The organism is Roseivirga ehrenbergii (assembly GCF_001593005.1).
GTDB classification, from domain to species: domain Bacteria; phylum Bacteroidota; class Bacteroidia; order Cytophagales; family Cyclobacteriaceae; genus Roseivirga; species Roseivirga ehrenbergii.
Window position 1 is genome coordinate 115344 of sequence record NZ_LQZQ01000009.1, and the last position, 57265, is coordinate 172608.

At 39.3% G+C, this 57265-nt stretch carries 59 protein-coding genes, 1 tRNA gene and 1 riboswitch (2 of these 61 only partly in view); of the genes, 25 read left to right on the forward strand and 35 right to left on the reverse strand.

Annotated elements, in window-relative coordinates; genetic code table 11:
* The 3 genes from MB14_RS07945 to MB14_RS07955 form a co-directional block, all read left to right on the forward strand.
* A protein-coding gene (locus MB14_RS07945) for a toast rack family protein (RefSeq protein WP_053223997.1) crosses the window boundary here: on the forward strand, positions 1-625 show its 3' portion. It extends 266 nt beyond the left edge of the window; the window shows 625 of its 891 coding nt (coding positions 267-891); its start codon lies beyond the left edge, outside the window; its stop codon occupies positions 623-625.
* Positions 626-774: 149 nt separating this feature from the next.
* The gene (locus MB14_RS07950; protein WP_062301496.1) at positions 775-1689 is read left to right on the forward strand and encodes an ABC transporter ATP-binding protein; all 915 of its coding nucleotides are present in this window, start codon (positions 775-777) and stop codon (positions 1687-1689) included.
* Positions 1686-2996 (forward strand): ABC transporter permease, encoded by a 1311-nt coding sequence (locus MB14_RS07955; protein ID WP_062591049.1) that lies wholly within the window; start codon positions 1686-1688, stop codon positions 2994-2996. The genes MB14_RS07950 and MB14_RS07955 overlap by 4 nt, the downstream gene beginning before the upstream one ends.
* Positions 2997-3251: 255 nt before the next feature.
* Here MB14_RS07955 and MB14_RS07960 read toward each other — a convergent pair whose 3' ends face one another.
* The 4 genes from MB14_RS07960 to MB14_RS07975 all read right to left on the reverse strand — a co-directional run bounded on the left by MB14_RS07960 (position 3252) and on the right by MB14_RS07975 (position 7519).
* On the reverse strand, positions 3252-3980 hold the full coding sequence (locus MB14_RS07960) for a pentapeptide repeat-containing protein (RefSeq protein ID WP_062591050.1): 729 nt from the start codon (positions 3978-3980) through the stop codon (positions 3252-3254).
* A 281-nt stretch (positions 3981-4261) separates the two neighbouring features.
* Entirely contained in the window at positions 4262-5734 is a 1473-nt protein-coding gene (gene guaB / locus MB14_RS07965; RefSeq protein ID WP_062591051.1) for an IMP dehydrogenase, read from the reverse strand.
* Between the two features lie 112 nt (positions 5735-5846).
* A complete protein-coding gene (locus MB14_RS07970; RefSeq protein ID WP_062591052.1) occupies positions 5847-6998 on the reverse strand; it encodes an aminotransferase class V-fold PLP-dependent enzyme in 1152 nt (383 codons plus the stop codon).
* A 2-nt stretch (positions 6999-7000) separates the two neighbouring features.
* On the reverse strand, positions 7001-7519 hold the full coding sequence (locus MB14_RS07975) for a thioredoxin family protein (RefSeq protein ID WP_157716555.1): 519 nt from the start codon (positions 7517-7519) through the stop codon (positions 7001-7003).
* On the opposite strand from MB14_RS07975, the gene pnuC reads away from it, so the two are divergent.
* The 4 genes from pnuC to MB14_RS07995 all read left to right on the forward strand — a co-directional run bounded on the left by pnuC (position 7518) and on the right by MB14_RS07995 (position 12196).
* The gene (gene pnuC, locus MB14_RS07980) at positions 7518-8231 is read left to right on the forward strand and encodes a nicotinamide riboside transporter PnuC (protein WP_062591054.1); all 714 of its coding nucleotides are present in this window, start codon (positions 7518-7520) and stop codon (positions 8229-8231) included. The genes MB14_RS07975 and pnuC overlap by 2 nt on opposite strands.
* Positions 8224-8733, forward strand: a complete 510-nt coding sequence (locus MB14_RS07985) for an AAA family ATPase (RefSeq protein ID WP_062591055.1) — start codon at positions 8224-8226, stop codon at positions 8731-8733. Before pnuC ends, MB14_RS07985 begins: the two co-directional genes overlap by 8 nt.
* A 21-nt stretch (positions 8734-8754) precedes the next feature.
* Positions 8755-8851: riboswitch (TPP riboswitch) on the forward strand.
* A 53-nt stretch (positions 8852-8904) separates the two neighbouring features.
* Complete coding sequence (locus MB14_RS07990) at positions 8905-11361, forward strand: TonB-dependent receptor (RefSeq protein ID WP_062591056.1); 2457 nt, start codon at positions 8905-8907, stop codon at positions 11359-11361.
* A gap of 187 nt (positions 11362-11548) precedes the next feature.
* Positions 11549-12196, forward strand: coding sequence for a hypothetical protein (locus tag MB14_RS07995; protein WP_062591057.1), 648 nt, complete (start codon positions 11549-11551; stop codon positions 12194-12196).
* 303 nt (positions 12197-12499) lie between these two features.
* Here the strand turns inward: MB14_RS07995 and MB14_RS08000 are convergent, their stop codons facing one another.
* The 5 genes from MB14_RS08000 to prmC form a co-directional block, all read right to left on the reverse strand.
* Positions 12500-14293 (reverse strand): M56 family metallopeptidase, encoded by a 1794-nt coding sequence (locus MB14_RS08000; protein ID WP_084376004.1) that lies wholly within the window; start codon positions 14291-14293, stop codon positions 12500-12502.
* Positions 14290-14658, reverse strand: a complete 369-nt coding sequence (locus tag MB14_RS08005) for a BlaI/MecI/CopY family transcriptional regulator (protein WP_062591059.1) — start codon at positions 14656-14658, stop codon at positions 14290-14292. The genes MB14_RS08000 and MB14_RS08005 overlap by 4 nt, the downstream gene beginning before the upstream one ends.
* 75 nt (positions 14659-14733) lie before the next feature.
* On the reverse strand, positions 14734-15966 hold the full coding sequence (locus MB14_RS08010; protein WP_062591060.1) for a DUF4934 domain-containing protein: 1233 nt from the start codon (positions 15964-15966) through the stop codon (positions 14734-14736).
* Positions 15967-16029: 63 nt separating this feature from the next.
* Positions 16030-16716: an alpha/beta fold hydrolase gene (locus MB14_RS08015; protein ID WP_062591061.1), complete on the reverse strand. Its 687-nt coding sequence runs from the start codon at positions 16714-16716 to the stop codon at positions 16030-16032.
* On the reverse strand, positions 16713-17573 hold the full coding sequence (gene prmC, locus MB14_RS08020; RefSeq protein ID WP_062591062.1) for a peptide chain release factor N(5)-glutamine methyltransferase: 861 nt from the start codon (positions 17571-17573) through the stop codon (positions 16713-16715). The genes MB14_RS08015 and prmC overlap by 4 nt, the downstream gene beginning before the upstream one ends.
* A gap of 133 nt (positions 17574-17706) precedes the next feature.
* Between prmC and ribD the strand changes: the two genes are divergently transcribed.
* Positions 17707-18735, forward strand: coding sequence for a bifunctional diaminohydroxyphosphoribosylaminopyrimidine deaminase/5-amino-6-(5-phosphoribosylamino)uracil reductase RibD (gene ribD, locus MB14_RS08025; RefSeq protein WP_375596894.1), 1029 nt, complete (start codon positions 17707-17709; stop codon positions 18733-18735).
* A 53-nt stretch (positions 18736-18788) separates the two neighbouring features.
* Positions 18789-19271 (forward strand): free L-methionine (R)-S-oxide reductase MsrC, encoded by a 483-nt coding sequence (gene msrC / locus MB14_RS08030; RefSeq protein ID WP_062591063.1) that lies wholly within the window; start codon positions 18789-18791, stop codon positions 19269-19271.
* On the opposite strand, the gene MB14_RS08035 is transcribed toward msrC, so the two are convergent.
* From MB14_RS08035 to MB14_RS08055, 5 genes are all read right to left on the reverse strand, one after another.
* Complete coding sequence (locus MB14_RS08035) at positions 19268-19930, reverse strand: phosphatidylserine decarboxylase family protein (protein ID WP_062591064.1); 663 nt, start codon at positions 19928-19930, stop codon at positions 19268-19270. The genes msrC and MB14_RS08035 overlap by 4 nt on opposite strands.
* A gap of 15 nt (positions 19931-19945) precedes the next feature.
* A complete protein-coding gene (locus tag MB14_RS08040) occupies positions 19946-21223 on the reverse strand; it encodes a Glu/Leu/Phe/Val family dehydrogenase (protein WP_062591065.1) in 1278 nt (425 codons plus the stop codon).
* Positions 21224-21311: 88 nt separating this feature from the next.
* Entirely contained in the window at positions 21312-22124 is an 813-nt protein-coding gene (locus tag MB14_RS08045; RefSeq protein ID WP_062591066.1) for a phosphatidate cytidylyltransferase, read from the reverse strand.
* A gap of 2 nt (positions 22125-22126) precedes the next feature.
* Entirely contained in the window at positions 22127-22327 is a 201-nt protein-coding gene (locus tag MB14_RS08050; protein ID WP_053222136.1) for a putative signal transducing protein, read from the reverse strand.
* A complete protein-coding gene (locus MB14_RS08055; protein WP_062591067.1) occupies positions 22324-23334 on the reverse strand; it encodes a CPBP family intramembrane glutamic endopeptidase in 1011 nt (336 codons plus the stop codon). The genes MB14_RS08050 and MB14_RS08055 overlap by 4 nt, the downstream gene beginning before the upstream one ends.
* A 35-nt stretch (positions 23335-23369) precedes the next feature.
* Between MB14_RS08055 and dusB the strand changes: the two genes are divergently transcribed.
* A complete protein-coding gene (dusB, locus tag MB14_RS08060; protein WP_062591104.1) occupies positions 23370-24368 on the forward strand; it encodes a tRNA dihydrouridine synthase DusB in 999 nt (332 codons plus the stop codon).
* On the forward strand, positions 24365-25255 hold the full coding sequence (locus MB14_RS08065) for a DMT family transporter (RefSeq protein WP_062591068.1): 891 nt from the start codon (positions 24365-24367) through the stop codon (positions 25253-25255). Before dusB ends, MB14_RS08065 begins: the two co-directional genes overlap by 4 nt.
* On the opposite strand, the gene MB14_RS08070 is transcribed toward MB14_RS08065, so the two are convergent.
* From MB14_RS08070 to MB14_RS08080, 3 genes are all read right to left on the reverse strand, one after another.
* The gene (locus MB14_RS08070; RefSeq protein ID WP_062591069.1) at positions 25242-26084 is read right to left on the reverse strand and encodes an endonuclease/exonuclease/phosphatase family protein; all 843 of its coding nucleotides are present in this window, start codon (positions 26082-26084) and stop codon (positions 25242-25244) included. The two genes, MB14_RS08065 and MB14_RS08070, sit on opposite strands and share 14 nt — an antisense overlap.
* A 173-nt stretch (positions 26085-26257) precedes the next feature.
* Complete coding sequence (gene pafA, locus MB14_RS08075; RefSeq protein WP_062591070.1) at positions 26258-27889, reverse strand: alkaline phosphatase PafA; 1632 nt, start codon at positions 27887-27889, stop codon at positions 26258-26260.
* Between the two features lie 11 nt (positions 27890-27900).
* Positions 27901-30543, reverse strand: coding sequence for a tetratricopeptide repeat protein (locus tag MB14_RS08080; protein ID WP_062591071.1), 2643 nt, complete (start codon positions 30541-30543; stop codon positions 27901-27903).
* 340 nt (positions 30544-30883) lie between these two features.
* Here MB14_RS08080 and MB14_RS08090 point away from each other — a divergent pair, with 340 nt between their 5' ends.
* Positions 30884-31078 carry a helix-turn-helix transcriptional regulator gene (locus MB14_RS08090; protein WP_062591073.1) on the forward strand — a complete coding sequence of 65 codons (195 nt, stop codon included), beginning with the start codon at positions 30884-30886 and terminating at the stop codon, positions 31076-31078.
* 53 nt (positions 31079-31131) lie between these two features.
* Positions 31132-31635 carry a DUF4920 domain-containing protein gene (locus MB14_RS08095; protein ID WP_062591074.1) on the forward strand — a complete coding sequence of 168 codons (504 nt, stop codon included), beginning with the start codon at positions 31132-31134 and terminating at the stop codon, positions 31633-31635.
* A gap of 68 nt (positions 31636-31703) precedes the next feature.
* On the opposite strand, the gene MB14_RS08100 is transcribed toward MB14_RS08095, so the two are convergent.
* The 4 genes from MB14_RS08100 to lepB form a co-directional block, all read right to left on the reverse strand.
* Positions 31704-32720: a DUF4407 domain-containing protein gene (locus MB14_RS08100; RefSeq protein WP_084376005.1), complete on the reverse strand. Its 1017-nt coding sequence runs from the start codon at positions 32718-32720 to the stop codon at positions 31704-31706.
* Positions 32721-33267: 547 nt separating this feature from the next.
* Positions 33268-34521, reverse strand: coding sequence for a M14 family metallopeptidase (locus MB14_RS08105; RefSeq protein ID WP_062591076.1), 1254 nt, complete (start codon positions 34519-34521; stop codon positions 33268-33270).
* A gap of 57 nt (positions 34522-34578) precedes the next feature.
* Complete coding sequence (locus tag MB14_RS08110) at positions 34579-35025, reverse strand: hypothetical protein (protein ID WP_062591077.1); 447 nt, start codon at positions 35023-35025, stop codon at positions 34579-34581.
* Positions 35025-36371 carry a signal peptidase I gene (gene lepB, locus MB14_RS08115; RefSeq protein WP_246032598.1) on the reverse strand — a complete coding sequence of 449 codons (1347 nt, stop codon included), beginning with the start codon at positions 36369-36371 and terminating at the stop codon, positions 35025-35027. The genes MB14_RS08110 and lepB overlap by 1 nt, the downstream gene beginning before the upstream one ends.
* A 35-nt stretch (positions 36372-36406) precedes the next feature.
* On the opposite strand from lepB, the gene MB14_RS08120 reads away from it, so the two are divergent.
* The 4 genes from MB14_RS08120 to MB14_RS08135 all read left to right on the forward strand — a co-directional run bounded on the left by MB14_RS08120 (position 36407) and on the right by MB14_RS08135 (position 39230).
* Positions 36407-37042, forward strand: coding sequence for an ABC transporter ATP-binding protein (locus MB14_RS08120; RefSeq protein ID WP_062591078.1), 636 nt, complete (start codon positions 36407-36409; stop codon positions 37040-37042).
* The gene (locus MB14_RS08125; protein ID WP_062591079.1) at positions 37039-38289 is read left to right on the forward strand and encodes an ABC transporter permease; all 1251 of its coding nucleotides are present in this window, start codon (positions 37039-37041) and stop codon (positions 38287-38289) included. Before MB14_RS08120 ends, MB14_RS08125 begins: the two co-directional genes overlap by 4 nt.
* 1 nt (position 38290) lies before the next feature.
* Positions 38291-38752 carry a hypothetical protein gene (locus MB14_RS08130; protein ID WP_062591080.1) on the forward strand — a complete coding sequence of 154 codons (462 nt, stop codon included), beginning with the start codon at positions 38291-38293 and terminating at the stop codon, positions 38750-38752.
* Between the two features lie 70 nt (positions 38753-38822).
* Positions 38823-39230 carry a hypothetical protein gene (locus tag MB14_RS08135; RefSeq protein ID WP_062591081.1) on the forward strand — a complete coding sequence of 136 codons (408 nt, stop codon included), beginning with the start codon at positions 38823-38825 and terminating at the stop codon, positions 39228-39230.
* Between the two features lie 2 nt (positions 39231-39232).
* On the opposite strand, the gene MB14_RS08140 is transcribed toward MB14_RS08135, so the two are convergent.
* The 3 genes from MB14_RS08140 to MB14_RS08150 are packed head-to-tail and all read right to left on the reverse strand — an operon-like array spanning position 39233 to position 40883.
* Entirely contained in the window at positions 39233-39691 is a 459-nt protein-coding gene (locus MB14_RS08140) for a c-type cytochrome (protein WP_062591082.1), read from the reverse strand.
* Positions 39688-40332 carry an SCO family protein gene (locus MB14_RS08145; RefSeq protein ID WP_062591083.1) on the reverse strand — a complete coding sequence of 215 codons (645 nt, stop codon included), beginning with the start codon at positions 40330-40332 and terminating at the stop codon, positions 39688-39690. Before MB14_RS08145 ends, MB14_RS08140 begins: the two co-directional genes overlap by 4 nt.
* A gap of 2 nt (positions 40333-40334) precedes the next feature.
* Positions 40335-40883 (reverse strand): CopD family protein, encoded by a 549-nt coding sequence (locus MB14_RS08150; RefSeq protein ID WP_062591084.1) that lies wholly within the window; start codon positions 40881-40883, stop codon positions 40335-40337.
* Between the two features lie 130 nt (positions 40884-41013).
* Between MB14_RS08150 and MB14_RS08155 the strand changes: the two genes are divergently transcribed.
* A complete protein-coding gene (locus MB14_RS08155; protein ID WP_246032597.1) occupies positions 41014-41481 on the forward strand; it encodes a nuclear transport factor 2 family protein in 468 nt (155 codons plus the stop codon).
* 11 nt (positions 41482-41492) lie between these two features.
* On the opposite strand, the gene MB14_RS18935 is transcribed toward MB14_RS08155, so the two are convergent.
* From MB14_RS18935 to pgi, 7 genes are all read right to left on the reverse strand, one after another.
* Entirely contained in the window at positions 41493-41654 is a 162-nt protein-coding gene (locus MB14_RS18935) for a hypothetical protein (protein ID WP_157716556.1), read from the reverse strand.
* Between the two features lie 209 nt (positions 41655-41863).
* On the reverse strand, positions 41864-42262 hold the full coding sequence (locus MB14_RS08160; RefSeq protein ID WP_062591086.1) for a hypothetical protein: 399 nt from the start codon (positions 42260-42262) through the stop codon (positions 41864-41866).
* 64 nt (positions 42263-42326) lie between these two features.
* Positions 42327-43436, reverse strand: a complete 1110-nt coding sequence (locus MB14_RS08165) for a glycoside hydrolase family 113 (protein WP_062591087.1) — start codon at positions 43434-43436, stop codon at positions 42327-42329.
* Positions 43433-44155 carry a lipoyl(octanoyl) transferase LipB gene (gene lipB / locus MB14_RS08170; protein ID WP_062591088.1) on the reverse strand — a complete coding sequence of 241 codons (723 nt, stop codon included), beginning with the start codon at positions 44153-44155 and terminating at the stop codon, positions 43433-43435. Before lipB ends, MB14_RS08165 begins: the two co-directional genes overlap by 4 nt.
* A 34-nt stretch (positions 44156-44189) precedes the next feature.
* The gene (locus MB14_RS08175; RefSeq protein ID WP_157716557.1) at positions 44190-44360 is read right to left on the reverse strand and encodes a hypothetical protein; all 171 of its coding nucleotides are present in this window, start codon (positions 44358-44360) and stop codon (positions 44190-44192) included.
* 31 nt (positions 44361-44391) lie between these two features.
* Positions 44392-45381 carry a type I phosphomannose isomerase catalytic subunit gene (locus MB14_RS08180; RefSeq protein WP_062591090.1) on the reverse strand — a complete coding sequence of 330 codons (990 nt, stop codon included), beginning with the start codon at positions 45379-45381 and terminating at the stop codon, positions 44392-44394.
* Between the two features lie 4 nt (positions 45382-45385).
* Complete coding sequence (gene pgi / locus MB14_RS08185; RefSeq protein ID WP_062591106.1) at positions 45386-47035, reverse strand: glucose-6-phosphate isomerase; 1650 nt, start codon at positions 47033-47035, stop codon at positions 45386-45388.
* A gap of 65 nt (positions 47036-47100) precedes the next feature.
* Between pgi and MB14_RS08190 the strand changes: the two genes are divergently transcribed.
* Positions 47101-47445 carry a YraN family protein gene (locus MB14_RS08190; protein WP_062591091.1) on the forward strand — a complete coding sequence of 115 codons (345 nt, stop codon included), beginning with the start codon at positions 47101-47103 and terminating at the stop codon, positions 47443-47445.
* Positions 47446-47456: 11 nt separating this feature from the next.
* Here the strand turns inward: MB14_RS08190 and MB14_RS08195 are convergent, their stop codons facing one another.
* The 4 genes from MB14_RS08195 to MB14_RS08210 all read right to left on the reverse strand — a co-directional run bounded on the left by MB14_RS08195 (position 47457) and on the right by MB14_RS08210 (position 50304).
* Positions 47457-48362: a toxin-antitoxin system YwqK family antitoxin gene (locus MB14_RS08195; RefSeq protein ID WP_062591092.1), complete on the reverse strand. Its 906-nt coding sequence runs from the start codon at positions 48360-48362 to the stop codon at positions 47457-47459.
* 112 nt (positions 48363-48474) lie between these two features.
* Positions 48475-48765 (reverse strand): GIY-YIG nuclease family protein, encoded by a 291-nt coding sequence (locus MB14_RS08200; RefSeq protein WP_062591093.1) that lies wholly within the window; start codon positions 48763-48765, stop codon positions 48475-48477.
* Positions 48766-48810: 45 nt separating this feature from the next.
* A tRNA-Asn gene (locus MB14_RS08205) sits at positions 48811-48884 on the reverse strand.
* 94 nt (positions 48885-48978) lie between these two features.
* Entirely contained in the window at positions 48979-50304 is a 1326-nt protein-coding gene (locus tag MB14_RS08210; RefSeq protein ID WP_246032596.1) for an NRAMP family divalent metal transporter, read from the reverse strand.
* 129 nt (positions 50305-50433) lie between these two features.
* On the opposite strand from MB14_RS08210, the gene MB14_RS08215 reads away from it, so the two are divergent.
* From MB14_RS08215 to MB14_RS08240, 6 genes are all read left to right on the forward strand, one after another.
* Entirely contained in the window at positions 50434-50859 is a 426-nt protein-coding gene (locus MB14_RS08215) for an Hsp20/alpha crystallin family protein (RefSeq protein WP_062591108.1), read from the forward strand.
* A gap of 157 nt (positions 50860-51016) precedes the next feature.
* On the forward strand, positions 51017-52504 hold the full coding sequence (locus tag MB14_RS08220) for a trypsin-like peptidase domain-containing protein (RefSeq protein WP_062591094.1): 1488 nt from the start codon (positions 51017-51019) through the stop codon (positions 52502-52504).
* 143 nt (positions 52505-52647) lie between these two features.
* Positions 52648-54198, forward strand: coding sequence for an L-piperidine-6-carboxylate dehydrogenase (gene amaB, locus MB14_RS08225; protein WP_062591095.1), 1551 nt, complete (start codon positions 52648-52650; stop codon positions 54196-54198).
* Between the two features lie 354 nt (positions 54199-54552).
* Positions 54553-55641, forward strand: coding sequence for a type 1 periplasmic-binding domain-containing protein (locus MB14_RS08230; RefSeq protein ID WP_062591096.1), 1089 nt, complete (start codon positions 54553-54555; stop codon positions 55639-55641).
* 48 nt (positions 55642-55689) lie between these two features.
* The gene (locus MB14_RS08235) at positions 55690-56313 is read left to right on the forward strand and encodes a phage tail protein (protein ID WP_172796105.1); all 624 of its coding nucleotides are present in this window, start codon (positions 55690-55692) and stop codon (positions 56311-56313) included.
* Between the two features lie 123 nt (positions 56314-56436).
* The coding region annotated (locus tag MB14_RS08240; RefSeq protein WP_172796106.1) for a beta strand repeat-containing protein crosses the window boundary (this coding region is incomplete at its 3' end): on the forward strand, positions 56437-57265 show 829 of its 4269 nt. Its footprint extends 3440 nt past the window's final position.

Genomic DNA, 57265 nt, shown 5'->3' on the forward strand with positions numbered 1-57265 from the left:
CTTGAACGACAGCGGAAAAGAAGGCTTCACTAGCAAACTGACAAAGATTTTTGGAAGAAAATCCACAGATACAAAAAACTACTGGAACATTTACCTGTCTCATTTTAAGCCTTATAATCTCGATCTGAATTACGGAGTAGGTAAAGCGTATATCGACTTGTCGAATATTGCAGTGGAGAATATGAAAATTACTTCGGGCAATGCGCATGTTAAAGTGGGCTACCATTCTAAAATGGAAAATCTAATTGAAATGGACACCTTTATGGTGAATGTGGATTTAGGCGATGTAGAAATTGACAGGCTGAATATGGCAAGGGCCAAAACGGTAATTGCCGAAGTAGGCTTTGGTACTCTGACCATGAATTTTGGAGAAAGTCCTGAGCTAGCCAGTGAAATTTGGGCACGTGTTGGCGCTGGCAGCCTCACTATTAATCTTCCCTTAGAAGAAATACCCATGATGATCCGCATTAAAGATACGTCCTTCAGGAAGCTAAAAATGCCTAGCAACTTTGTATCTATTGGCGATAACGTTTATGTGAACCCTTCTTACAAAGAGGATTCTCCAAACCTGCTCACATTCAACATAGACCTTTCTATGGGCAACGTGATTTTTGCGAAAAACTAAAAGGCCGGAGTCTCAAAAATCCACAAATCGACAACATCTTCCGCTCAGCAGGTTCTTGACTATATTTAGGATTTCAATTTTAATCTTGTGATACTTTTAAAGGTACTTAGTACCGATTAACTTTAAAGTATTCACAAAACCACATAACCTTGAATATACTCGAAGCCAATCACATTTCGAAAAGCTATGCCGAGCATAGAGCTTTGAACGATGTGAGCATAAGCATTCCCAAGCAGTCTATTTTTGGCCTATTAGGACCAAACGGGGCAGGGAAAACCACACTCATCAGAATCATCAACCAAATCATTATGGCCGATGAAGGCGAAGTACTCATAAATGGGGAAAAGCTAAATCCACGTCATGTTGAAATTATCGGTTATTTGCCCGAAGAGCGAGGTCTGTATAAGAAAATGAAAGTAGGCGAACAGCTTATGTATTTGGCACAGCTGAAAGGCATGTCGAAGTCTGAAGCGAAAGCCAAAATCAAAAAATGGCTTGAAAAACTTAGTCTAACCGAGTGGGCGGGTCAGAAAGTAGAAGACCTTTCAAAAGGGATGGCTCAGAAAATTCAGTTTATCGCTACGGTAATCCACGAACCACAGTTGCTTATTCTAGATGAGCCGTTCTCTGGTTTCGATCCAGTGAACGCTAATTTGATTAAAGACGAAATTCTTGAATTGAGAGATAAGGGGGCAACCATTATTTTCTCTACCCACAGAATGGAATCTGTAGAGCAGCTTTGTGAGCACATTGCCATGATCAATAAATCGGAGAAAATTTTGGATGGTACTAAAAAGGAAATCAAGAACTCTTTCCGATCAGATAAATACAAAGTGGAATACAAGGGAGATTTCTCTGGTTTAGGTGCCGAATATGAATTGCTGGACACCAAGCATTTGGAAGACGGTTATTATGAGGCGATTATTCAATCGAAGAACGGGCATAACCCGAATCACCTGCTCAGTCAGTTAATTGCTAAAACCGAAGTGCATTCGTTTGTAGAAGTCATTCCTTCAGTGAATGATATATTTATTTCAATTGTGGAAGGAGGGAACAAAAGATGAAACAGATATTTTTAGTACTCAAAAGAGAATATTCTACCAGGGTAAAGAAGAAGTCATTTTTACTGGCCACCATTCTTATCCCACTCATATTTCCAGCCGTAATTTTTGGAATTGTTTATTTAGGAACAAATGATGGCGACTCTTCAAAAGAGGTGTATGTGCTCGATGAAAGTGGTTATTTTCAAGATTCTTTCAGTAATACTGGTTATGAATATACTTACCTGTCGAGTAACCTAGATGATGCGAAAGAGAAGTTTCAAGAAGATGATGTCTACGGGTTAATTCATATTCCAGAAATTGACCTTGACGATGTTTCTAAAACGCGTTATAGTGATTTTTCTTTTTACTCAGAAACCAACCCGGGTAATCAGGCCATGAAAAATTTCGAGTCTGAAATTAAGAGAGAACTTGAAGCAGTAAAGCTGGATAGATCGGGTTTAGACCCTGCTGTGATTAATTCGCTTAAAGTCAGCGTTAGTTTGAGTTCTTTCAATCTATCTGAATCTGGCGAGGCCAAAGAAAGCAATACAGACTTGAGTTCCGCTGTTGGGTATGTGTTCGGCTTCTTGATTTACATGTTTATTTTCATCTACGGTAGCCAGATTATGCAGTCTGTACTCGATGAGAAAACCAGTAGAATTGTAGAGGTAATTGTATCTTCTGTGCGTCCTTTCCAACTGATGATGGGTAAAGTATTGGGCGTTGGAGCTGTTGGTGTTACCCAACTTCTCATTTGGATTGTATTGATGTTTACACTTTTCTCCGTGGGCATAACGGCCTTAGGGGGCGGAATGGAAGCTATGGCAGGTCAGATGCCTGCTGAGGTTGATATGACTCAAAATCAAGAAATGGCGGCCAATATTCAGGGAATGTTAGATACCATTCCTGTGACCCAAATTGTAGTTTCATTCTTGTTTTACTTCTTAGGGGCTTATTTCCTTTATGGAGCACTTTATGCCGCCATTGGCTCTGCGGTAGATAGTATCCAAGATGCTCAGCAGTTTATGCTGCCTATCATGTTGCCAATTATCGTGGGGATTATTTCATTAACATTCGTGCTACAAGATCCGCATAGTACAATGGCGGTTACCCTGTCGATGATTCCATTTACATCTCCCATTGTAATGATGGCCCGATTACCATTTGGAGTACCTACATGGCAGTTACTGCTTTCTATGGGGCTTTTGGTTTTAGGATTTATTGGCACCATATGGATGGCCGGAAGAATCTATCGCGTAGGGATATTAATGTACGGAGCAAAAGTGAATTGGAAGACCATCGCCAAGTGGTTTACCATGAAAGTTTAACTGAAAGATCTATAACAATATTAGAGGCCGTCTCAGTAGAAACTGAGGTGGCCTCTTCGTTTTCTCTTAAGGCTATTTCGGAAGAACCCTCCCAAAGCTAATGATTCTATACTCTCAGGAGTTAATGGATTCAGTTGAACTATGGAGAATAACTTTTGGAGGGTTCTCAATAGAAAGCTAGTGCAAGGCAGCAAATGAAACACAAAGAAGGCAACCCATGGGCTGCCTTCTTTGTGCGTTCTAAACGATGACCAATTAGTTGTCGAGCATATTTTTTGAAAATTTACGACCGTTAATGTCGGTGTATTTAGAGTCGATGTCCCAACGCACATATAGATTGTTGATGTCGAAATCGCCTCTTACTTTGGTGTATTTAATGTCCAATGATCTTTCAAAACGAGCCGAAGAAAGGTTAACCCCATTTCTAAATTTTGTGTATTTGAAAATGGCATGTTCGTCAAAGGTGGTGTTTGAAAAATCTGCTAGTCTAGAAAATTCAGCATATTTAAAAGTGGATTCATCTTTGAAAGTAGAACCTGCAAATGAAGCTTCGCGCTCAAATTCTGAATACTTGAACATGGCGTCACGTTCAAATTTGCAGTTTTTGAAAACTACATCTTCTTCAAAATCGGCTGTAAAAGTATATTCCGACCTGTCATCGTGAAAGTAAGCGATTACATCATTTTCGAAAACTACATTCTCGAAAGTGATTTTACTTTTGATCAATTCATTAACGGTGTTGTCTCCGCCATTTCTCCACCAACTTCTTCTGCGGGGTAAATCGGGTGCTTTTTCATCCATATAAGTGAAATCTAGCGTTCCAGAAACTGTCACATTAGAATACTTAATATCTTCTCCGTTTTTCATTGCCTTCATAATATCCGAAGCCTTCACTGTAGACTGCGCTTGGGCATTGACTGAAAATAATGAGACCAGAAGAAATGTGAAAAAGGTGAGTTTGAGTGTGATTTGTTGTGTTTTCATGTTGTTTTAAGTTTTGACCTTTTATTATAGACTGATAAACCAAGAATAGGTTACAGTACCTGTAACAGATGACCAAACGAAGTGAAAGGTTGCATAGGTTAAATGCTTAAATTTGAGAGGGTCATTTGACATTACTACCAGTATGATCTAATTAGTCACGTTAATCAAACAGACTCTTACGGCCTTGCCTTAATGGCAAGACACTCAGAGTGACGGTTCATTTTAAACAAAAAGCCACTCATTTGAGTGGCTTTCGCATTATTAGTCTGAGTAAATCAGATTTATCTTCTGCTGTAGTTAGGCGCTTCGCGGGTAATCATAATATCATGCGGATGGCTTTCGCTCATGCCGGCATTGGTGATTTTCACGAATTGTGCTTTTTGCAAATCTTCAATAGTGCCTGCACCACAATAGCCCATTCCTGCTTTCAAACCACCTGTTAATTGGTAAAGCATTTCCTGAACTGTGCCTTTGTAAGGTACACGACCTACAATTCCTTCTGGCACTAACTTCTTAATATCATCTTCCGCATCTTGGAAATAGCGGTCTTTCGATCCATCTTCCATGGCCTCCACAGAGCCCATACCTCTATACGATTTAAATTTTCTTCCTTCGTAAAGAATTACTTCACCCGGAGCTTCTTCAGTTCCTGCAAGCAAAGAACCAATCATAATAGTACTAGCCCCGCCAGCAATGGCCTTTACCAAGTCGCCAGAGTAACGAATGCCGCCATCAGCAATAACCGGAACGCCCGAGCCTTGAATGGCTTTAGCCGACTCATATACAGCCGAGAGCTGTGGCATACCCACTCCCGCAATTACTCGCGTGGTACAAATACTGCCTGGGCCAACACCTACTTTAATGGCGTCTGCACCAGCATCTACCAAAGCTTTGGCAGCCGCAGCCGTGGCTATGTTTCCTACTATCAATTCTAAATCAGGGTAAGAAGCTTTAACACGTTTCGCCATATCAATCACTCCTTTGGAATGACCATGTGCGGTGTCAATAGAAATAACATCTACACCCGCATTTTTCAATGCATCAATCCTTTCGATAATATCTGGTGTAACTCCAACAGCAGCCCCTACTCTTAAACGACCGTATTCATCTTTACACGCGTTAGGTCTGTCTCTGTTTTTCAGGATATCCTTATAAGTAATCAAGCCACTTAACTTACCGTGTTCATCAATAATCGGAAGTTTCTCGATTTTATATTCTTGAAGAATGCCCTCGGCCTCATCTAAACCAATTCCCATTTTCGCGGTAATCAAGTTCTCGATGGTCATGATTTCGCGCACCGGCTTGGTCATGTCTTTGATAAAGCGCATGTCGCGGTTGGTTACAATACCAACCAAGTTTTGGTCTTTATCAACTACAGGAATACCACCAATTTTATTCTCACGCATGATTTTGTCCGCGTCCCTTGCCGTGCTTTCTACATTCAGGGTAATTGGGTCTAAAATCATTCCGCTTTGCGAACGTTTTACTTTTCGCACTTGCTGGGCTTGTTCATCGGCCTTCATGTTTTTATGAATAAAACCTAAGCCACCTTCCAGCGCCATAGCAATGGCCAATTCGTATTCAGTAACGGTATCCATAGCGGCCGAAACCAATGGAATATTCAACTGAATGTTTCTGGTAAGTAATGTTTTTGTGTTGGTATCTCTGGGTAAAATCTCAGAGTAAGCAGGAAGAAGCAGGACGTCATCGTAGGTCAGTGCTTCAAAAAGGAATTTGTTTGTGTCGAGAGCCATGGCAAATAAAAACAGGGTTTATTTGCCGGACAAAATTACGGAGATTGACGGATTAAAAAAACTATGGACTCAATATTAATTTTCTTTCCGCTTTCATGCCTTTCTAAAGTCTTTACACCTGCTTTAAAGATCGGATCAAACGCCCAAAATCTTCTTTGGTATTATAAACATGGGGCGACACTCGGATAGAATTTCCGCGTACCGAAACAAAAACTTTGTCGGCAGCCAAGCGGTTTTTCACTACTTCTAAATCAAGGCCTTTTGGCAATCTGATTCCGAAAAGGTGTTCGCTCCGATATTCTGCGGACTCAATTTGAAAACCCATTTTCGCCAACTCCTGCTGTGCTTCATGGGCAATCGACTTACAATAGGCTTGGATGTTTTCTGGCCCCCAAGCATTTACTTGACGAAGCGCCTCTGTAAGCATTGGGCTAAGAATAAAATTGGCACTTTCGCCTACTTCGTAGCGGATGGCTCCCGGCTGATATTCATCTTGATAGTTCACCAAATTGGCAAAATTCTGACTGTCCAAACGGTTCATCCAATTGTTTTCAATGGGTTTTCCGTTTTGGAAATATTCGCCAAAATAAGCCATGCCTGTTGCGTAAGGCCCCATCAGCCATTTGTAACCAGAAGCCACTACAGCATCGGGCTGAAATTCTTGCACATCAAAAGGCAAAGCGCCAATGGATTGTGTGCCATCAATCACTAACAGCGCACCTATTTCTCTGGTACGCTCTCTAATTTTTTTAAGGTCGAATTTAGTGCCGTCTGCCCAATGGATATGGCCAATGGCGACCATTTTGGTTTTACTGTCGATGGCTTCTAGAATGCGTTCGTTCCAAAGTTTACCACGGTTTTCAGCAGTTTTCGGAGCTTTTACAATACGCAATGTCACGTCTTTTTCTTTCTCCAACTCCTTCCAAGCATACACATTGCTAGGAAATTGCCCTTCGGGAATGATGATGTTATCGCCTTTTTCTACCTGAAGGTTTTTGGCCACATTGGCCATGCCATAAGAGGCTGAGGGCGTAATGGCACAAAGGTTTTCGTTTTTTACGTTGATCAGTTTGGCAAATTCTGCCCTGAGCAGTTCGCCATTTTTAAAAAAGTCTTCAGGCTTAATTGTGGTCGGATCTTCCTTTCCGTACACTGCCCTAACGCCTACTTCTGCCACCGATTTAAGCATGGGCGACATATACCCGCAATTGAGATAAGTAATGTCTTGCGGTAAATTAAACAGGTGACTTTGGTTAGGAAGCATGGCTATTTTAAAATGCGTACCAACTCCTCTTCAAAAGAACCTTCTGGCTCTTCAATTACACGCTTAATTTCTTCGCCATTCAGATAAAAAATAATGGTAGGTGTATTCTTAATATCGAAGCCTTTTTCCTTTCCTTTTAAACTGGTTTTATCTACATCTAGCGCATAGAGCTCAAGCTGATCTCCTATTCCCATATCGTCCATAATGCGCATTAAACGAGGTATTTCTCGGTTGCTGTCATGACACCATGTGCCCATGAAAGCAAGTATTTTTAGGTTTTTGATGTTCTTTTTCTTGGCATCCTTAAGTAAGTCAGTATTAACCCTATAGGTCTTATAATTACTATTGAACCATAGCTTATACGGCATCTGTTGCAGCCCTTCTTTATTGATAGGTCCATTCAATATTTTATCCACATGGGTCGACACACTTTCCGTCTCAACATTGTATTCGGTCTCTTGCCCATTCATTACCAAAGGGAATGCAACGAGAATAACCACTAACATAATAATTGCTTTCATGATCTCCATTCTGTTTAAAATCAACAAACGAAATATACCACAAAATTATATCTTTGACGACATGCACCTCAACGACATCTGGCAAGACATCATTTCATATGCTCAAGGAATAAGCATGTGGGAGCTTTCAGGGCTTGTTTTTGGAATTCTGGCAGTACTCTTTTTAATTAAAGAAAGTGTGTGGACGTGGCCTGCAGGTGTGGCTTATGTTCTTGTTTCCTTTTTCGTTTTTTGGGAAGCGCGATTATATGGCGACTTCATTCTGCACATCTTTTTCCTAGTGTTAAATATTTATGGGTGGTACTATTGGACCAAAGGGAAGAAGGGTGATCAACCTGATGTTCTTATAAGTCATACCAGTGCTAAACGGGGTGTTTTTCTTATTGCCATCACCTTTGTTGGAATTTTTCTATTCGCACAATTCTTAATCAATATTCACAACTATTTTGAAGGAATGGAACCAGCCGCATTGCCTTACTGGGACAGCACTACTTCTATTTTGAGTGTAACAGGGATGTGGCTAACGGCCAGAAAAAAAATTGACAACTGGTATTATTGGTTTGCGGTAGACGTGCTCGCTACTTGTATCTACTTTTATAAAGAACTTTATTTTTATTCGTTTTTATACTTTTTATACATCGGTATGGCCATTGCAGGTTATTTGGCTTGGAAAAAAACCATGATGAAACAACCACAAAAACAGCATGATTAAAGTAGCAGTTATTGGTCCAGAGAGTACGGGGAAAACTACTTTAACAAAGGCATTGGCCAAGCAATACAATACCGTTTGGGTGCCTGAATATGCAAGGGAATATTTAAATCAGCTCGATAGGCCTTATGTGCAATCCGACCTTTTGGAAATTGCTAAGGGGCAAATCGAGAGCCAAAAGAAAATGCGTAAACAAGCCCGCGATTTACTTTTCTGCGATACAGATCTACATGTGATTAAGGTATGGAGTGAGCATAAATATGGGGCTTGTGATTCTTGGATACTGAATCAGCTTCAAATGCAGTATTACGATTTGTATATTCTTACGGACTTTGATATTCCTTATGAAGAAGATCCACTTCGCGAACACCCAGAAATGAGATCTTACTTTTTTGATATCTATCATAACCTCATGAAAGACAACGACAAAGCCTTTATTATAGCGCAAGGAGATTTAAAAGCTCGCATTGAGCAAGCCAAGAAAGCCATTGGCGCCTTGCTATAATTAAAAACTGTTCTACCTTTGTCGCGAATTAAGGGGTGCCCTATAACAGCGGGCTGAGATTATACCCATTGAACCTGATGCAGATAATGCTGCCGAAGGGAGGTATGGTAAACATTTAAAAAGGGAGCGCTTCCCCTGGCGCTTCGTTTGTGAACCATTTAAAATTACAAAATGCAAAAATTAATTTTGACGTTGGCTTTAATGCTGACAGCAACGGGTGTGTTTGCGCAACACTCCCTAAAAGGAACAGTTGTGGACGAAGCAACTGGGTCGCCAATTTTTGGTGCCAATCTTATGATTGAATCAATTCAAAAAGGTACTTCTACAAATGAAGAAGGTGAATTTGAGTTGAACAATATTCCTCCGGGCACTTACAATGTTAAGGTAAGTATGGTGAGTTACATCACCTTAAACAAAGTGGTTGAAGTGACAGCCAATCAAACGGTTGAATTCAGGCTGAAATCTGATTTAACCAAGTTAGAATCGGTGGTAGTAACTGGTACTAGAGCCAGCGAAAAGACGGCCACTACTTTCTCTGAAGTTTCGAAGGAAGAAATCGAGCAGCAGAATTTAGGGCAAGATTTGCCTTTTTTACTGAACTGGACGCCTTCTGTAGTGGTAACTTCTGATGCGGGAGCTGGTGTAGGCTACACCGGCATTCGAATTCGTGGTAGCGATGGTGCCAGAATTAACGTAACCATCAACGGTATTCCGGTAAACGACTCTGAATCACAAGGCACTTTTTGGGTAAACATGCCCGATTTGGCCACTTCCACAGATAATGTGCAAGTGCAACGTGGTGTAGGGACATCAACTAATGGCGCAGGCGCTTTTGGTGGTTCAATTAACATTGCCACTAACAATTTGAGCCAAGATGCGGAAGCCAGTATCAACACTTCAATAGGCTCATTCAACACTCAAAAATATAACGCAGTGTTCAAAACAGGTTTGTTAGAAAACAACTTTGCTTTCGAAGGAAGGTTGTCCAATATTTCGTCTGACGGTTATATCGATAGGGCCTCTTCTGACCTAAGTTCTTACTTCCTTTCTGGCGGTTATTACGGCAAAAAATCAATTCTGAAATTGATCACCTTTGCGGGTAAGGAGCGTACCTACCAAAGCTGGTATGGAACACCAGAAGCAAAAATCAAGAACGATGCCGCAGGAATTGATGCCGTAATTGCCAACAATGGTCTTTCGGCTGAGCAGGCCGCTAACCTTCGTAATTCTGGCAGAACTTATAATTTCTACGACTATCAAAATCAAGTAGACGATTACAAGCAAGCGCATTACCAAGCCCATTTTTCACATCAGATTAACGAGCCATTGAGCTTTAACACTTCATTACATTACACCAAGGGTGCCGGTTTTTTTGAGGAATACAAAGACGATGAGGATTTTGCAGACTATGGTTTAAATAATGTAACGGTAGGTGCAACTACCATAGAATCGACAGATTTGATCAGAAGACGCTGGTTGGACAATGACTTTTACGGAGTGACTTATGGTTTGAATTACGAAACCGAAAACCTACAAGCGAATTTTGGTGGCGCCTACAATGAGTATAAAGGCGATCATTTTGGTGAAATCATTTGGGCCGAATATGCGAGCACCAGCCGTATTGGAGACAGGTATTATGAAAGCACTTCAGAAAAATTCGACTTCAATAATTTTGTGAAGGTGAACTACCAAGCCAACGATAAGATTAACCTCTATGGCGACTTACAGGTGAGAACAGTAAACTATGCGAGCAGAGGCAACGATAACGATTTAAAGGCTTTCGATTTCGATAACCAATATTCGTTCTTCAATCCTAAGTTTGGCTTGACTTACCAAGTGAGCGCCAGTGCAAACGCCTACATTTCTTACGCTCGCGCGAATAAAGAGCCGAATCGTTCAGATATTATTGACGCACCAACGGGAGCCGAGCCTAAAGCGGAACAGTTGAACAACCTTGAGGTGGGCTATAGACTGAACAAATCAAAATTTGCTTTTGAAGCGAATTACTATTTGATGGACTATAAAGATCAACTGGTGTTGACAGGTGAGGTGAACGATGTAGGATCGAACATTAGAACCAATGTAGCCAACAGTTACCGAATGGGAATTGAGCTTCAGGCAGGAGTAGAGTTGGCTAGAGGTTTAGAGTTGAACGCTAACCTTACGCTAAGCGAAAATAAAATCAAGAATTTTGAAGAAGTACTTTACGATTACGGAGCAGCTTTTGACGAATACAACGAAGTTAGAAACAATTATACTGATACCGATATTTCATTTTCACCAAGTGTAATTGCAGGTGGTCAGCTGAGTTATATGCCTACTTCTGGCTTGTCGCTGAGTCTGCTTTCTAAATATGTGGGCGATCAGTATTTAGACAATACTTCAAACGAGAATCGTCAGATCGATGCATTCTTCATTAATGATTTTAGAGTGAATTACAGCATTAAGCCGAGTTTCGTAAAAGAACTTACGCTGAATTTATTGGTGAACAATATTTTCAATGTGGAATACGAATCGAACGGATACACCTTTGGCTACTTTGGTGGAGCTAATTATGAGGTAAGGGAGAATTACCTTTACCCTCAAGCGGGCACTAACTTCTTGTTATCCTTAGGGCTGAAGTTTTAAAGATAGATTAGTTTAGTATTTCGAAAAGCCTTCGGCATTTATTTGCTGAGGGTTTTTTGTTTTAGGATTCAACCTATTTCAGGACGATACACCACACTACTTGATCAAAATTCTCTCACCAATCGTTTTCGATTCCTTAAAAATGCTGCAATTTTGAACAGCGTATTTAACCAAGGAAATCAGCCGTATGTCATCACACCACATTGTTAGAGACGAACAAGAACCCGCTTTACTCATTGACGACCCAAAAGCTTTAACGATTGAAGATGTAGATCAGCTATTGGAGTGGAGTCCCACGGTTATTGTTACTGAGAAAGCGCTTAGCGAAGTGCTAAAATGGGGAATTAAAATTGATGTGGTGGTAGCCAACATCGCCAACCTACAAACACTGAAGCCAAGACTTGCCGAGCAATCTCCAGTACAGTTATTGGGCTTTGAAGATGATGATTTACTGGCCTGTGCTTATATCTTTCTGCTCGATCATAAATACCCTGCGGTAAATGTAATGGCTGATATTTACCAATCTACAGTGCTCGATACAGTAAAGGAATTCTCAAAACAGATTGACAGTATCGTATTTGCTATTCACCAAAAGTGGACTTACGTTTCTAGTGGCCATTTTGAAAAATGGGTGATGGTGAGCCATCATTTTGGAATTCACCCAGTAGCGCAAAACACCTTTTTTACTTCGGAAGGATTTTATAATGATTACGAGAATGAAATGCTTTTAGAACCCATTGAGCTTACTGCCGAAATCACAGGTAAAATCAAACTTAAAACCAACGAAAAGCCCCTTTGGATAGTAGAGGCCGTAACCACGGACAGCTATAAATAGAAGTTTGATATGTAGGAAAACCCTCTAAAAGTTAAGATGATTGGTTTTCCAGCGCTCAATGATTCCATTAAGGCATAATTAAGAACTTTTGAGGGTTGAGCTTGATTGAACTGTTATGAAACATTATCTGTAGCACTTTATTATTTAGCTCAGGTTATGAACAAACCGCTCCAAAAGATTTGTACTTATTTCATGAGGAGGAAAGTATTATTAACCCTTTAGCGAAGAACTTTTAGAGGGTCTTTCAAATAGAAACAGCCGACTGTTGCCGGCTGAATCTTGTGAAGTGTAGTAAAACTAGAACTACAAAAGTGATTTTGGTATTTCAATGGTTACCCAAGAAGATACTTCCTTCCCTTTCTCAAGGCTAGGATCCCAGCTGTAAAGATTAGACACCGCAATTATGTTATCATGAAGCTGTCTTAATAATGCATATACATCATCTTCATGGCGGTTTTGCTTCACTTTACTTTCAAGTGACAATTGAGAAATGTAGCCTGAGCGACTCACCTGAAACTTAAACTCAATCTTATCTGGTAAATCCTCTTTCTTCAAAGATTCAGTTCGAATAACATCGGTCACTACATTTTTCAAAAATCTGTCTAGGCCTCCAACAGGCTGAGCTTCTCTTGTAATTGCATTGGCCACCACAACATCTTTCTTGCTTCTAATTGTATCAGCAGGGTTAAAAGTATAAGGTCTAATCACCAAGTATTTATTTGTGACAAACTGCATTTCTGATGGCATAGGGTAATCCGGATACACTTGATGCACATTTTCCTTTACCCAAGTCTTTGCTAGCTCGAACATGGCCAAGCGATCTTCTACAGTAAGCTCAATATTCAATTCAGACTTGTTAGGAGCTGGTTCGAATCGTTGAAACACGTTATCAAAAACTAATTTTTTCTCCGAATTCATGTTGATATACAACCCTACTTCTTGCCCAGCATTTTCATTTTCGCTCTTGAGTGAAAAATAAAAATTATCAATTAATACTTGGTGTTTATCAAGAAATACAACTGGAAAAGTAAGATGATGAGGGCCTAATCTTACCCATGTATCTGGTGATTTACCACTTTTCTCAACTATTTCTTTCCCGTAATGTGGTTGATTTCCTTGGCCACCTGAGGCTACCCATAGATCAGATATTTTAAGAACTTGGCTCTCATTGTTACTCTGTCTTTGCCCATAACTTACCGTTTGGCTAGCGATAACCAGTACCAATACAGCAAAGGAAATGAGTGAAGCATAGCTGCTTCGTTTAGATGTTTTTTTGAGTTTCATAACTTTAAGTCGTTTAGAAAGTGAAGAAATCAATGCGAAGGAATGCCCAAGCGTAACTGAACTGGTTCTTAAACTCAGGGCCAATAAAATTTCGGTATAGCGCCCAAAATTGGTGGACTTTAGTACTGCGGAATCGGCCAAAGCTTCGTGGTTGGTCTTCAATCCTTTTTGAAAAAGGTAAATGGCCGGATGGTACCAAAGTGCACATTGAGCCAAAGCAGCGCAAAGAATATCTACCGTGTGCTTCTGATTTAAATGCAGGTTTTCGTGCTCCTGAATAACTGTCCATTCTGATTCAGAATAGTCAACTGACTCGGGAATGAAAATCCATTTCCAGAAGGAGAAAGGGTACTTTACTGAAGGGTGACTGATTACGTTTTTACCCAAATCCCTCAATTCCGTACCCGTTAATCGCCAATAGGTGAGTTTTGCTAATTCACTAAAGAAAACCAAAAGACTTATGGCCACTCCTGTTAAATATACCCGCCAAATAATATTTGAAGTGCTGTTTACAGAGGAGGTTTCGGTGACTAGGGCTTCACTGGCTTCAATTGATTTGGGCACAATTTCGGCCACAGGAGAAATCAATGATTCATCAAGCTTTTGAAACACCTGAGTATTAGATACGGGCTTTTCGCTGGCACTGAACTTTATTACTGGCCAAAGTAGGGCTGCTACTAAGACCGATAAGAGCAATACTCGTTTCAGATGAAACTGCGTATTATTTCGGAACAAGAAAAAATAAACACCATACAAGAGGCTTAATAATAAGCCCGCTTTTAGGCTCCAGATAAGTATAGGGTTCCACATCATTTCTGTTCTTTATTTTTCTCAATTACATCAATGATCTCATCGAGCTCTTTCAGGTCAATGTTCTTCTTTTCGGTAAAGAAGGAAACGAGTTTACTTAAAGAGCCTTCGAAATATTTTCCTACCACATTGCTCAAAGCAAATTCACTGTAGGCCTCTTTGCTGACAAGGGGATAGTAGCGCTTGCTGTTACCGAGTTTTTCAAAATCGACAAAGCCTTTTTGTTCGAGTATAGTGAGTACGGTAGCAACAGTAGTGTAGCTTGGGGGTGTGCCTTCAAACTGATCCAGAATTTCGCGAGTAAAGGCCTTTTCTAGCTGCCAAAGCAACTGCATAACCTTTTCTTCGGCCTTAGTAAGTTCTTTCATACTATAAATATAGTAAATAAACTAAATAAATAGTAATACTTCTATAAAAATAGTAGAAAGAACTTTTGGAGGGCTCTACTTTAGCTTGGCGATCATAACAACAGGATTGTCTTCGGGCTCAATATTTTGCAGCGTTTGTAGGTTTTCAGGAAGAGAGGCGATTTTGTCGGGGTTGTTCTGAAACCATTCGTAGACTTCTTCAGCCGTGATTAGGCCTAACATCTCACCCTTTTCATTGATAGAGGTGGGGTAAAAGGGAACAAAATTATCAATGTCGTTCGTGTAGCCAGTTTTGCTATTACTTGTTGATGGATCGGAAAGAAAAGCTTCTTTGGTTTTTCGATTGTAATATCCGTAGGCCAATTTCTCCTTAAAGGAAACATTATAGAAAACAAAATCTGGGCTTTGCAGGGTATTACGAACAAACATATATTCGTTTTTTTTCTCGTCACTCATGCTTTCTTGTTCTGCATAGGGAGGACTGTATTTTCCTAGTTCATAAAGAAAAGCAGGTTTCAAAGTGTCAGCGCCCACATTAAAAACAGTATCATTAAAACTCTCTTTGAAAAATAGTGCGTTGTTGTAGTTTTGAAAATCAGTCTTTTCAAAACGAAACGAATCGCTTAGTTTCTTATAACTCTGGTGATTCGGATATAATTTTAGTACTTCCCCGTTAAAATCATAAACCACTAGCCTAAATGGCTCGTCTCCTTTAATATTCATAAAGTAACCCGCAACGAACCTATCGTTGATAATGCCATGTGAGGCAATAACACTGATATCGGTCAAAGATCCTTTAGTGAGCTTTTTGTCGAGATCATCCATTTGAGGAGCAGGAATCGTGTTTACTAAAAGCCCCTCGCTTAAGGAGTATTCATATAAACCAAGTTTACCTTTCGCGTAAACCGTTTTGTTTTTTGTATTGACACCAAGCTCAGTCATTGCATTAGAAAAGCCTTCAGGGTCGTCTCCTTTGCGGCCAATATCTCTGAGGTAAGTTCCTGTTTTCCGGTCAAACAGCGATATCCGATCAGTAGACTTCATTAGAATGACTGAGTCTCCAAGTGTAGTTTTCAGGAAGAACCATTTGTAAAAAGCCCCTTCACCTGTCTCTAATCGAATGTATTCAATGTCTGAGGCAAAATCACTCATGTTGATCGGTGCAGCATTGTTGTAGGCTTCTACCAAATTAATAGTGGTCAGGCCAGTCTCGATCTCCTTCTCGTTGCTACAAGAAGAAAAAGTAAAGAGGACTATGAATACGGCAAGAAAGGGAAAACCAGAGCTGATTAACTTAGATTGGAACATATAAAGCTTATATCTAGATTAGAAATAAACTCTAAAGATATAAGTTAATCCCTAATTCGCTACTTAGATCAAAGTGTTCTTCAAATTTTCACATAAGGTGTCTAAATCTACTTTCTCCAAAGGGTGTGGCATATTTGGGATCGAGATAAACTTTCCGTTGGGAAGAATTGTAGCCACATTTTCACTTTCTTCTTTGCCCACCATAGTGTCATCAGCACCCAATAGAATTGTTACTTGATTGGTGATTAAAGGAAGATTTTCCATAGTGAGCAAAGGCTCATCGCCCAATTCTAGCATCATGCCTGCGGTTTGCCAAATCACTTGTTTCCATTGCTTTTTACCATGACGCTCTTTCAAAAGCGCAGCATATTGCGGCACTTTCTCCTTCATTAGTTCTGGGTTCAAACGGGCAGTTTCTTCTTCTGCACCTTCGGCTGTCCAGGTTAATTTAGTGCCAAGGGTGACGATTTTGCCTATCAAGTTCGGCTTAGAAGCTGCCAGATAAAGAGCCACATAACCGCCCATGCTGTAGCCAAAAATATCCGCACCTTCCAATTTGTGCTTGGTAATAATGGCTTGGAGTTCTTCAGCAAAAACTTCGATTCCAAAGCCTTCTTCATTTACTGGTGCACCGCCATGTCCAGAGAAATTCAAAGTATGTACTTCAAAATTTCCTTTTAGCTTATTTGTAAGGCCTTCAAACATTGAGGCGCTACCAAGCGCACCGTGTAATAGAATCAATTTTTTCATTTCGAATATTTTTGTGCTTGTAGCATTCTGTCTTTTCCTTGTAAATCTTTTTTGAGGAGCACTTTAGTAAAACCAATGTCCTCCACCAGTTTAATCATTTCCTTCCCAAATCTTTCATGAATCTCGAAATAGAGTATTCCGCCAATCTTCAAATGCTGGAAGGCTAATTCTGCTATTCTTCTATAGAAAATCAACGGATCGTGGTTCTCTACAAAAAGCGCCAAATGTGGTTCGAACGATAATACATTCGAGTTCATTTCGGCCTTATCACTTTCAGGAATATAAGGTGGATTACTGACCATTATATCCAACTGAGCAAAAGGGAAAGTGTTTTCTAGAATATCTAAGAGTGTAAAGTCAACCTCAACGCTATTTTGTTTGGCATTCTCTTGAGCCAATGTGAGAGCTTCTTCACTTACGTCAACAGCTATTACTTGCGCGTTTGGTATTGCCTTTTTTAGCGCAATTGGAATACAGCCTGTTCCAGTACCAATGTCTAAAATGGAAGGAGCTTCAATTCTATTCTCTGTCACAATCCAATCCACCAGTTCTTCCGTTTCTGGCCGAGGAATTAAAGCCCGTTCATCTACCTTCAATTCGCAGCCATAAAATTCTACACTTCCTAAAATATGCTGAATTGGCTTGTGTTGATTTAACTCATTAATCGCTTTTGCCAAGCTCTGTTCAGAATGTTCAGCCAACGAAAATTCATCGTTCAAAATGATCGCCATTCTATCTAAACCATAAAAATGACTTAGAAGTAAGTTGGACATGTTGGTGGCTTCGCGCTCATCATAAACACCACTGAGTTTCTCAACAATAGATTGAATTTTAGCTTTGGGTTTTTCAAAAGGCATAAGCAAAAGTAGTGAGAAGGATTTGCATGTGGGTTAGTCAACCCTCCAAAAGTTGTCAACTAGCATTTGGAACGTTTAGTCAATTAAAATAGGGGAAGAAGGAATAGTATTACGCATTCGCTAAATTGCGCGGGTGAATGATCAGCAAGACTTGAAATGGATGCAGCGTGCATTGGACTTAGCCGAATTGGGGCGAGGTCATGTTAGCCCAAACCCGATAGTGGGCTGCGTAATTGTTCACAATGATAAAATTATTGGCGAAGGCTATCATCAAAAGTATGGAGGTGCGCATGCCGAAGTAAACGCTATCAACTCCGTATCCAATCCCAATCTGCTTTCTGAAAGCACTTGCTACGTTACTCTTGAACCTTGTGCACACTTTGGCAAAACTCCGCCCTGTGCCGATTTATTAGTGGCTAAAAGCGTAAAGAGAGTTGTCATTGCGTCTATGGATACTAATCCGCTTGTTGGAGGAAAAGGTATTCAGAAACTTAAAGATGCTGGAATCGAAGTCAGCACTGGAGTTTTAGAGTCAGCCGCGAGAAACCTGAACAGTAGGTTTTTTACCATGATTGAAAAAAAGCGACCCTATATTTTGCTTAAATGGGCGCAAACAGCTGATGGTTTTATTGCGCGCAATAATTTTGACAGCAAATGGATTAGCAGTGAGCAATCGAGAATGATGGTGCACCAATGGCGGGCTGAAGAAGATGCTATTTTGGTGGGTACGAACACCGCATTGCACGATAATCCCAAATTAGATGTTCGCGATTGGCATGGTGATTCACCGCTTCGCTTAGTGATAGATAGACATTTACGAATACCCACCGACTTTAACTTATTTGATAGGAACTTACCTACCATTGTTTATAATTTGAAAAAGGCGGAAGAAAGCAACAACCTATTCTTAGTGAAAATTGGAGAGAAGGATTTTCTCCAAAACATGCTAGCTGATTTGTATGAGCGCAAAGTACAGTCTGTCTTGGTGGAAGGAGGAAGTTTCTTGCTCAATTCTTTAATAGCTTTGGGTTTGTGGGACGAAGCTCGCGTGTTCGAATGCCCTGTTTTATTCAATGAAGGCATTATGGCGCCAAGTTTAAAAGATGCGCCATCAGAAACGGTTCAATTACAAACTGATGTGCTGAAAATTTACCGACATTAAGGAACCAACATTCACACAATTCTCTTTTAAATTCGCAATTCAGAATTAAAATTATGGCCGAAGAACTTATCATCTCGAACGATTTAAGCAAAGCAGAAAAATACGAATCGCTTATTCCGCAAATTGAAGCCTTGGTTACTGGCGAACCAGACCAAACAGCCAATTTGGCCAATATTGCTTCGGCTCTAAAGTATGGAATGGGCTTCTTTTGGGTAGGTTTCTACTTGGTAAAAGGAGAGGAATTGGTATTAGGGCCTTTCCAAGGGCCAATTGCTTGCACTCGTATTCGTAAAGGAAAAGGAGTTTGCGGAACCAGTTGGGAAAAGGCTCAAACCATTCTTGTTCCGAATGTAGATGAATTCCCCGGTCACATTGCTTGTAGTTCGGCTTCCAAATCGGAAATCGTATTACCAGCCATGAAAAACGGGGAAGTCAACTTAATTCTTGATGTGGACTCAGACCAGCTCAACGATTTTGATGAGGTAGATCAAGTACATTTAGAGAAGTTAATGCGGATAATTGAAGACTTAATTTAAGCCAACTCTGCAATTAAGGTTTGTCCGCCTTGGGTTACTTGTCCAATCTCTACTTTTACCACTGCATCTAACGGTAAGAAAAGATCGACTCTTGACCCAAACTTGATAAAGCCGAATTCCTTGCCTTGAATCACAGACTGATTTTCTTTTACGTAGCACTTAATTCTACGGGCAGCTGCACCAGCAATCTGACGGATTAGAATTTCTACTCCTTTATGGATTTCATAAACAAGTGTAGTTCTTTCGTTTTCTGTGCTTGATTTTGGATGCCAAGCCACTAAATACTTGCCTTCGTGGTATCTGAAGTACTTTATAAGGCCAGTAACAGGGTTTCTGTTTACGTGCACATTGATAGGTGACATAAATATAGAAACTTGAATTCTTTCCTTTCCTTTAAAGTATTCGTCTTCGGTAGTTTTTTCAATTACCACCACTTTTCCATCAGCAGGAGCTAGAATTTGCTTTTCATTGATTTCAATTTTTCGAGATGGGTTACGAAAGAATTGAAGGAAAAACAGGAACAGAATTAAGCTGACGGCACCAATAATTCCGATCCAAGGGCTAGGGATGTTCAGCAAAAAGAACAAGCCTAAATTTAAACCTAGTAATATGGAAAAGAGCACTGCTAGCAGTGCTCTTCCTTCTTTATGAATATTCATTAACTAATTTTCTGGTTAGAAACCACCTCTATATTTATAGGTAGAAGCAACTTTATCAATCGCTACAATGTAAGCCGCAATACGCATTGGTACATTATATTTAAGCGATGTTTCATATACTTTGTCGAAAGCATCTTTCATGATCCTGTCAGACCTTCTGTTTACTCTTTCGCGCGTCCACTTATAGCCTAAACGGTTTTGTACCCATTCAAAGTATGATACAGTTACACCACCAGCGTTCGCAAGAATGTCTGGAGCAACCATAATACCTTTTTCGTTGATAATTTTATCTGCTTGGGCGGAAGTTGGTCCGTTAGCACCTTCAACAATAAGTTTTGCCTGTACTCTATCAACGTTACCTGAATGGATTACATCCTCTACAGCAGCTGGAACAAGAACATCCACTTTTAGCACTAACAAATCAGAAGCATCGTCCATTAGTTCAGCGCCTTTGAAGCCTTCCAATGTGCCATTATTGCTATCGCGATAAGCCACAGCAGCTTTGATGTTAATTCCTTTTTCGTTGTAGTATGCGCCAGAAATATCACTAATCGCAATAACAGAAGCTCCTCTTTCTTCAAGAAGTAAAGCTGCATGAGATCCTACATTTCCAAAACCTTGAACAGCTACGGTAGCATGATAAGGATTGATATTTAGTTTTTCCATAGCGGCCAAAGCAGAAACCATTACACCACGTCCTGTGGCTTCGGTTCTACCTAAAGAGCCCCCAAGTACTAAAGGTTTTCCAGTTACCATGGCATTTACAGTCATACCATGAGCCCTAGAGAACTCATCCATCATCCAAGCCATTTCTCTTGGTCCTGTACCCATGTCTGGTGCAGGAATGTCTCGGTCTGGACCGAAAACATCTAGCATAGCATTGGTATATGCTCTGGTTAACCTTTCGATTTCACCAGCAGACATCTCTCTCGGATTACATTTGATGCCGCCTTTGGCACCACCATAGGGGATGTCTACAACAGCACACTTCCATGTCATCCATGCAGCGAGTGCTTTTACTTCGTCAATGTGTACATCCATGGCATATCTAACACCACCCTTTGATGGTCCTAGGATATTCGAATGAATTACCCTGTGACCCTCAAAAACGCGAATAGAGCCATTATCCATAGTGATTGGAAGTGACACAGAGACTTGTTTTGAAGGAGATTTGAGCACGTTATATACTTGCTCGTCCAGTCCGAGTGCTTCAGCAGCAATGTTGAATCTGGACATCATTGACTCGAAAGGATTAGCCTTGTCCTTAATCGGAGCCGGTTCAATGTAACCCATAGAGAAATCTATCTTTGTTTAAAAACTTGGTCAAAATTAAGGAAATTTTAAAGTAATACGGTCTATTACTTGATGCTTATTTGAGATATTATGTGATGACCATCAAGTATAGCGTAACGAACGGAAGCGCGAACAGTAGTCCATCAAATCTATCGAGAAAGCCGCCATGCCCTGGAAGTACGCTCCCAGAATCTTTAATGGCCAAATGGCGCTTAAATAGCGACTCAATTAAATCACCATAACTACCAAAAACACTCACGATTATCGATAACCCAAACCATTCAATTGTGGTAAGGTCGGTAAAGTATAAACTCCATATATAGATAATTCCTAGTGAAATCAGTACTCCACCAACGGTTCCTTCCCATGTTTTGTTTGGAGAAACACTCTCAAATAGTTTTGTCCTCCCCATGCTTTTGCCTACAAAATAGGCTCCGGAGTCGTTTGCCCACTGGGCAATTAGCACGCCTATAATTAAGGCATATTCGTATGACTCATTCTTAAACACAATCAAATTGGCCATGCTTAAAGGGAAAGCGATATATATTACCCCAAATAAAGTGAGTCCTAATGAAATGATAGGTTGATGCGTTTTCTGACGATAAAGGGCAAACATAAAACAGATCACTAATAAGGAGGGTAATAACCATAAGTATTTAGTGTCTAGTTTTCCCGCAGTGGAAAGGTGTACTAAAACAAAGAGGCAAACGCTAAAAAATGAACCCCATATTTTAAAAGGAGTATTTCCCGAAGCGACAATAAGACCATAAAACTCTCTAAGAGTGAGAATCATGATGCATAAAAAAATCAAGGCAAAGGTCCATGAACTAAATACTATACCCGCTATTATCAGAGAAACTCCGAAAATGCCAGTGATAATCCTTAATAAGAGATTACTCATGATTAAAAGTTCAGGTCGCCTATAATCTTTAAGGCTTTGATCACATTAGATTGTTCCACTTTCACTTCTAGATTTCCGAAATGATAGGAAGAATCCTTTTGGTTAAGCAGCACTGCTTCAATGTTGTTATCTATCAACACGTCTTTCACAATCTCGGCTTGGTGCGGCATATTAGTTTTGAAAACTGTGTTCCAATTGCTCATCTAAATGATTTTGGTTTAAGATAGTAATTTCTGAATACGAACAGCAAAAAGGAAACGACTATCAGCGCAACGATTCCCGCATAACCGGGTAATGAATCAGTTTCGTCAGGGTTAATATCTGTTACTTCTGTTTGATACATGTAAGCTACAATAAGCGCGAAGCCATTATTTGCGATGTGGGCTACAATAGGGTACCACAAATTTCCAGACCAGACATATAAGTAACCAAATAGCGCCCCAAGGATCATACGTGGGAAAAGGCCATAGAACTGCATGTGTATAGCAGAAAATAAGAATGCCGAAACCCAAATGGCGACATGTGCATTTTTAGACCATCGGTGCAGTGAGTTTTGCAATAAACCCCTGAAAAGAAGCTCTTCGCCTATTCCTGGTAGTATAGCAACTACCACAAAAGCCAAAAGGAATGTACCGAAGCTGTCGAAGGTGGTAAACATCTCCGTGGTTTCTTTTAAAGAGTCTTCCATCTCGCGAGCAAGTTTTTCAAAACCAGCCATAAATTCTGGAAGTTGAATATTTTCGTTCCATTCAATAATGTAACCATTAACAAACACAAAGGCGATGGTAACAAAAACAGCTAGAGCTAGAGGAAAAGATTCAGTTTTGGATTCGCCAAAAACAACATTCATTGGTTTTCGTGCTAGGTTTTTCATATAAAACCAAGGCACCAAGAAAGTAAATACTACGGTATAAAGTGATTGCGAAATTAATAATTGTGATTGGCCTATTAGCTCAAAGAGTGCTTCGGGGTTTGATAAAACCTCAGTTCCTCCACCATTGATTAATACAAAAATTATTACTGCTATTGTGGCTGCAAACTGACCCACGAAAAAACCTGCAAATAACAGCCCTAGTACTACCCAAAAAGTCTTTTGAGTGTTTTCGTTATAAGTGGTTACGGTGTTTAATTCTCCGTTTTCGAACTCCTTAATTACATCTACTCTTTCCCCTCTCAAGGAAATATTAATCCCGTTGTCGATTCTCGCCATAATGACGTAAATTTACGCGATTTTTCGAAATGGGCATGGTTAAAATTGGGAACATAGAATTAGGTGAATTTCCGTTGCTTTTGGCGCCAATGGAGGATGTTAGTGATCCACCATTTAGGGCTGTATGCAAAGAAAACGGTGCAGACCTGATGTTTACTGAATTTATTTCTTCTGAGGGATTAATTCGGAATGCGGAAAAAAGTGTGCAAAAGCTCGATATCTATGATTACGAACGCCCTATTGGGATTCAGATTTTTGGAGATAAAATTGAGTCAATGCGCGAGGCGGCTTCTATTGCTGAAGCAGCTCAACCCGAAATTGTGGACATCAATTACGGTTGCCCAGTAAAGAAAGTAGCTTGCAAAGGAGCTGGAGCTGGTATTTTACTCGACATTCCCAAAATGCAGCAGATGACTGCTGAAATTGTGAAACAGGTAAGTTTGCCGGTTACCGTAAAAACCCGACTAGGTTGGGACGATTCCACCATCAGAATTTTGGAAGTAGCCAAAAGACTGCAAGATGTAGGAATTCAAGCCCTGACTATTCATGGTAGAACCCGTGCGCAGATGTACAAAGGCGAAGCGGATTGGACAAAAATTGCTGAGGTAAAACATCACCCTGATATTCATATTCCGATTTTTGGAAACGGAGATATTGATTCGCCAGAAAAGGCATTGGACTATAAAAACCGCTATGAGCTTGACGGTATTATGATTGGTCGAGCGGCCATTGGTTATCCCTGGATTTTTAATGAGGTGAAACATTTTATTAAAACAGGAGAGCACTTGCCCGTTCCAGATATGAAAACTAGGGTGGCCACCGCCAAAAAACATTTACAGTTTTCTCTGGAATGGAAAAACGAGCTTCAAGGCATTTTTGAAATGCGAAGACATTACACCAATTATTTCAGAGGAATACCTAACTTCAAGCCGTACAGAGCACGCTTGGTTGAATCTGAAAATCCAGAAGAGTTGTTTAATATTCTGGATGAGATTTCGACCGTGTTCGAAGATGCTTATGCTTTGGTTGAATGAAAAATACGAACGTTTTAGCGTGGTCGCTACTTATCTTGCTTGCCCTGATTTGGGGAAGCTCCTTTATCCTTATTAAAAGAGGACTTGCGGTTTTTAACGCTGGCGAAGTTGGTGCTTTGCGCATTTTGGCTGCCTGTCTGTTTCTAATTCCAATCTCAATTCCAAAAGTAGGAAAGCTGTCGTTCAAGCATCTTAAATTACTCTTCATTATTGGTTTGGTAGGAAGTTTCATTCCGGCCTTTCTCTTTGCAATTGGCCAAACCCAATTGCCTAGCGGGGTTACGGGAGTATTAAATGCCCTTACGCCAATTTTCGTTCTAATAATGGGTGTGCTTTTCTTCAAACAAGAGATTACAAAAAGGAAGACATTTGGATTGATCACGGCTTTTGTAGGAACTACTGTACTACTGGCGGCAGGTAGTACTGGTGGGCTCAGGGGTATTAATTATTACGCACTCTTTATTGTATTGGCTACTATCTGTTATGGCATAAACCTAAATGTAATAAAGTATTATTTGGCGGATTTAAAACCACTGGTAATTACATCTGTGAGTTTATTGTTTATGGGTCCCTTAGCCGGAATTTATTTACTCATTTTTACAGATTTTTCGGTGACCTTGGCTACTGAAGAAGGGGCGTTGGAAGCCTTTGGTTATATTTCTCTTCTGGGGGTTATGGGCACAGCAATAGCGCTTATTCTTTTTAATAAGTTGGTGCAAATCACTAATCCACTATTTACAAGTACGGTAACGTATCTTATTCCCATTGTGGCTTTAATTTGGGGTTTTTGGGATGGTGAAGACCTAGGTTTAGGGCAGGTAATAGGAATGCTGGCTATTTTTGTTGGCGTCTATATTACCAACAGAAAGAAGTCTATTTCAAAGTAAATTTAGCGTGGATCAGGTAATGATCTGAAACGTACAATCGATTTCTTTCAAAACGGTCGATGCCTGAAGTGGTCATTTCAAAGCCATCAGACTTTCTGTAAAATATATAGTCAATTCTGGGGCAGTTCCTTCCACCATGAAAACTGTGATAGGTACAGCCTTCGAATGGGCCTCCGGTATACGTGTCGGCATATTCTTCTAAAATTCGCTTAGTAACGATGTCGTCAGAAGGCACATTGAAATCGCCAACCAATAAGGTTGGGTATTGGTCTTTATAGTCTTCCAGTTTTGACAGAATCATTTCAATGCTGTTCAACCTAGATGATTCAGACCTATGATCTAGCAGGGTGTTTAATACCCGAATACGCTTCTTGTCTGTTTTGTTTTCTAATACCACAACGGTGGCAATTCTTGGTAGTGTATTTCCCCAGCTTTTAGATTCTGGTTTTGTAGGAGTGTCTGAAAGCCAAAAAGTTTCTTCTTCAATCAACTTCCAAGTTTTCTTGCTATAGAAAATCGCATTGGCTTTTCCGTCTCCGTTTTTGAGCCCTTGCGTTCTGTAAACTACATCTAAACCAGAAACGCCTTTAGAAATATCCTTGATTTGGGTTTCGTTTACTTCTTGTAAACAGATGATCCCGTCTTTGTATTGTTGAAGATTGGCAATCGCCCTTGATTTCCGTTTTTTCCAGGTATTTTCTAAATCGGCAGGAGTACCGTAAAGCAAATTTAAAGATGCAACCTGAATCTCATTGACAGGGTCTTGCTCAAAGGAAGTTGCATTTAAAACACCACTGAACAGAACGAGAAGAGAAAAAAGAAACTTCATACTCTAAAGTAGTATGAATTCCATGAGTAGAACAAGTTTTAAGCAGAAAAAGCGTGACCAACAACAATTAATAAGATGCAATAACTTATTATATGGCTTTTTATGGGGGTAAAAAAAGACCCTTGAGAAAATTCACTTCTCAAGGGTGTTTTCAGAGCTGCGTTTTGCAATTCTTATTTAAACATTTCTATAATTGGTGTGCCCGTGGCGCCATTCGGAAGTCTCATATTCAATAACATACTTACAGAAGGCGCAATATCAGTAATGTGAATTTCGCGAACAGAATTTCCTTTCTTAATTCCCCAACCGTAAAACAAAATAGGTACATGGGTATCATAAGTCCATGAATTTCCGTGACCTGTACCTTTACTGCCTCCAGTTTGCCATCCCGGATCCATTACTACCAATACGTCACCTGATTCTTTAGTGTGATACGCATTTTGTAATAAGTTCTTAATGTTTTTGGTGTAGTTGTTGGTCACTAAATCACGAGCAGTGAGAGCAATGTAAATACCATCTTGCTCCATCATTTTAGCGGCAACAAAGCTTTGCATTTCATAAAGGTCAATACCTTCAGCTTCGATCAATTTGTGATTTAAATGGATGTTGTTAGAAAAAGATTCAATCCAGGCTTTTGCTCCATATTTTGCACTCAAAGCGGCAGAAACAGCTTTTCTCGCATTACTGTTACTAAAGTTGTCAGTTTTAAAGCCATCATCTTTCATTTGGATTGAGTTTTCGGCCACTGCATGGTCAGCAGTTAAGAAAACACTGTAATTACCTTTACCTACTTTTTGATCGAGCGCATCAAATAATTTGGCGAGTTCACGATCTAATCGGATATAAGTGTCTTGAACCTCTTTAGATTGAGGGCCAAAGTTATGGCCTATATAATCGGTGCTAGAGTAGCTCACAGCTAAGAAGTCAGGCGTGTTGTCTTGCCCTAAGTTTTCGGCATCAACAGCAGAAATGGCAAACTCGGTTAATAGGCTATTTCCGAACGGAGTACTTGAAATCAATGAGAAATTGCCATTGTCCTTTCTTAACTCTTTTAAGTTATAAGGAAATGTGGGGGTGTCTTTTCCTCTAAATCCCGACTCATATTGAGAGTTGTCTGGGCCACTTATATTATAATTCTCAATGGGCAAAAAAGTATCCCATGTCATGTTTAAATACTTGTCTACATGCTGAGCTGAGTTGAATGATTTCACCCAATTTGGTAATTCTTTCATGTAATAAGTAGAAGTCATGAATTCACCAGTACTTGAATCGTACCAATAAGAACCATCTGACAAGTGACCACCAGGTAGGGCTGAACCTCTATCTTTGATTGACATTGCAATCACTTTTCCTTGTTTCTGTGTGTATAGCTTAAGCTCGTCTGTAATTGTAGTAGAATAAAGATTCATTGGAGAAATAAGTCCGCTTTTGGCCGAGCCTCCTACTGCCACTACGGTGGTGTCTTCTGCGCAGTAAACGCTTCTGCCTAAACTTCTGCTATACCAACTGTTATTTACAATCCCGTGTACTGCTGGGGTTGTGCCAGTATACACTGATGCATGACCAGGGCCAGTATTTGTTGAAGAATAATTGTAATGCCCATTTCTGGCCATAAACCCTTCTTCTACAAATCTTTTAAAACCGCCTTCGCCAAAATTTCCGTAGAATCGGGTCAAATATTCTTGTTTCATTTGATCTACAACAATACCGACTACTAGCTTAGGCTTTTCATTTACGTTTTGCGCCTTTAATTGTATAGACGTTAGCAATGCAAGCATTAGAATTAAATAAGAAGACTTCTTCATTTGTAGTTTTTTCAATTTATAGGGCAAGCTATTTTAAAATATTCATCCTGTTTAAAAGTCTGTGTAAACAGTTTATTACCATTTTTGTCGAAGTAGATTACCACATAAATATTGGCTTCTCTTACGATCTTCACAGCAAAATAAATAGGATCATTCGCTGTACCTAATACTTTTATTTCATCGTAGGTTGCTTCAATAAATTCGCCTCGCGTATTACTGTAAACTCCCTTTCCGTTTTCTGTGGTAATCAATAATTTTTTCTCTTGAGAATTTTCTTCAAGTATTTTATAATTCAGAATTCCCTCATAATGTAAAGACTCATCTCGGATGTCATGTAAAAACCATTCGTTTTCAATTCTTGCTAAGGCTACGGTGTCGGTAAAATATTTAACTTCATCATAATCAAAAGCACTTAATTCTCTGTTTTTTGTGGAAATAAAGCCTTTAAGCTTGCCTTTGGTAGCCACCATCACTGTGTCGGAATAAGGTTCAATAAGCTTATCGTAAGAAGGTGGGATTTTAATCTGCTTTTCAATATTGATTACACCTACTTTTCCTTTATGTAAAATGCTAACATAACCGTTTGTGTTGGAGCCAATTCCATCATAAATAAAGTTCAATACATAGTTGCCAGTACTGTCGGTAAGGGCCGCATTTGTTTTCTGTAGACGGATTAAGTTAGGCCCTAGTGCCACTGCATCTTCCAGTGTGATGCTAAGAATTTCTCTTCCAAAACTATTGTAAATCTTCCTCGCTTTTTTTGGGCCAGTAAGCATTAAAAAGTCGAACTCTACTTTTACTCCTGTACTCACATAACTCTGAGGTATCAGGAGCTTCGGTTCCCAACCTTTCTTAATATCAAGTTGTTTGCCGTTGGAGAATAGAGCAGTGGTTTGCTCTTCTTTTTTCAGCATAACTATGTTTTCGCCCCAAAGCCCTAATGAGTCGTAATTATATTTTGGTTGAAATTTTCCGGCCTGATCTAGCAAAGTCCATTTGCCATCTTTTTTCACTCCAAGCCAACGCTCACTTTCAACTACTTTTTCGTAGTGGAGGTCTTTTAAGGATAAATACTTGTTATGTAATAGTTGAATTCCTTTGGCAGACTTTAGTTGCCAACCGTAAGTTTTAGGGTATATTTTATAAGTGCCCAAGGGAATTAAAGTGTTGAGTTGAGTATCAAAAATAGCCTCTTGCCCATTTTTAACCACCCAAAAGTTTCCATCATCAAGAAGCTCAACTTCTTCATACATAAAGTCTAGGTTCACTTTGTTGCCATTGGCGGCTGGAAATAGCGTCTCTGCTTTTGCCAGTGCAATTCCTTCCTCTTTTTGAAGCCAAATGAAATTTCCAATGGTATCGATATCTATAAACTGATGGCTTAGCAGAGGCTTTTTATTAATGGTGGTTAAGCCATAAAAGCCATTTTGTTCTGTTCTGATAAAATGTGAATTCAAAATAGCAATGGACGACATGGGCTGGTCAATAATTAGCTCGCCCGATTTATGAACAAGCATAAAGCCTGATTCACTTTCTATTTGGATATAGCCAAAACCGACATCGGAAGCATTATCGAAGTCCCCTTCATAAATCACGGTTCCGTTTCGTGCAACGATTTGCTGCTTACCACTTTTTTCACCCACGACAAAATCAGCCAACTGAGGCGAGCATAGACAGTTAGTGTCTACTTTATCGAAACCTGTTTTAAGTGTGGTTTCGGCTTTGCTGTTTATGAAGTTGATTTTGCCATCCTCAATTTTAGGAAGCCAATAGCCAGTTTCTAATGATGCGACTTTTTTTATCGAGTCTTTGGCGGTCTGAAACTTAAAGTATTTAAAAAAGTCTTGATCGGGGTATTGCGCTTTAAAAAGCTGATAAAGCCTCGGAACGCTTTTCCTTGTAAGTTTTTCGTTAGGATATTTTTTTAAAAAATCGGTATAATCTTCTATGGAGTTGGTGGCTGTAACAATTTCGTAAATGTCCTTTTCTACCGATTCGTGATATGGCGTTTCAGGGTACTCTTCTAAAAAACTTATCAGACTTTCCAATTTACCGTCAGCTGTTTTTTCTTCAAAGAGCAGTTTTTCGTAGAGAGGCTTTGCCTTTTCAAAATCTTCTGCTCTTGGGTATTTCGTCATAAAGGTCAAATAACTCTGCCAAGTATTAATGGCAGAAGCATCTTCAAAAGCAATATGATTTCTCAGTTGAATCGCCTCAGGTATTTGGTCGGCATCAGCATGTTTATTAATAAACCAATTGTAATCTGAAATAGCGTGTTTGGCTTTAATAACCTCAAACTTCAGCTTATCAATTTTATCTTTTTGCTTTTGCAAAGCAACTGAGTCAATGCCGAGCTCTTTTAAGTTGCCTAAATCTTTGGGGTCTTTAATTTGTTTGAAATTAGAAATGGCCTTATTCACAAAATGATAGGCAGAATCGATGCTATAGTTTTTAAATAGGCTATCGATAAAAATTTTTGAGTACAAAAAATTGCCTGCGGGATTCAGGCTGTCCTTCTCTAAAGACTTGTTCAGTACTTCAATAGCCTTTTCAGTGTCTCCCTTTTCATATAAGCGAAAAGCACGAGTAGGAATCTCTAAAGCGAATAGAGAAATCATAATAACACCAACAAATAGCTGAATCCCTTTTGACATAGTGATTAATGAAAGGCAAAAATAACAAACATAAGCGCAATACGGTAGGTTATCAGGTTCCTTTTAAGGGTAGAGAGGGTTAACTGGTTTCTGGAGTTGTAAATCTCAAGGAAAGAAGCAGTTATACCGATTGTCATTTTTGTTTTGAAATTTATGCCATGGCCCAAATTGTTGAATAACGACTTTGACATGCTCAAAAAGGGTAATGGTGTTGTTTCAGCCATAATTCGAACCTCGAATTCTAATTTTTAGTAAGATTTATATAAAAGTATTGTGCAATTGACGTTAACAGTTAGCAAATTGCGACTAGAATTCTCTGAATTCTAAAAACCTCAATCAAATGAATAAGATAAAAGCCGTTCTTCGGGAGCAAGGCCGTACTCAGGCATGGCTATCCGAAAAAATCGAAAAAAGTTATGTAGTAACCACCAACTACGTAAACAATAAGACTCAGCCAAGTTTACATGTCTTATACAAAATAGCTGAAGTGTTGGATGTAGATGTAAGGGAACTGCTGGTTCCATCAAAGCCTTAAGAGCGTTGTTCCTTAACTAATCTGTTGCTATTTTTGCATTAAATAACGATGTCATGAAGAAAATTAGCACACTATTACTTATCGCCCTTTTCGTTTTTTCTTGCGCAGGCAAAAAAGAAGAAGTTAAATGGGACGAATCTACCGTAGTGGGGTATTACGGAGAAAAAATCAACAATGAAAACATTATCTCTGTAGAGGACATGATGAATCAGTTGAATGAAAGTGATTCTATTATGGTAAAAGTGGAAGGTGAAATTACCGCCACTTGCGCAATGAAAGGTTGCTGGATGAACCTTGTTCTTCCTTCTGGTGAAGAAATGAGGGTTACTTTTAAAGATTATGCATTCTTTGTTCCTAAAGAAGGAATGGAAGGAAATAGAGCTATAATTGAAGGTAAGGTGAAAAGATCAATGACTGATGTGGCAACTCTAAAGCATTATGCTGAAGATGCTGGTAAAAGTGTAGAAGAAATTGCGGCCATTACAGAAGATAAAAACGAATTGGCCTTTGAAGCCACGGGGGTTATTATTTTAAATAGCGAAGAGAAAAGTCTTTAAAGCTTACCCTTAGAAATATGAGAGGCCATCTGTTGGAAAACGGATGGCTTTTTTGTTTTAATATATTCCTAATTTCCTGAAAACGTAGAATACCCCTTTACCTTTTCATAGGTATTATGATCCATTTCTGCTAGCTTTTCTATGTTATGGTTTTTGTAGAAGTGTTCTCTAATTTCCAGCATTTCGTCATAAGGTCCACGACCAGAAATGAGCTTGGCTACAATGGGGGTACACTCCAATAAAATGAAAAGCAGCATAATGAAAATATTGGCAAAATGAATGGCTGTATTTTCTTCCCCCAAAATTCTTAAGGCTTGTAATTGAGCGGCCATGCCATTCCACGGGTTACGTTTTAGGTTGGCAATTTCAGTTTGCTTGGCCTCGAAAAGGGCATTCCATTCTTGTTGTTTATCCGCTATAAGGGGTAAGTTTAGGGCTTGTAATTCAGCAAGTTCTTTTTGCGCTTGATCGGCATCTGCTTTTTTGATTTGATAGATAGGGCCAGCATTTCTTTTTCCCGAGCCACCCGTGCCATCGGCTTCTTGCTGAGCCGCTTTGGCTAGCTCATCACGCTTTTCCGTTTTGGCGACTATTTCAGTTTTGAGACTGCTAATTTGCCCATCGATTGTCGCCAGTTGTGCGGTGTACCTTCGCTCCAAATCAATAATCTCTTTCTGATAAATTTCCTCTTCGAGTGTAATCAGTTTTCGATCAATTTCTTTTGAGAAAATTCGGAGTTCAAGAGGTTTCGAAATCACAATGGCCAGCATAATGGCTAATAATATTCTGGGAGAAGCAGTTAAAAATTCACGCCCAAAACCCTTCTTATTTTTCCGCATGGTAGAAACGATAAAGCGGTCGAGATTGAAAATGATGGTACCCCAGAGTAAGCCAAAGGCCAGTGCCCACCAAACATTTTCAAAAACGGTATGAAAGGCATAACCGCCAGAAAGTGCGGCTAAAACACCAGTGAAAAAAACGGCAGCGCCTATCCCAGTGTATTTTGAAGCATCGGTGGGGCATCGGTTCAATAATGAGCGGTTGACCCCCGCACAGAACCAGAAAAATTCTTTGAGTTGTTGCATGTTGTTTGAGTTGTTGACCTTTGGACTATTTGACCGTCCGGTTTTAGGTTGTTGGAGAACAACGTAATGACTATCAAATATGTTGTGTTAACTAGTACCTTTTTATACAAGGTAGTGATTTCAGATATGAATTGCTAGAAAATGGCAATACCTTGACCTATGTGCTAATGGGTTGGTTGTAGTCAATAACAGACGGATTCTTTCGGTCGAGTATTTCTCTATCGAGAAAAATTCTCTCTCAGAATGACGTCAAAATGGACCGTTACTCTGAGGAATGTGCCTTTTGGGGGCTGTTCCGAAAGAGTCTGTCTGATGAATTTTCAAAACTATCGGTAACCGCTGTCCTCCTCAACCGAAAACATTAGAGTTGGGCAATGAAGATAATTGGTGGGGGCTAGGTGAAGGATTTCAGCTATGAATGAAAAACCAGCTACTTTTAACTCTCACACTAGTTCATAATGGCCTTTCCCAATAGAAGCAATGCGCTGCAAGCGCATAAGAAGATAGGTGCTCGCCACAGGCAAGCACCAGTTAGTTATATCCTTGATTACTTTTGACCCTCACCATTATATTCCTCCAAAAGCAGTTTCATCATTTCTTGGGCGCTTACTTTGCCTTTCTCTTTGATCAAATCTCTAGGGGTGTCATCACCAATTTCGTAGGTAATGCCTTCGGCTTTAAACTGGCTATAAAACCAGTTTTTGGAAACGGCTGAACCCACTGCTGCTGGGCTTATTCTGCCTTGGTCTTGAGGTACACGTTCAAAGATGCTTTCAATCCAATCTTTCGAAAAACCTTGAATTACAGATTCAACCGTGTCGTGATAAGTGTAATAAACATCGGAAAAAGTAGAATGGAAATCGAGCCCAAGTTTTACGTCACCACCAGAAGCATTTACCTTTTCAACAATGTCGGAACAGACTTGTTCTATTTCTGGCTGTCTATAAAAGGCCCAATCGCGGTTTAAATCTACTCCGCCTGTGTTATGCCTCCAATGCCCTAAATCTACACCATCGGGGTTAAGCATCGGATAAACGATTAATCGGTATTGGTCTAAGAATTTATTGCTAAGCTCGCTATCGTTCACGATTTCTTCAAGAAAAGCCATCATAGCCAAGTTGCCCGTTACTTCTGGGGGATGCTGCCTACTGAGCACCACCACAATATCTTTTCCTTCTGCGTTACCATTGGTGATATCCATATTGAGTAGGTCACGGCCAAGTTTAGATTTTCCAATCACCTCGTGCTGAGTTTTGGCAGTCGAGAATGACTGCGTCCATTCCAACATATCTGTAGAGTTGATAATTTCTTGAGCAGCAATGTAGAGCGTGTCTGCGCTAAGGTTTACGGTCATGGTGGCGCTTTGGCGGTCTTCAGCCACAGTAAACTTTGTACTGTCTATTGCAGTCCAGTTCTCTCGGTCGGCACTTGTTTTTGGCCAGTAACGATGTCTTCCAAACCCATATTTGAGTGTGATGTCAACGGTCTTTTCATCTTCAGAATAAATTCTAAATGCATACCAAGCACTTGGGTTTATGGGGGTGTTTTCAGGACTAATTTCTACTTGATAATGATTTTTACTAATCGAAGTAAAATTGTTCATTCGGGCACCATCAAATAAATTATCGGCTGTTACGCCTTCGTCTGTAAGGGTATAACTGCGCTTTTCCTGAGGGGTTATTTCTTTATCGTTGGTGTCGTTTTTTTGAGCGTAGTCAAACTCAGTAAGTACATACTGGGGTTTGGTTTCACAAGAAATGAGGAATAAGGCCAGAGTGGCCATCGAAAAAAATGCTTTCATTTTTCAATATGTCTATTGAAATGAAAGCATGCAATTAAGTTCTTATAAGTGGTGTATCTAGTCTTTCACTTCCTGCACCTCAACATCGTTGAGTATGTACATTAAGCGCAAAGGATCGTCTGAATTTAGGGTAAGTATCCCTGTTACTTTAACTTTCTTTTCCGTAAACTTTACCTCCTTTTTACTAAACACTTCGGCTACGGTTTCTGGGCCAGCACCACCGCAAAAAAAGCAATTGGCAAATGGTAAAGAAGACAACACAAAGTAGTTTTCGCCACGCAGTTCATCTAAAGGAATCATCCAGCCTTCAAGACTAATTTCTTTTCCATTAAGGGCTTTTACCTGGCTGGCAAAATTATAATGCTCTACATCAATACTCAGGATTTCATCAAAGCTCTTTTCAACGGTTACATTGGAAAGTGTTTTCCACATGTTTTTTTCTTGAGCAAAGGCAGAGGTAGTAACTCCTAAAATTAACAGTATGAAAATCAGTCTTTTACTCATTATTTTATTAAATCAAATATTCTATTCCAACGAATGCTTTCGAAGAATCCAGCTTCAGGGTTGGTTCTATCCACAGACCAGAAAATGAATAATGGTTTACCTACAATATGATCTGCAGGCACAAACCCCCAAGAACGAGAATCCTCAGAGTTATGGCGGTTGTCGCCCATCATAAAGTAGTATCCTTGCTTAAAGGTGTATTCTGTAATTTTTTGTCCTTCAATAAATACTTCACTTCCTCTGATTTCTACATCATCATTTCCCTCGTAATGCTCAATTGGAGTTCTATATAAATCAACATTCTCAGGTGTCAGCTGAATGGTTTGTCCTTTTTCAGGCATGGTCAAGGGGCCAAAAGAGTCGATTGTCCAACCAAAATCCGTTACTGGGTTATAGGCAGTATATTCGGCCCCTAAATATTGTTGTGATTCAGGGAAAGCAGTGTAGCCTTCACCTTTTCTGTAAACTACTTTCTCAACACTGGTAACGAAATTCAGTTTAGCCAGTTCATCGGCTTGTTCCTGACTAGTGTTCATATAGAAACCCAATTTTCCGTTGTATTGATAATTTGGAGAAGCCGTAGTAGCATAAGTGTCCATCGGGTTATCATCGGTATAATCTGTTATGCCCAATTCTCTCATATACCTTGGATGAATTCCGTTTTGGGTTTCCACAAAATAGCTGGTTTGCATATTTGGAGGGTTTTCCATTGGTTCACCATTGATGTATACTTGTTGATCTCTTACTTCTAAAACATCACCAGGGATGGCCACACAACGTTTTACATAGAATGTCTTAATATCAGTTGGATATTTTAAGTCTGGTGGGTAATTGAAAACCACTGGCTCACCTCTTCTTACTTTTCTAAAGCCCGGCAATCTGTATTGCGGAAGTTGAATTCCGTCCCAGTAGGATGGAATGCCAGATCCCCAAAAGTCTTGATGGGCCAAAGGAAATTTTATAGGTGTTTTTGGCGTTCGGGCGCCATAATGCAATTTGCTAACAAAAAGGTGATCGCCAATAAGCATGGAGTTCTCCATGGATCCCGTTGGAATCGCATAGGCTTCGATAAATAAACCTCGGATAATAGTGACCGCTATTAACGCGAAAAGCACGTCATTGAAGAGTTCTCTAAAGAAACCTTTCTTCTGTTTTGGTGCCTTGTCTTTTTTCTTTTTAAAGAAATCCAACATATAAATCTTCAATTTTGAGTAAGCTGTAAAGGTATTATTTATTCTTAAAAATTCGAGACATTCAAAAGAGGAATGACTTTCATTGAAACGAAGGAGCGCTATAATGGTTATTTTGGCCAAAACTCCACCATCGGTTACCGTTTTAATTAACAAGTTGGTTACTTAGCATTTGAATTTTTGAAAGGGATATGATAACCATAGAAAATCTAAATTTCGGCTATTCAGAAAAGCGACTTCTGTCCATTTCCCATATGGAAATTAAAGAGAAGCAGCATCTGATGATTCTTGGCAAGTCAGGAAGCGGGAAAACCACTTTGCTCCACATTCTTGGTGGACTGTTGAAACCTGTTCAGGGCAAAGTGCTCATTGATGACACCGATTTGTATAGTCTTTCAGGTACTGAAATGGACAAATACCGAGGTCAGAACATTGGACTAGTTTTTCAGAAGGCGCATTTAATTTCGGCACTCACCGTGAAAGATAACCTTTTATTGGCGCAGTATTTTTCTGGAATTCCTCAAGATACGGGACGCATCAAAGAAGTATTAAATACTTTGAACTTGGGTGAAAAACTGAATTCTAAGGTAAGGCAATTGAGCCAAGGCGAGCAACAAAGAGTGACGATTGCTAGGGCTTTGTTGAACAAACCACGTGTGCTTTTGGCCGATGAACCTACCGCAAGTTTAGATGACGATAATGCCAATAGCGTAATTCAGCTGCTGAAAGAACAAGCCGAAAACCACAATGCTTCATTAATAATAGCTACTCACGACCAGCGTGTAAAAGATGCTTTTGATTTACAACTAAACCTGAACGAGCAATGAACCTGTTTTTACTTAGTTGGAAGTATATAAAAGATAAACCCCTCAATACATTCTTAAATGTATTGCTCATGGGTTTAGGAATTGCCATTATTTTGGTGCTGTTAATTCTCAATTCTCAGTTGGAAGAAAACCTAGCCAAGAACAAAAGAGGAGTCGATTTGGTAGTGGGTGCAAAGGGAAGTCCACTACAGCTGATTTTAGCGAATGTGTACCACATCGATTTTCCTACTGGAAATATAAAATTAGATGAGGCGAAAGCATTAACTCGAAACCGTCAGGTGAAATCGGCAATTCCTCTGGCTTTGGGCGATAATTACCAAGGCTTTAGAATAGTAGGTACTAACCACGATTACGTAAAGCTTTATGAAGGAAGTTTGGCGTCTGGCGATTTGTGGAAATATAATTTGGAATGCACCATAGGCACTAATGTGGCCATGCAATTGGGGCTTAAAATTGGCGATGAGTTTTTTGGAGCACATGGCTTGAGCGACACCGATCTTGATCATGATGAGGCCAGCTATAAAGTAGTGGGAATTCTAGAACCTAGTAATTCGGCTCTGGATAACCTTATTTTAACCAATATTGAAAGTATTTGGCAAGTACATGCACATACTGCCGAAGAGGGTGAGGAAGAAGCTGATCACGATCACGAGCCAGTGTTGGGGTCTGCTTATGAAACAGGTTTGCCAGAAGGTGGCCCGGATGCTGAAATTACCTCAATGCTAATTCAGTTCAGGTCGGCCATGGGGGCGGTTGTTATGCCCCGAATGATTAACAGCGACACCAATATGCAAGCAGCGTCTCCTGCTTTTGAAACCCAGAGGTTGTTTTCACTTATGGGAATTGGTGTAAACATGATCAAGAGCTTTGCGTATATAATCATCGTAATTGCAGGATTGAGCATTTTTATTTCTCTTTACAATGCCCTGAAAGACCGAAAATACGATTTGGCCATTATGCGATCGTTGGGAGCTTCAAAAAGCAAGCTGTTTGTACATGTAATTTTTGAAGGCATTATAATTACCACAATTGGTGGTGTATTGGGGTTTGTGCTCGGTCATGGTTTAGTAGAATTCTTAACCGGGCTTTATGAGAAATCTGAAGCCATTGGTATTTCAGGAATGGTTTTGGTAAAAGGTGAATTCTACGTGTTATTAATTAGTATTGGTGTTGGAGTTTTGGCTTCAATTCTGCCAGCATTCAATGCATATAGAACAGAAATTTCGAAAGTATTAGCACAAGAGTGATATGAAAAAAATATTGATAGTACTATTAATCGCAGTTGTATCTGTGGGGCTTAATGCTCAAGAACCTAAAATGTCAGGAGCAAAATTATGGAAAACCTTAACTGAGGTAACCTATGAGATTTCTAAAGATGAATATGGTGATGTTTACCTCCCTGTTTTCAGTAAAGAAATTGAAGCAGTTGAAGGCCAAGAAGTAGAAGTGGATGGTTACATTATTCCTTTTGAAGGAATGTTTAAGCCTACTCAATTGATTATTTCTTCATTGCCTATTAGTGAGTGCTTCTTTTGTGGATCTGGTGGGCCAGAAACGGTGATGGAAGTTACCATGAAAGAGCAGATTAAATACACCACAAAGCGAATAAGAATAAGAGGTAAACTGGCATTGAATAAGAAAGATCCAGACAAGCTGATGTATATTTTGAAAGATGGCGTATTTGCTGGTTTAGCTTACGATAGCTACTAGTTTATTCTTTATAAAATTCTTTGCGGCTTAGATTGCCAAAAGTTAGCTTTACGCCAAATTAATAACCGTTATGAAAAGAGCTTTTTCGTTATTCGTAATTATACTGTTCGTTTTTGCTTGCGAGAAAAAAGAGGATAAGTTTGAAACCCTTAAAACTGAAGTTTTCGCCATTCATGATGAAGTAATGCCGAAAATGGGTGAGCTGATGTCGCTTAAAAAGAAGATACTCGATAAAGTAGAAGGCAGCGCAAACCCTGATGAGCTTAGAGACATCGCTTTGAGCTTAGAGAAAGCACAAGAAGGTATGATGAGTTGGATGAACGATTGGAGCAAAAACTCTACTCCACATGTAAACAATGAGTCTACTGAAGAGGAGAAAATGACTTTTATTAATGCCGAAATCGTAAGAGTCAAAAAGGTTAAGGAAGATATCAACAGCAGTATAGCGGCAGCTAAGAAAGCTTTAGAGAACAACTAAAACTATTCTTTCTCCGAAAGGCTGGTAATCACTTCTTCCGTGGTAAAGCTTCCTATTCCGTTTCCCCAGGTATTTCCTATATAGGTAAGAATCTCAGCCACTTCAATGTCAGTTAATTTAGGGTTAGCCGGCATTGGCTGGTTATACTCAACCCCGTTTACGGTAATTGGGCCATGCAATCCGTATTTTAGAATTCTGGGTAAATCTGCTCTGTTTTTTGTCAGAAAATCTGATTTAGCCAGAGGTGGAATTAGTCTGCCAAGCCCTTCGCCATTTTCCATGTGGCAGTTTTGGCAAATAGTTTTGTATAACCTTCGTCCGTTTGAATAGTATTGGGTTTCCTTATGATCGAAGTCGCTCAGTGTATTATTTGGCACTTCGTTCTCCACAGCCTTTTTATTATCTGAACAGCCCGAAGCCATGCTTAATATGACGGCTAATATGAATAGCTGTTTTTTCATTTCTTTTCGTATTCACTTAAAAGTCGGTCAATATCATTCATCAGTATATCAACATCGGCAGCAACTGTACCGTCATAAAAACCTCTAACTCTTCTTTCCTTATCTACCAAAATAAATGCACCACTATGAATGTATCCGCCCTCTGCAGAGGCATCTTCGCCTACCTGAACCATGTAGCCAGCTGCTGTTCCTAAGTCATAAATCTCTTCTTTTTTACCCGTTACAAAATGCCAAACATCGTTATCCATAATACCAATACGTTCCGAATAGTCTTTTAAGTAAGCAACAGTATCATGGTCTGGGTCTATGGTATGCGATATAATTCCAAACTCCGGGTTTGATTTGAAACGGTCATAAATACGGAGCATTTGCTGCTTCATTACTGGGCAAATAGTAGGGCAGGTGCCGAAAAAAAAGTCAGCTACATAAACTTTATTTTCGAAGGTTTTAGGGGTTACCTCAGTACTGTCCTGATCTACAAAGCTGTAATCTGGAATCGTATGATAAATCGTATCGATTGTTCCGTTTACTTCTACATAATCGGTTCTTCCTAAAATAGGGAGTTTATTTTTTTTCTGTGAGTTACATGCAGAAAACCCGAATGCGAATACTAAAGTGATAACTGCCAAATGCTTTTTCATACCTACTTTTTTCCTTCTTTTTGATTTCTTATTCTTTTGTAAATTCTTATACCCAACATTAAAAGTACCGCTACTAATACAAAACCAATGGTTCCCTTAATCCAGTTGAGTTCGTTTTTCAATACGATTAAAAAGACAACAGAGATTAAGATAATTGTGGCAATTTCATTGAATATGCGCAGTTGGGTTGAAGTGTACTTTATATTGTCGTTTTGAAGCTGTTTATAGAGTTTGTGGCAAGCGAAATGATACACATAGAGTAGCAAAACGAAACTGAGTTTGATCTGCATAAATGATAACGAAAGCATAGCAGGATTGCTGATGATCATCCAACTTCCAAAAAATAAAGTGAGTATTGCTGAAGGCCAAGTAATAATGAACCACAAACGGTTGGACATTAACTTTAATTGAGCCCCAAGAATGGATTTGTCTGGCTCTGGTTTTTCAGAAGCTTCAACCTGATAAATGAAGAGCCTTACAATATAAAATAGCCCTGCAAACCAGGTGACTATGAAAATAATGTGTAACGCTTTTATGTAAGGATCAGCCATTTCGCTTGTTTGTGCAAAGGTAAACCGAAAACGTTTTCGACCTAAATATTATGCTAAGAAAGCGTCTAAATTGGTTATTGGCGGTCATGGTTTTTTAGTAGAATGTTTAACTTGTTGGAAAAGGAAGGAAATGAAAAAGATATTTAGCCTAGGAGTTACCCTAACTATGTTGGTTTTAACTCAAACTACAACGCTCAAGGCACAGTCGGATGAAGTCATAATTAAAGAAACGATTATGACAATGTTTAACGGAATGAGAAAAGGGGATAGCACTATGGTGCGTTCAGCATTTGCTGACAAAGCTATTTTACAAACTATTAACAAAGACAGAACTGGGAAAGCTGTAGTGTTGGATGCTGGGTTGAAGGGTTTTCTGAACGCAGTTGGAACCCCACACGACCAAATTTGGGATGAAAAAATTGAGTTTGGAAATATATTAATTGATGGAGATCTGGCCTCCGTTTGGACTCCTTATGAATTTTACCTTGGCGATAATTTTTCGCACTGCGGTGTAAATTCCTTTCAACTTTTTAAAGGAGAAAACGGCTGGAAGATTATCTATTTAGTAGACACCAGAAGAAAAGATAATTGTAAATAGATTTCAAAGTATTATCTACTACGCTTGTAATGGGCGTCAATAATGTCTCGTACAGATACTCTTTTGCGTGCGGTTATTTCGGTAGATAAAGAATCACTATGCCTTTGCGAAATACCTTTTGTTTTTTCTCTTCCAGACTCATTCTGTTTGTGGTTCGGGCTAAATTGTTCCATTAGTTCTTTTTTTAACTACTGTTTAAAATTTAACAAACTGGTCTAGTCGAGTCTCAATCGAAAGTATGCAATTGGTAGCGGTAAACAAATTTTACTGACAAAAGTACTTTACTATCTAAGATCAGTCAAAAGTCTAAGTTTGGATTATCCGCGTTATAGAATTGGTACGCTTAGCTTGGTATATACCCTACTAAAATGAGGTGACTTTTTTATTGTGCGTAAACACCTTTGAGTCCAAGCTCTTCAATGTCTTGTAACTCGAATTCATTGAATGGAGCAATTATGAATTTTTTATCGAATAACTCACCAACAATATAATAGCTAATCCAAAACTCATTTTGGAATGAAAATACTTCGGGGCTTATCGCTTCGATAGGCGCTGAACTCTGAGCATCTACTGTTCCTAAAATATGTCTTAGTGTTGATGTTTTTCTGCCTTCACCATTAGGCTTTTCTTGGCCTTTAGAAACTGCAAGCACATCATTCAGTTCAATCAGGTTTTTATTAATGATATAGGCATGCCATTCGCTTTCAACTAAATTATTTGTGCTTTTAGCAATTGCTATTTTAACACCGGTGACCTCCGGAAACGAGATGTCTTTTTTCATAACAAGTTCTTGATGTGCTTTATTAGAAAGGCAAAACTAATAATCAAGATTGAAAACTCTTAGGTTATTTGAATTTAGCGAATGAATCAATAATCACTTGTTCGGCTTGCTTTTTCTGAGGGGTGAAATCAATATTGAATTCACTTGAATTTCGTGAGTTACCAAAGTTAGGGTACCATTTCCAGATGTGTAAACCTGCAAACCAGGGTTCGTCCATTACTTCATCAAAAAGTGCTTGATACGCATTGGCTTGCGTTTCTTCAGAAAAAATCTTTTCTCGTTCTTCAGCGTTTATTCTTTGCGGCCATTCCCAAGGGTCAATGCCAGCATCTTTGGTGCTTTTATAGCCTACTTCGGTAAAAAGAATAGGTTTATTGTACTGAATAGAAAATGCTTCTAGATCTTTAAGTGGTTGAGCCCAGCCTTTTCTTAAGTCTTCCACAGTGGGGTTCTCTTTGTCTGTTAAAGGAAAGTAACCTTGTACACCTATGTAGTCCAATGCATCCCAAAATTTAACATCTTGGTATTCGTCCGAAAAGTTTGCAGCATAGGTAATCTCTCCAGAATAGATGGTTCTTATTTTAGCAATAAGCTTTCGCCAATCTTCCTCTCGCTCAATGCATGTTTGATGCAGTTCTGTGCCAATACAGAGCATTTCCATTTCAACATCTTCTGCCACTTGGGCGTAGTGAAGCATAAAATCTTCATAATCTGAAAACCATTTTTGCCAGTCTTCTTCGGTTTTCATTTGGATTTCACCACGCCATTTTCCTTCTTGGTCGCGAAGCCAGATGTGTGGCTTTAGAATAGTTTTAATACCGTTTTCCTTAGCGTATTGAGTGGTTAATTTGAGGCCTTCATCTCTTTCTCCCCACCAACCGTTTTGCTCTTCTCGGCCATGATTTCCTCGAACTTCGGGGTTGTCATATCCACTTTGCCAGCCAAAAGGAGTTTGAGATATCCAATTTATATTTTTTGCAACCAGCGCTTTTATTTCGGCTTCTGCTACTTCTCTGGAACTACCTACCCAGCAAACACCACGGTGTTTTTCGTGATGTGGAATATTAATTAAAGATTTTGGAGAAGAGTTAGAGTCCGAGAATGCAAAATAGAAAGCCGCAATCAACAGGATTGGGGTAATGGTAATACCAAGTTTTTTGTACTGCTTTCTCAAAGAATTTCCATTTGGAATACTTCTGCAATATGGTGAATTAATTTTTGCTGAATCTCTGCCATGTCTACGTTATGGCCTAGCTCTTTGTTTAGAGAAGTGACTTCTTTATCGTCAATACCACAAGGGACTATGTGGCTAAAGTAACTTAGGTCTGTATTAACATTGAGGGCCAAGCCGTGCATGGTTACCCACCGGCTTGTTTTTACCCCCATTGCACATATCTTACGCGGACTTTGGGCACCTTCTTCAAAGTCAACCCAAACACCCGTAAGCCCATCAATACGGCCAGTATTTAGGCCATATTCCCGTAGAGTGAGGATTACTGCTTCTTCCAGGTATCTCAAGTATTTATGAATATCTGTGAAGAAATTTTCGAGATCAATTATCGGATAAACAACTAATTGCCCAGGGCCGTGGTAAGTAATGTCACCACCTCTGTTTATCCGATAAAATTTCGCGAAATGCTTTTCTAATCCATGCTCATCTAAGAGCAGGTTTTCCATAGACCCACTTTTGCCAAGAGTATAGACATGAGGATGTTCGCACAGAATAAGATAGTTGTCTGTAAGAGTTTGTAATTCAGCTTTTTCAAGCTTTCTATTTTCAATTTTCCTATCGACTGTTTTTTTAAAAACAGTTTCCTGATAATCCCATACACGTTGGTAATCTTCTGCACCCAGATTGATTACTTCAACAGCCTTATTAGTTAGAATATTCATGTCTTACGCGAAACAGCTTTATACACACACACTTTTAAGCCGAAACTTCAGAAGCCTCTACTTGGTCAACAGATAATACACGTACGTTTTTCGTGATTAATCGGTTGGCCTTGCGAAGGGCTGAAGTATGATTTCGCGCTGGAAACTCTTTCTTCACCACAGTCTCATCCTTTAGGTTTAAGAAAGTGGCTTCAAAGTTTTTCATATTCTTTTTTCCAGCCATGCCCAAAAGTAGCTTAAGGTAAGTAGGTTTCCAACATTTTGAAGCCCAAATTTGTCTTAATGTGTACTTCTGGAAACTTTTGTGGCACTAAAACTGCATTTCCTTTACTAATTTTTGCTGTTTGCCCCAAAGTTGTAATTTCTGCTTCTCCTTCTAGGCATACATATATTATGAATGAGTCTTTGTTGTAATGCTCACGGATAATACCAGTAGAGAATTCTAAGAGGTTTGTCTTGAAATATTCAGACTCTACCAAAGGAACCACTTCGTTTAGTCTTTTTTGCACCTTTATTTTAAAGTCCGAATGGGTATTGTAGTCAAGCGCCTCAATGGCTTCCTCGGTGTGAAGTTCTCGCCTGTTGCCTTCATCGTCAGTTCGGTCAAAGTCGTAAATACGGTAGGTAACATCTGATGACTGTTGTATTTCGGCAATTAATAGTCCTTTCCCTATTGTGTGTACTCTTCCAGCAGGTAAGTAAAATGTATCACCAGCTTCTACACTTTCTTCATTTAGGATGTCTATTAAAGTTTCATTCTGTAAATGATTTAGGTATTCTTCTTTGCTGATGTCTTTATTAAAACCACTAATGAGTTTAGCATTTTTGTTGGCCTGTAGAACATACCACATTTCGCTTTTACCCAAAGAATTATGTCTTTCTTTAGCTAGCTTGTTGTTTGGGTGAACTTGGATACTTAGGTCTTGAGCGGCATCAATAAATTTGATGAGTAGAGGAAAGTTGTTACCGTATTTTTGGTATACTTTTTTACCTACAAACTCTTCTTTAAACATATCAGTGATTTCAGGAATGGTCATGCCTTTAAGGGAGCCTTCACTTACTTTAGAAAGGTTGCCTTCGACTCCTGATATCTCCCAGGTTTCGCCACAATTTTTAAGGGGTGAAAAGTCTTTACCCAGAATGTCTCTAACTTTTGTTCCTCCCCAGATTTTTTCTTTAAAGATGGTGTCGAATTTCAGAGGATATAGGTACTTTTTATCAGTCATGGCTCTAAATCATTTTTTTGAAAGTATTGATTAATCCATTTGTAGAACTGTCGTGGTTTTGTACTGGGGTTTTATCTTGTAATTCAGAAAGGATTTTAGAAGCCAATGCTTTACCCAATTCTACACCCCATTGGTCAAAGCTATAAATGTTCCAAATGATTCCCTGCACAAATATTTTATGTTCATAAAGCGCAATGAGTGACCCTAAGGTTTTTGGTTTTAGTTTTTTGACAAGGATCGAGTTGGAGGGTTTATTGCCTTCAAAAACTTTAAATGGAGCTATTTTCTGAATTTCAGTTTCTGAATTTCCAGTTTCGGTCAATTCATTAAAAACTTCATCATATGATTTGCCATTCATAAGCGCTTCGGTTTGCGCAAAGAAATTCGAAAGCAAAATGGAATGGTGATTACCTATCGGGTTTTGGCTTATGGCCGGAGCAATAAAATCACAAGGGACTAACTTTGTGCCTTGGTGAATAAGCTGGTAGAAGGCGTGTTGCCCATTTGTTCCTGGTTCTCCCCAAACTATGGGTCCAGTTTGGTAATTGATTTTCTGTCCCGAACGGTCAACTGACTTACCATTGCTCTCCATATTTCCTTGCTGAAAATAGGCGGCAAAACGATGCATGTATTGGTCGTAGGGTAGGATTGCCTCACTGTCAGCTCCAAAGAAATTGTTATACCAAATACTCAGCAAGGCTAGAATTACAGGTGCATTTTTTTCGAAAGGCGTTTGCTGAAAATGTTCATCCATTTCAAAAGCTCCTATCAATAACTGCTCAAAGTTATCGTAGCCAATGGAGCAAGCAATGGAAAGCCCAATAGACGACCAAAGCGAATAGCGGCCACCAACCCAGTCCCAAAAAACAAACATATTGTCTGGGTCGATGCCAAAGTCTACTACTGACTCTTGGTTGGTAGAAATAGCAATAAAGTGCTTGGCAATGTCTGTTTGGTTTCCTCCTTGGCTTAAAAACCATGTTTTGGCCGTATGGGCATTGGTCATGGTTTCTTGAGTAGTAAAAGTCTTTGAGGCAATCATGAATAAGGTTTCCTCAGCATTTACCTTCTTTAACACTTCAGAAATGTGTGTACCATCTACATTTGAAACAAAGTAAGTTTCAATGCCAAAAGTATTGTAGTTCTTTAACGCTTCCGTAACCATCACTGGACCTAAATCTGAACCACCAATACCGATATTTACAATTTGCGTAATTGGTTTTCTGGTGTAGCCAATCCACTTACCCGCAGTTACTTTGTTGGCAAAAGCCTTCATCTTCGACAAAGCAGCTTTTATTTCTGGCATTACATCTTCCCCATCTACCAATATAGGTTTGTTCGACTGGTTTCTGAGCGCAGTATGCAGTACAGCTCGTTTTTCCGTTTGATTAATTGCTTCACCCGAAAACATTAAATCAATTGCTTCTTTCAACTGGCATTCTTCCGCCAAGCTTAGTAGTAATTTGATTGTTTCTTCTGAAATACGGTTTTTAGAATAGTCAATTAAGATGTCGTTGAATTGAATAGTGAACTTTTCAAACCTTTTAGGATCTTCAGAAAACAGTTGCCTCATATGTACATCGGCCATTGCGCTAAAGTGTTTGGAGAGCGCAGCCCATGATTTAGTCTGGGTGGGGTTAATGGATTGAAGCATCATTGTGTTTTTGAATTGACATCATCTATATAATGCCTAAATTAAGGAGGACTTGTTTTGATACAATGCAATCGTTTGGAAAAAAAGGAGAAGATTTAGCGGTAAGCTTTCTGAAGAAGAAGGGATATCAAGTTTTGCATCGAAATTTCAGACATAAAAAGTCTGAGATTGATATTATTTGTTCAAAGGCCGGTTTGTTAGTTTTTGTGGAAGTGAAATCTAGGTCAAGTAAGGCTTTTGGTCAGCCAGAGAGTTTTGTTTCGAAAAGCCAAGAGCAATCAATTTTAAAGGCCTCTGAGGCTTTTGTTTTGAACGAAGATTGGCATGGTGATATTCGCTTTGATATTATTGCGATTTATAAAAATGGCCAAATTGAAGAGATTGAGCATTTTGAAGATGCTTTTTATTAGAAGGGCAGGCCTTATTTTATTTTTGGTGATTCGTATAATACATTGGCAAACCTGTCCGATTCTTTTCGAATATAGGTTCTGAAATGTTTTTGATAAGGATCTGGAGCAAACTGAATTTCACGCTTTGCAATAACCCGAGTGGTGTTGTTATAGTATTCGGTCCAAACACCGACTTTCTTATCGAATTCATAATAGCCGCGTACTGCCACTCGACCATTTTCATAAAAGTAATAATAGGTGCCTTCTTTTTTTCCGTACTGAATTGGGATCACTTCTTTTACTTTGGTCTTCTCGGCATCGTAATAAGTGATTTCCGAATCTCTATACCAACCTTTTGAATAGTGTTCTTTATCAGTGAGCATTTGATCTCTTGTTAGGCTTAGCCATCTTTCATGTTTCACTCCATGAAAGTACATGCCTTCTTCTACCACTATGTCGTTGATGAGCCTTTTGTATGGGCCATGTAATACATCTTCTATCAATCCAGCCCTTGTTTTTGCATTTACAATTTGCCTCTTATCGTGGTCATAAACATATACAATAGGCGCATATGCGTCTACTTCAACAGCTTCTTTTAAAGTGTAAAAATCTTCAATTTGATTACGGCCTTGCACTTCAGTGACCGTCCACCTCCTTTTGGTTTTTTCACCGTAGAAGGTGTTTTTTTTAACTTTCAAGTCTACATCGGTCAGTGTGTCTTCAGCATCTAAGTCGATAGAAATGTTGGGCTTATCTATTTCTTCGGTTTTCGCCTTTTCGTTCTTCTCTTTTTTGCTTTGCGCAACGAGAAGTGCTGGAGAAGCCATTAAGAATATGAAAAGAATGAATTTTTGCATTGCCCAAAAATAACGAAAAAAGTAAGGGAGTATTTCTTTAATGGTCAAAAGAACGATAGGAGTTTCTTTGAATGTATTCATAAAAGGAAAGGGTCAACATTGCTGCTGACCCTTCTGATTTTTAAGCTCCTCCTCTTGGGCTCGCCCCGAGTGTTCGGGGAAGGACCCTTCCCGATTCTCGGGATCAGATGTTTTAACCGAACTGAGCTTTTAATTGTTCTACTAATTTGGGGTCGTTTGATAGCTCCTGAATATATTTCTTGGACTTCATTCGCTTGATGTGCTTTTCTATTTTGAGTGCTTGGCTTTTTGTTAGGTCTTTAATGATGAAGAATTCTTCCCAAGGCTGTCCCCTTTTGGTCCATATATTGTTTTTGACCGTGTCGTTGTGAAACCTTATTCTCTCTTCGAAATTAGAAGTATACCCAATATAAAACTTGTCTATTGAGGCCGAAAAGAGAATATAAACTACGAATGTATTCATAAGAGAAAAGGGTCAACATTGCTGCTGACCCTTCTGATTTTTAAGCTCCTCCTCTTGGGCTCGAACCAAGGACCCTCTGATTAACAGTCAGATGCTCTAACCAACTGAGCTAAGGAGGAATTTGTGGTTTGTTTCACTCTTCTTGCGAAACGGAGTGCAATATTAGTGGTTGGTTAAATATATTCCAATACCTTATTGAGATTTTTTTTCAGATTATAAAAAGAAGTACACGGCAATGTAAATGACAGCGAAAACTGTAAGGAAAACAATGCCGCTTTTAGCCAATAGGAGCAGTTTTTTTCCAGGTTTATAGTCATCCGGAATTTGTTTTGAGGTAATTACCCTATAGTTAATAATTGCAATAACTGGAGCGATAACAAAGGATAACGTAGTAGCAAGGTCAACTAAGTCTTTCAAATTGGATGAAAGCAGCAGAATAAACAGAAATGAAATAGCTGATACTATAATCATCATCCATTTATAAGTATTTTTAGCATCAGCTTTTTTAAAGAATAACAATCGAGTTGTTTCTCCCATTGCCCTTCCAAAACCATCTACAACCGTGATGGTAGTGCTGAACATTACGCTGAAAGCTGCTGTGGCAATAATTAAATAAGCCCAATTGCCTAAGGCGGACGTATAAAGCGTAACGACTTGGTCTGAGAAAATCGTGGAGTTATTAGAAAGCTCAATCCCTGTTCCGTACATCACTTTTGCGCCTAAAGTAAGGAAGCAGATGGCTAACACTGCTGTAACGATGTACCCAAAATTGAAGTCGGCTAGAATTTCTTTTAGTTTAGGAACATAGCCAGTTTGCTTCATTCTTTCAATTGTCCAAAGGCTATTCCATGTAGAAAGATCGACCGCTGTTGGCATCCAGCCCATAAGGGCAATGATGAAGATAATGCTGTCGCGTTCGAAGATGTCTTTAGGTACAAAATTTTCGACAGGGGTAACTTTTCCTTTATAAAGGGCTCCAAAAAAGGCTACCAAAGTTGAAATCAACAATACTGAACCTATAACTTTCAGCAGGGTGTCGAGTATGCTGTATTTTCCTAATGCTAAAATTAAGGTGCATATAACCAAAATAATTCCTGAAATATAGGCGGGGTCTAAGGTTACTCCTGTAAGGTTGTTGAACATTCCGGCAGTTACAAAAGTAACGGCAGCTGTAACGGTGAACATAGAGGCCAAGCTCAAAATAAAATATACCCACAATACCCACTTTCCTTCAGCTAAGTAGCCTTCTAAAAGGTTCTTTTTGGTGGCTGCGGCAAAGCGAGACCCAAACTCGAAGAATGGATATTTAAATAGGTTGGCCAATAGTATGAAGGCAACTAATTGAAAACCAAAGTCGGCTCCTGCTCTAGTGGATTGAACCAAATGTGAAACCCCAATACAAGTGCTGGCAAAAAGTATTCCTGGACCAAAAGCCTTTAGCTTATTACTAATGTCTGATTTCATAAACTCACAAAAGCTAAAAATAGATAATCTTTTTGTATCGCCATAACCGCTCAAAAAACTGAAAATTGCAGACATTATGACTTTATTTTTGTTGAATTTTAAACAAAAGCAGACATAGTGACGCAATTTTAGTCTAAAAAGGGATTGGTATAGTTTTGAATTATAGGGATGGAAATGAAACAGAAACTTAAAAATAAAAACGATATGAACTTAGTTAAGAGAAATCCCGAATGGTATGGTCCAGCATCAGTAGATGCTTTCTTTGATCGATTCTTCAATGATTCTTTGCAGAAAAATCACAACGGTTTTTCTCCAAAGGTAGATATTGCTGAAACTGCTAAAGCGTTTGAAATTCAGGTAGCAGTACCTGGTTTTAACAAAAGTGATTTCAGCATTGATTTAAAAGAAGGTAAGCTAAGCATTACCGGAGAGCGAAAGCTAGAAAAGGAAAATAAAGAGAAGAATTTCATCTCTATTCAAACGGAATATGGAAAATTCTACAAGAGCTTCCAGTTGCCAGATAATATTGATGAAAAAGGAATTGAAGCTGTTTACGAAAATGGTATTCTAGAATTAAGAATTCCTAAAGATGAAACTAAGAAAGTGGAATCAAAAATTGCAGTAAAGTAGTTTGAGTTTGGTTGTGTTGATGGAAGAGCCTCGGTTTATCGAGGCTCTTTTTTTGTTAAAAGGGGTTAATTCTTACTTTAAATTAAATAAATTAGAACACCCGTATTCAAATTGCGTTAGTCTTTTCGGAGAAAGTAAATCTTAAAGTCATGTTTTTATGAGTAAGAGACAGTTTATTTTAGGCATGTTGGCTTCCTCATTGCTAGGTGGCCTAGTTGTTTTAGTGGGGCTTAGTTTTTTTGGAGGTAGCGAAAGCGTTAATGGCTCTTTTTCATTGAACCGTTCTAATTCAGTAGCAACTAGTTTTGGAACGATCAGTGATGAGCCTCACGATTATTCAGTGCCAGCTGGTGTTAATTTTATTGAAGCTTCTAGAAAAATTGTTCCTGCTGTAGTTCATATTACCAATAGAGAAGAGATAAAAGGTACTTCTAGTCGTTGGAGAAGGTTGCTGCGAAATGGAGTGAAATTTAGAGAGTCTACCGGCTCGGGTGTATTAATCTCTGAAGATGGTTACATCACTACCAACTATCATGTGGTAGAAGGGGCAGATGAACTGGAGGTAAGGTTAGATGACAATAGGAGGCTTAAGGCAGAGATAATAGGAGCTGACCCGGATACTGATTTGGCATTAATCAAAATAAAAGCCAAAGGAATGCCTTATATAGACTTTGGTAATTCAGATCAAGTAGAAGTGGGAGAATGGGTTTTAGCAGTAGGTAATCCTTTCGATTTAAATAATACAGTAACCGCAGGAATAGTAAGTGCCAAGGCCAGAAACATTAACTTGATTACTGGAAACACAGATAATCAATATGGGATTGAATCCTTTTTACAAACCGATGCAGTAGTAAATCGCGGTAATAGCGGAGGTGCTCTAGTGAATCTTCAAGGTGAACTTATTGGTATTAATACCGCTATTGCCACAAATACAGGCACTTTTAGCGGTTACTCTTTTGCGGTTCCGTCCATTCTGGTTAAAAAAGTGATGGATGATTTGCTTGAGTTTGGAGAAGTAAAAAGAGGGCTTTTGGGGGTTACCATTCGCGATGCAGACGGTGTGGGTACGGTAGAGTTATCGGGTGTTCGAATTATGGGTGTTTCTCCTGGTGGTGCTGCAGATGAGGCTGGTTTGAAAGAAGAAGATGTGATTACTGGCGTGGATGGAAAGGAAGTGAAAACTACCAGTCAGCTACAGGAGTTAATCGCTCGGAAACGACCAGGAGATGCGGTTTCAATTAGCTACAAACGTAAAGGTGATGATAGAGAAACTTCTCTTAAACTTCAGAATAGAGAATCTTTAGCGGTTATAGATCTTCCCGAGCCTGGGCTTATTTTCGAAAAAGAAGATGGTGTGTCGGAAAATACAGTGACATACGAGATAGCCGGGGCTGTATTTAAGGACTTATCTGGTCAGTTGAAAAAAAGCCTTAATTTAGAGAGTGGCGTGCATTTGTCACAATTGGGCGAAGGAGCCTGGAAGGCAAGTGGTGTGAAAGAAGGGTTTGTGGTCACTAAAGTAGGTGATGATGATATAACCAGCTTAGAGCAGTTTCAGAAAATTATTGACACCAAAACTAAAGATTTCTTTGTGATGGGGAAATACCCTAACGGAGAAAAGGAATATTACAGAATTACTTGGTAAGAGGAATGTTTACCAGTTGTTAATAAGCCAAATCTTTATGGGTTTGGCTTTTTTTATTTCATTCTGAATTTGTCAAGGGCTTTTTTGCAGTCCTTTGAAAATTCCCGTAACTATGAATTCTATTAATTGACAGATAAAATATTATGAATATTCAAACTGAATTTGGTCTTACAGAGGCCCTAAAAAACCTAGGTGTAGCAGCTGAAAACAACGGAACCTCAACAGGTTTGCAGTCACATGGTGGAGAAAACTATATAGAGTCTTATTCTCCTGTAGATGGTGCGCTCATAGGAAAGGTAAGTGTGACAACACAAGCTCAGTATGATAAGGTAATCGTAACGGCTCAGGCTGCTTTTAAAGAGTGGAGAAGTACTCCAGCGCCTTTAAGAGGGGAGATTGTTCGTCAATTCGGTCAAAAATTAAGAGAGCGCAAAGCGGACTTGGGTAAGTTGGTTTCCTATGAAATGGGTAAGTCATACCAAGAGGGTTTGGGCGAAGTACAGGAAATGATCGACATCTGTGATTTCGCAGTGGGTCTTTCTCGTCAATTGCACGGCCTAACGATTAAGTCTGAACGTCCGCTGCACCATATGCAAGAGCAGTATCATCCACTAGGTATTGTGGGTATAATTTCAGCCTTCAATTTTCCTGTGGCAGTTTGGGCTTGGAATACCGCCCTGGCTTGGGTTTGTGGCGATGTATGTGTTTGGAAGCCTTCGGAAAAAACACCTTTAACAGGGGTGGCTTGTCAAAGTATAATTGCTGAAGTATTAAAAGAAAACAACTTACCAGAAGGCATCAGTTGCTTGATTAACGGTGACTATAATGTAGGTTCTTGGATGACAAATGATGAGCGAGTGCCATTGATTTCGGCTACAGGATCTACCCGAATGGGTAAAATCGTTGGGCAAACTGTGGCGGCTCGTTTAGGAAAATCCATCCTTGAGTTGGGAGGTAACAATGCGATTATCGTAACACCAGATGCCGATATTAAAATGACAGTGATTGGTGCCGTATTTGGTGCTGTAGGAACTGCTGGCCAAAGGTGTACTTCAACCCGTAGGTTGATTGTTCACGAAGATATATATGATAAGGTAAGAGATGCCGTGGTAGGTGCTTATGGACAGTTAAGAATTGGAAATCCACTGGACGAGAAAAACCATGTTGGGCCTGTTATCGACAAAGATTCGGTAAATAATTATAATAAAGCCATTGAAGCAGCAAAAGCTGAAGGGGGTAACGTTTTGGTTGAAGGCGGTGTGCTTTCTGGCAAAGGTTACGAAAGCGGCTGCTACGTAAAGCCATGTATTATAGAGGCAAAAAACGATTTTAAGATCGTTCAAACCGAAACTTTTGCGCCAATCTTGTACATCATTAAATACAAAGGCGATGTGCATGATGCCATTGCGATTCAGAACGGAGTGGCACAAGGTTTATCTTCAGCCATTATGACCAATAGTATGCGAGATGCCCATCAATTCCTTTCAGCAGTAGGTTCCGATTGCGGAATAGCAAACGTAAACATTGGTACTTCTGGTGCTGAGATTGGCGGTGCGTTTGGCGGTGAAAAAGAAACTGGCGGAGGGCGAGAGTCTGGCTCGGATGCCTGGAAAGCTTATATGCGTAGACAAACCAATACCTTGAATTACTCTACTGAATTGCCGTTGGCGCAGGGTATCAAGTTTGACCTTTAAATGATCTGTTGAATTTATCTTGAACTGAAAAACCAATACTTAGAGTGAAAGAGGGCGACCATAGGGTCGCCCTCTTTTTGTTACCAGTTATTTTTTTATTCAGATGTAAACCACTGATTATTGGTGAGTAAATAGCTAATAATCAGTGGTTTTGTATTTATGTTTCTGTTTTAATAGATAAAAATATTATATCACAGTATTGGTAAATGATATTTTAATTACGTATTTATACATCTTAAACTCATTATTTTATATAATGTTAAACATTGTTCCTGAATTTGATTCTTTTATCCAGTGAATTAGTTTGTGTGTTTAGCATTTTTGTGTATTTGAAATGTAATTGTTCGAAAGGCTATGCAGGAAATCAGTGTTGGCGTTTTAATTCCAGTGTCTACCATTTACCCTATTGGTAAGAATTTCCAAAGGGGATTAAAAATGGGATTTAAGACAATGGGGGGAGAAGCGGATATACAGTTGTTTCCAGAGTTTATAGGTCAATGCTCTGTAAAGAACATGGAAGATGCTATAGATAAGCTAAAGAGTTTTCATGATGTAGACTTTATTACTGGATGGGCTTCAAATATGGTTCTGACCATGGTGGGAGAAAAGTTGAAAGGAAATGTTCCATGTTTAATAAATAATCTAGGCGGACATTTACCCAACCCGACACGAATTCCAGAAAATATTAAGATTAACTCCACAAACCTCTGGCAACAGACTTGGTCAATCGGACATTGGGCCGTCAATAAGTTTGGTAAAAAAGGAATGATGATAGGTAGTCTTTATGATATGGGTTATGCATTTCCGCAAATGCTAGATTTGGGAATGTCGGCTGCTAACTCGAATAGAGAATACTCATTTGCGGTGTGTCCAATGCCAGAACATGGGCAATTATCAGAGGTAAATAGGGTGCTTGATGAAGTGGAGAAAGTAGCGCCAGATTTTCTTTTCGCAGCCTTTTGTGGTGCGGAATCAAAAGTCTTTTTAGATGCCTTTATCAAAAGGGGGCTTCAAACTAAAATTCCATTATTGGGCAGTCCTTATCTCTTAGGTGAGTTCAGTGACGAAGCAGATTTACCAATAAAGTGGTATTCAACTTTACAGTCTTATACAGAACTTTCCGATGAGGATTTAAAAAAAGAATGGACAATCTCACAAGGTATATTTCAGCAATTAGGAATAGAAACAGCTGAATGTGTTTTGAAAGAGTTTGGGCTCAAAAATGAACTGAATCTATTGAGGGGTAATCATGATATGACGGTTGGAAATGCTGGGGAAAGTTCAAGAATCTTTATTACCGAAAATTTATTTAAGGGTAACGAGGCCGGTTTGGAGCGCAGGATTTTACAAGAAGAAGAAACCATAGATTTTAAAAATAATGAATTTCTAAAAGTAGCTAATGAAAGTAGCTCCAACTGGTTAAACCCTTATTTGGGTATATAGAGAATTACAGTTTATATCATTTTTTAAACCTTTTAAATTTAATTAATTATGGATCCATTTCTAGGAGAGATAGTAATGTTTGCGGGCAATTTTGCGCCCAGAGGATGGGCGTTTTGCGATGGTCAATTGATGGCCATTAGTCAAAATACGGCTCTTTTTTCAATTTTAGGCACTACCTATGGTGGTGATGGTAGAACTACGTTTGCCTTACCAGATCTTAGGGGAAGAGCAGCAATTCATCCAGGAACTGGCCCTGGTTTAAGTAATTACAGGCTTGGACAAAGAGGAGGGGTAGAAACAGTAACTCTTAATCAGCTCCAAATACCATCGCATTCTCATATTGCAATTCCAAGCACTTCTGGAGGGACAGCCAATATAAATGCAACAGCAGTATTACACGCTGATTCAACAGGGGCAACAAACGACCCAACGGATAAATTTCCAGCTAACGTGCCAAATGCTGGGCCTAGTCAGGTGAAAGCTTATGGAAGTAACGCTGATATTACAATGAACGCTGGTGCTGTTACTGTTACAGGTACTGTGGATTTAGGTACTATTCCAGCTCCGACCATTGGAAATACTGGGGGTAATCAATGGCATACCAATATTCAGCCTTTTGAATGTGTAAACTTTATCATTGCCATGGTAGGAACCTTTCCTTCAAGGAACTGATGGCTTTAATTATTTTGAATCTACTCAACATGAATTAAATGTTGAGTAGATTTTTAAAAAGTTTATCAGCTACTTTTGCCCCCTTAATACCTAATTAGAGAATTAATTTTAAGTCTGTTACCTATGAAAAAAATCTACTATTTTTCATTTAAACTATTATTCTGCCTAAGTGTTCTGGTTTTTTTCTCTAAAACTAGCCATGGCCAAACCATAGATTTTAATGCCGAAGCATTTGTGGAGAATGCCGATTTTGGTTCAGCCACCTATACCAGCGGAAACATTAGGATTATTTATTCTTCTGGCAACTGGTTTGAAGATGCTGATAGTGGAGAAGGTGGGGGTAAAGCTTTGTCAGCTTTGTCCTTTAATGCTGGAGAAACGGTAACATTAGAAACTATAGATGGATCTGAGTTTGATTTTCAATCGTTTTTTTATGATGGTTTTGCATCAGCGTTTATCAACAAGCTAGAAGGTTTTAAGGATAACATCTCTTCGGGGACTAAAACAAGTGGTTTCGTAGATGGCACAAATACTTTAACGGGAACAACTTTTGACGATGTGGACAAGGTGGTATTTACTTCGAACGATGGTTTTTTTAGTATTTTTGACACTTTTGTTTTAGGTCCAGCAGCAGCAGCCAACACTGCCCCAACCATAGGCGGCACTTCAGCCGGCCAAGCCGTAAATGACAATGCAACCATTTCTCCTTTCTCTGCAATCACAGTGGCTGATGCTGATGGAGATAATCTAACGGCAACAATTACTTTAGATAACAATGTCAAAGGAGTGATTACAGGGGCGTCTTCAGGTTCTGGCCCTTATACAATTACTAGCCGTACACCTGCGGCTATGCAAACGGCTCTAAGGGCTTTGGTATTTAACCCAACAGACAACAGAGCGGCAGTTTCGGAAACAACCACTTTTACGGTTGTGGTAAATGATGGTACGGTCG

Excerpts from the sequence above, each read along its gene's own strand:
- MB14_RS07955 (WP_062591049.1), top strand. The coding sequence starts at position 1,686 with ATGAAACAGATATTTTTAGTACTCAAAAGAGAATATTCTACCAGGGTA.
- MB14_RS07960 (WP_062591050.1), bottom strand. The coding sequence starts at position 3,980 with ATGAAAACACAACAAATCACACTCAAACTCACCTTTTTCACATTTCTT.
- guaB (WP_062591051.1), bottom strand. The coding sequence starts at position 5,734 with ATGGCTCTCGACACAAACAAATTCCTTTTTGAAGCACTGACCTACGAT.
- MB14_RS07970 (WP_062591052.1), bottom strand. The coding sequence starts at position 6,998 with ATGCTTCCTAACCAAAGTCACCTGTTTAATTTACCGCAAGACATTACT.
- pnuC (WP_062591054.1), top strand. The coding sequence starts at position 7,518 with ATGATCTCCATTCTGTTTAAAATCAACAAACGAAATATACCACAAAAT.
- MB14_RS07975 (WP_157716555.1), bottom strand. The coding sequence starts at position 7,519 with ATGAAAGCAATTATTATGTTAGTGGTTATTCTCGTTGCATTCCCTTTG.
- MB14_RS07985 (WP_062591055.1), top strand. The coding sequence starts at position 8,224 with ATGATTAAAGTAGCAGTTATTGGTCCAGAGAGTACGGGGAAAACTACT.
- MB14_RS07990 (WP_062591056.1), top strand. The coding sequence starts at position 8,905 with ATGCAAAAATTAATTTTGACGTTGGCTTTAATGCTGACAGCAACGGGT.
- MB14_RS07995 (WP_062591057.1), top strand. The coding sequence starts at position 11,549 with ATGTCATCACACCACATTGTTAGAGACGAACAAGAACCCGCTTTACTC.
- MB14_RS08000 (WP_084376004.1), bottom strand. The coding sequence starts at position 14,293 with ATGATGTGGAACCCTATACTTATCTGGAGCCTAAAAGCGGGCTTATTA.
- MB14_RS08005 (WP_062591059.1), bottom strand. The coding sequence starts at position 14,658 with ATGAAAGAACTTACTAAGGCCGAAGAAAAGGTTATGCAGTTGCTTTGG.
- MB14_RS08010 (WP_062591060.1), bottom strand. The coding sequence starts at position 15,966 with ATGTTCCAATCTAAGTTAATCAGCTCTGGTTTTCCCTTTCTTGCCGTA.
- MB14_RS08015 (WP_062591061.1), bottom strand. The coding sequence starts at position 16,716 with ATGAAAAAATTGATTCTATTACACGGTGCGCTTGGTAGCGCCTCAATG.
- prmC (WP_062591062.1), bottom strand. The coding sequence starts at position 17,573 with ATGCCTTTTGAAAAACCCAAAGCTAAAATTCAATCTATTGTTGAGAAA.
- msrC (WP_062591063.1), top strand. The coding sequence starts at position 18,789 with ATGGCCGAAGAACTTATCATCTCGAACGATTTAAGCAAAGCAGAAAAA.
- MB14_RS08035 (WP_062591064.1), bottom strand. The coding sequence starts at position 19,930 with ATGAATATTCATAAAGAAGGAAGAGCACTGCTAGCAGTGCTCTTTTCC.
- MB14_RS08040 (WP_062591065.1), bottom strand. The coding sequence starts at position 21,223 with ATGGGTTACATTGAACCGGCTCCGATTAAGGACAAGGCTAATCCTTTC.
- MB14_RS08045 (WP_062591066.1), bottom strand. The coding sequence starts at position 22,124 with ATGAGTAATCTCTTATTAAGGATTATCACTGGCATTTTCGGAGTTTCT.
- MB14_RS08050 (WP_053222136.1), bottom strand. The coding sequence starts at position 22,327 with ATGAGCAATTGGAACACAGTTTTCAAAACTAATATGCCGCACCAAGCC.
- MB14_RS08055 (WP_062591067.1), bottom strand. The coding sequence starts at position 23,334 with ATGGCGAGAATCGACAACGGGATTAATATTTCCTTGAGAGGGGAAAGA.
- dusB (WP_062591104.1), top strand. The coding sequence starts at position 23,370 with ATGGTTAAAATTGGGAACATAGAATTAGGTGAATTTCCGTTGCTTTTG.
- MB14_RS08065 (WP_062591068.1), top strand. The coding sequence starts at position 24,365 with ATGAAAAATACGAACGTTTTAGCGTGGTCGCTACTTATCTTGCTTGCC.
- MB14_RS08070 (WP_062591069.1), bottom strand. The coding sequence starts at position 26,084 with ATGAAGTTTCTTTTTTCTCTTCTCGTTCTGTTCAGTGGTGTTTTAAAT.
- pafA (WP_062591070.1), bottom strand. The coding sequence starts at position 27,889 with ATGAAGAAGTCTTCTTATTTAATTCTAATGCTTGCATTGCTAACGTCT.
- MB14_RS08080 (WP_062591071.1), bottom strand. The coding sequence starts at position 30,543 with ATGTCAAAAGGGATTCAGCTATTTGTTGGTGTTATTATGATTTCTCTA.
- MB14_RS08090 (WP_062591073.1), top strand. The coding sequence starts at position 30,884 with ATGAATAAGATAAAAGCCGTTCTTCGGGAGCAAGGCCGTACTCAGGCA.
- MB14_RS08095 (WP_062591074.1), top strand. The coding sequence starts at position 31,132 with ATGAAGAAAATTAGCACACTATTACTTATCGCCCTTTTCGTTTTTTCT.
- MB14_RS08100 (WP_084376005.1), bottom strand. The coding sequence starts at position 32,720 with ATGCAACAACTCAAAGAATTTTTCTGGTTCTGTGCGGGGGTCAACCGC.
- MB14_RS08105 (WP_062591076.1), bottom strand. The coding sequence starts at position 34,521 with ATGAAAGCATTTTTTTCGATGGCCACTCTGGCCTTATTCCTCATTTCT.
- MB14_RS08110 (WP_062591077.1), bottom strand. The coding sequence starts at position 35,025 with ATGAGTAAAAGACTGATTTTCATACTGTTAATTTTAGGAGTTACTACC.
- MB14_RS08120 (WP_062591078.1), top strand. The coding sequence starts at position 36,407 with ATGATAACCATAGAAAATCTAAATTTCGGCTATTCAGAAAAGCGACTT.
- MB14_RS08125 (WP_062591079.1), top strand. The coding sequence starts at position 37,039 with ATGAACCTGTTTTTACTTAGTTGGAAGTATATAAAAGATAAACCCCTC.
- MB14_RS08130 (WP_062591080.1), top strand. The coding sequence starts at position 38,291 with ATGAAAAAAATATTGATAGTACTATTAATCGCAGTTGTATCTGTGGGG.
- MB14_RS08135 (WP_062591081.1), top strand. The coding sequence starts at position 38,823 with ATGAAAAGAGCTTTTTCGTTATTCGTAATTATACTGTTCGTTTTTGCT.
- MB14_RS08140 (WP_062591082.1), bottom strand. The coding sequence starts at position 39,691 with ATGAAAAAACAGCTATTCATATTAGCCGTCATATTAAGCATGGCTTCG.
- MB14_RS08145 (WP_062591083.1), bottom strand. The coding sequence starts at position 40,332 with ATGAAAAAGCATTTGGCAGTTATCACTTTAGTATTCGCATTCGGGTTT.
- MB14_RS08150 (WP_062591084.1), bottom strand. The coding sequence starts at position 40,883 with ATGGCTGATCCTTACATAAAAGCGTTACACATTATTTTCATAGTCACC.
- MB14_RS08155 (WP_246032597.1), top strand. The coding sequence starts at position 41,014 with ATGAAAAAGATATTTAGCCTAGGAGTTACCCTAACTATGTTGGTTTTA.
- MB14_RS18935 (WP_157716556.1), bottom strand. The coding sequence starts at position 41,654 with ATGGAACAATTTAGCCCGAACCACAAACAGAATGAGTCTGGAAGAGAA.
- MB14_RS08160 (WP_062591086.1), bottom strand. The coding sequence starts at position 42,262 with ATGAAAAAAGACATCTCGTTTCCGGAGGTCACCGGTGTTAAAATAGCA.
- lipB (WP_062591088.1), bottom strand. The coding sequence starts at position 44,155 with ATGAATATTCTAACTAATAAGGCTGTTGAAGTAATCAATCTGGGTGCA.
- MB14_RS08175 (WP_157716557.1), bottom strand. The coding sequence starts at position 44,360 with ATGAAAAACTTTGAAGCCACTTTCTTAAACCTAAAGGATGAGACTGTG.
- MB14_RS08180 (WP_062591090.1), bottom strand. The coding sequence starts at position 45,381 with ATGACTGATAAAAAGTACCTATATCCTCTGAAATTCGACACCATCTTT.
- pgi (WP_062591106.1), bottom strand. The coding sequence starts at position 47,035 with ATGCTTCAATCCATTAACCCCACCCAGACTAAATCATGGGCTGCGCTC.
- MB14_RS08190 (WP_062591091.1), top strand. The coding sequence starts at position 47,101 with ATGCAATCGTTTGGAAAAAAAGGAGAAGATTTAGCGGTAAGCTTTCTG.
- MB14_RS08195 (WP_062591092.1), bottom strand. The coding sequence starts at position 48,362 with ATGAATACATTCAAAGAAACTCCTATCGTTCTTTTGACCATTAAAGAA.
- MB14_RS08200 (WP_062591093.1), bottom strand. The coding sequence starts at position 48,765 with ATGAATACATTCGTAGTTTATATTCTCTTTTCGGCCTCAATAGACAAG.
- MB14_RS08210 (WP_246032596.1), bottom strand. The coding sequence starts at position 50,304 with ATGTCTGCAATTTTCAGTTTTTTGAGCGGTTATGGCGATACAAAAAGA.
- MB14_RS08215 (WP_062591108.1), top strand. The coding sequence starts at position 50,434 with ATGAACTTAGTTAAGAGAAATCCCGAATGGTATGGTCCAGCATCAGTA.
- MB14_RS08220 (WP_062591094.1), top strand. The coding sequence starts at position 51,017 with ATGAGTAAGAGACAGTTTATTTTAGGCATGTTGGCTTCCTCATTGCTA.
- amaB (WP_062591095.1), top strand. The coding sequence starts at position 52,648 with ATGAATATTCAAACTGAATTTGGTCTTACAGAGGCCCTAAAAAACCTA.
- MB14_RS08230 (WP_062591096.1), top strand. The coding sequence starts at position 54,553 with ATGCAGGAAATCAGTGTTGGCGTTTTAATTCCAGTGTCTACCATTTAC.
- MB14_RS08235 (WP_172796105.1), top strand. The coding sequence starts at position 55,690 with ATGGATCCATTTCTAGGAGAGATAGTAATGTTTGCGGGCAATTTTGCG.